This is a genomic window from Staphylococcus sp. GDB20D11A, from assembly GCF_016893255.1.
Taxonomy (GTDB): domain Bacteria; phylum Bacillota; class Bacilli; order Staphylococcales; family Staphylococcaceae; genus Staphylococcus; species Staphylococcus aureus.
This window is the reverse complement of record NZ_JAFEPJ010000017.1, coordinates 115344-173014: the sequence shown is the minus strand read 5'-3', so window position 1 is coordinate 173014 and position 57671 is coordinate 115344. Positions and strand designations below refer to the sequence as shown.

General features: G+C 31.8%; 46 protein-coding genes and 1 pseudogene (1 of these 47 only partly in view). 36 read left to right on the top strand and 11 right to left on the bottom strand.

From position 1 onward, the window contains the following. Nucleotides 1-1757 carry the 5' portion of a Na+/H+ antiporter Mnh1 subunit A gene (mnhA1, locus tag JV528_RS10235; protein ID WP_000054596.1) on the bottom strand. 649 nt of this gene lie to the left of the window's left edge, so the window shows 1757 of its 2406 coding nt (coding positions 1-1757); its start codon is at nucleotides 1755-1757; its stop codon lies off the left edge, out of view. 130 nt (nucleotides 1758-1887) lie between these two features. Continuing rightward, the gene (locus JV528_RS10230; RefSeq protein WP_000781162.1) at nucleotides 1888-2271 is read right to left on the bottom strand and encodes a kinase-associated lipoprotein B; all 384 of its coding nucleotides are present in this window, start codon (nucleotides 2269-2271) and stop codon (nucleotides 1888-1890) included. A 63-nt stretch (nucleotides 2272-2334) separates the two neighbouring features. Between JV528_RS10230 and JV528_RS10225 the strand changes: the two genes are divergently transcribed. From JV528_RS10225 to JV528_RS10205, 5 genes are all read left to right on the top strand, one after another. Continuing rightward, nucleotides 2335-2928 (top strand): peptidylprolyl isomerase, encoded by a 594-nt coding sequence (locus tag JV528_RS10225; protein ID WP_000035058.1) that lies wholly within the window; start codon nucleotides 2335-2337, stop codon nucleotides 2926-2928. Between the two features lie 415 nt (nucleotides 2929-3343). Beyond that, the gene (gene ygs / locus JV528_RS10220; RefSeq protein ID WP_001067294.1) at nucleotides 3344-3721 is read left to right on the top strand and encodes a S1 domain-containing post-transcriptional regulator Ygs; all 378 of its coding nucleotides are present in this window, start codon (nucleotides 3344-3346) and stop codon (nucleotides 3719-3721) included. 360 nt (nucleotides 3722-4081) lie between these two features. Further along, nucleotides 4082-5209, top strand: a complete 1128-nt coding sequence (locus tag JV528_RS10215; RefSeq protein ID WP_000838020.1) for an NADH-dependent flavin oxidoreductase — start codon at nucleotides 4082-4084, stop codon at nucleotides 5207-5209. 307 nt (nucleotides 5210-5516) lie between these two features. Then, a complete protein-coding gene (locus JV528_RS10210; RefSeq protein WP_000167314.1) occupies nucleotides 5517-6707 on the top strand; it encodes an ornithine--oxo-acid transaminase in 1191 nt (396 codons plus the stop codon). 108 nt (nucleotides 6708-6815) lie between these two features. Next, complete coding sequence (locus JV528_RS10205; protein WP_000138487.1) at nucleotides 6816-8060, top strand: Glu/Leu/Phe/Val family dehydrogenase; 1245 nt, start codon at nucleotides 6816-6818, stop codon at nucleotides 8058-8060. 337 nt (nucleotides 8061-8397) lie between these two features. On the opposite strand, the gene JV528_RS10200 is transcribed toward JV528_RS10205, so the two are convergent. The 3 genes from JV528_RS10200 to JV528_RS10190 form a co-directional block, all read right to left on the bottom strand. Then, entirely contained in the window at nucleotides 8398-9327 is a 930-nt protein-coding gene (locus JV528_RS10200; protein ID WP_000185329.1) for a glycerophosphodiester phosphodiesterase, read from the bottom strand. 241 nt (nucleotides 9328-9568) lie between these two features. Then, on the bottom strand, nucleotides 9569-10948 hold the full coding sequence (gene argH / locus JV528_RS10195; RefSeq protein WP_000066053.1) for an argininosuccinate lyase: 1380 nt from the start codon (nucleotides 10946-10948) through the stop codon (nucleotides 9569-9571). After that, a complete protein-coding gene (locus JV528_RS10190) occupies nucleotides 10938-12143 on the bottom strand; it encodes an argininosuccinate synthase (protein WP_000660038.1) in 1206 nt (401 codons plus the stop codon). The genes argH and JV528_RS10190 overlap by 11 nt, the downstream gene beginning before the upstream one ends. A gap of 349 nt (nucleotides 12144-12492) precedes the next feature. On the opposite strand from JV528_RS10190, the gene JV528_RS10185 reads away from it, so the two are divergent. The 8 genes from JV528_RS10185 (at nucleotide 12493) to JV528_RS10150 (ending at nucleotide 25465) form a co-directional block, all read left to right on the top strand. Continuing rightward, nucleotides 12493-13824, top strand: coding sequence for a glucose-6-phosphate isomerase (locus tag JV528_RS10185; protein WP_000148855.1), 1332 nt, complete (start codon nucleotides 12493-12495; stop codon nucleotides 13822-13824). A gap of 871 nt (nucleotides 13825-14695) precedes the next feature. After that, the gene (locus JV528_RS10180; RefSeq protein ID WP_204177193.1) at nucleotides 14696-15271 is read left to right on the top strand and encodes a TVP38/TMEM64 family protein; all 576 of its coding nucleotides are present in this window, start codon (nucleotides 14696-14698) and stop codon (nucleotides 15269-15271) included. A gap of 4 nt (nucleotides 15272-15275) precedes the next feature. Next, nucleotides 15276-15800, top strand: coding sequence for a signal peptidase I (gene lepB, locus JV528_RS10175; protein ID WP_000758212.1), 525 nt, complete (start codon nucleotides 15276-15278; stop codon nucleotides 15798-15800). A gap of 15 nt (nucleotides 15801-15815) precedes the next feature. Further along, nucleotides 15816-16391, top strand: a complete 576-nt coding sequence (gene lepB, locus JV528_RS10170; RefSeq protein WP_000711897.1) for a signal peptidase I — start codon at nucleotides 15816-15818, stop codon at nucleotides 16389-16391. Nucleotides 16392-16550: 159 nt separating this feature from the next. After that, nucleotides 16551-20027 carry a helicase-exonuclease AddAB subunit AddB gene (gene addB, locus JV528_RS10165; RefSeq protein WP_204177194.1) on the top strand — a complete coding sequence of 1159 codons (3477 nt, stop codon included), beginning with the start codon at nucleotides 16551-16553 and terminating at the stop codon, nucleotides 20025-20027. Further along, entirely contained in the window at nucleotides 20028-23681 is a 3654-nt protein-coding gene (gene addA / locus JV528_RS10160) for a helicase-exonuclease AddAB subunit AddA (RefSeq protein WP_000154925.1), read from the top strand. 165 nt (nucleotides 23682-23846) lie between these two features. After that, on the top strand, nucleotides 23847-24749 hold the full coding sequence (locus JV528_RS10155) for a fumarylacetoacetate hydrolase family protein (RefSeq protein WP_000670752.1): 903 nt from the start codon (nucleotides 23847-23849) through the stop codon (nucleotides 24747-24749). A gap of 326 nt (nucleotides 24750-25075) precedes the next feature. After that, the gene (locus JV528_RS10150) at nucleotides 25076-25465 is read left to right on the top strand and encodes a YisL family protein (RefSeq protein ID WP_000902814.1); all 390 of its coding nucleotides are present in this window, start codon (nucleotides 25076-25078) and stop codon (nucleotides 25463-25465) included. Between the two features lie 170 nt (nucleotides 25466-25635). On the opposite strand, the gene JV528_RS10145 is transcribed toward JV528_RS10150, so the two are convergent. Together JV528_RS10145 and JV528_RS10140 are read right to left on the bottom strand one after the other, a co-directional pair. Further along, entirely contained in the window at nucleotides 25636-26952 is a 1317-nt protein-coding gene (locus JV528_RS10145; RefSeq protein WP_204177195.1) for a CoA-disulfide reductase, read from the bottom strand. A gap of 51 nt (nucleotides 26953-27003) precedes the next feature. Further along, nucleotides 27004-27828 (bottom strand): Cof-type HAD-IIB family hydrolase, encoded by an 825-nt coding sequence (locus tag JV528_RS10140; protein WP_001182436.1) that lies wholly within the window; start codon nucleotides 27826-27828, stop codon nucleotides 27004-27006. Nucleotides 27829-27941: 113 nt separating this feature from the next. Between JV528_RS10140 and JV528_RS10135 the strand changes: the two genes are divergently transcribed. The 3 genes from JV528_RS10135 (at nucleotide 27942) to clpB (ending at nucleotide 33456) form a co-directional block, all read left to right on the top strand. After that, a complete protein-coding gene (locus tag JV528_RS10135) occupies nucleotides 27942-28250 on the top strand; it encodes a metal-sulfur cluster assembly factor (protein ID WP_000390575.1) in 309 nt (102 codons plus the stop codon). Nucleotides 28251-28829: 579 nt separating this feature from the next. Next, a complete protein-coding gene (locus JV528_RS10130) occupies nucleotides 28830-30644 on the top strand; it encodes an acyltransferase family protein (RefSeq protein ID WP_065316462.1) in 1815 nt (604 codons plus the stop codon). A 202-nt stretch (nucleotides 30645-30846) separates the two neighbouring features. Next, nucleotides 30847-33456 (top strand): ATP-dependent chaperone ClpB, encoded by a 2610-nt coding sequence (gene clpB, locus JV528_RS10125; protein WP_065315862.1) that lies wholly within the window; start codon nucleotides 30847-30849, stop codon nucleotides 33454-33456. 58 nt (nucleotides 33457-33514) lie between these two features. Here clpB and JV528_RS10120 read toward each other — a convergent pair whose 3' ends face one another. Next, the gene (locus JV528_RS10120; protein WP_196931834.1) at nucleotides 33515-34384 is read right to left on the bottom strand and encodes a LysR family transcriptional regulator; all 870 of its coding nucleotides are present in this window, start codon (nucleotides 34382-34384) and stop codon (nucleotides 33515-33517) included. A gap of 109 nt (nucleotides 34385-34493) precedes the next feature. Between JV528_RS10120 and JV528_RS10115 the strand changes: the two are divergent. The 5 genes and pseudogenes from JV528_RS10115 to JV528_RS10095 all read left to right on the top strand — a co-directional run bounded on the left by JV528_RS10115 (nucleotide 34494) and on the right by JV528_RS10095 (nucleotide 38619). Further along, nucleotides 34494-35639 (top strand): annotated as a pseudogene (locus JV528_RS10115) (LeuA family protein). Further along, nucleotides 35623-36264, top strand: coding sequence for an L-threonylcarbamoyladenylate synthase (locus JV528_RS10110; protein ID WP_204177196.1), 642 nt, complete (start codon nucleotides 35623-35625; stop codon nucleotides 36262-36264). The pseudogene JV528_RS10115 and the gene JV528_RS10110 overlap by 17 nt, the downstream one beginning before the upstream one ends. Continuing rightward, a complete protein-coding gene (locus JV528_RS10105; RefSeq protein ID WP_001037436.1) occupies nucleotides 36257-37375 on the top strand; it encodes an MFS transporter in 1119 nt (372 codons plus the stop codon). Before JV528_RS10110 ends, JV528_RS10105 begins: the two co-directional genes overlap by 8 nt. Next, a complete protein-coding gene (locus tag JV528_RS10100) occupies nucleotides 37359-37874 on the top strand; it encodes a YbhB/YbcL family Raf kinase inhibitor-like protein (protein WP_000695346.1) in 516 nt (171 codons plus the stop codon). The genes JV528_RS10105 and JV528_RS10100 overlap by 17 nt, the downstream gene beginning before the upstream one ends. Before the next feature lie 310 nt (nucleotides 37875-38184). Beyond that, entirely contained in the window at nucleotides 38185-38619 is a 435-nt protein-coding gene (locus JV528_RS10095) for an MAP domain-containing protein (RefSeq protein WP_000769690.1), read from the top strand. Nucleotides 38620-38874: 255 nt separating this feature from the next. On the opposite strand, the gene JV528_RS10090 is transcribed toward JV528_RS10095, so the two are convergent. Beyond that, a complete protein-coding gene (locus JV528_RS10090; protein ID WP_000682089.1) occupies nucleotides 38875-39060 on the bottom strand; it encodes a YjzD family protein in 186 nt (61 codons plus the stop codon). Nucleotides 39061-39354: 294 nt separating this feature from the next. Between JV528_RS10090 and JV528_RS10085 the strand changes: the two genes are divergently transcribed. Further along, nucleotides 39355-40296, top strand: coding sequence for a beta-ketoacyl-ACP synthase III (locus JV528_RS10085; protein ID WP_001100526.1), 942 nt, complete (start codon nucleotides 39355-39357; stop codon nucleotides 40294-40296). 11 nt (nucleotides 40297-40307) lie between these two features. Continuing rightward, entirely contained in the window at nucleotides 40308-41552 is a 1245-nt protein-coding gene (fabF, locus tag JV528_RS10080; protein WP_000081240.1) for a beta-ketoacyl-ACP synthase II, read from the top strand. A 54-nt stretch (nucleotides 41553-41606) separates the two neighbouring features. Here the strand turns inward: fabF and JV528_RS10075 are convergent, their stop codons facing one another. Continuing rightward, the gene (locus JV528_RS10075) at nucleotides 41607-41978 is read right to left on the bottom strand and encodes a DUF3899 domain-containing protein (protein ID WP_000915160.1); all 372 of its coding nucleotides are present in this window, start codon (nucleotides 41976-41978) and stop codon (nucleotides 41607-41609) included. Nucleotides 41979-42220: 242 nt separating this feature from the next. Here JV528_RS10075 and opp3b point away from each other — a divergent pair, with 242 nt between their 5' ends. The 10 genes from opp3b to opp4C all read left to right on the top strand — a co-directional run bounded on the left by opp3b (nucleotide 42221) and on the right by opp4C (nucleotide 53712). Next, nucleotides 42221-43147, top strand: coding sequence for an oligopeptide ABC transporter permease (opp3b, locus tag JV528_RS10070; RefSeq protein WP_000521533.1), 927 nt, complete (start codon nucleotides 42221-42223; stop codon nucleotides 43145-43147). Next, complete coding sequence (opp3C, locus tag JV528_RS10065) at nucleotides 43147-44217, top strand: oligopeptide ABC transporter permease (protein ID WP_000829638.1); 1071 nt, start codon at nucleotides 43147-43149, stop codon at nucleotides 44215-44217. Before opp3b ends, opp3C begins: the two co-directional genes overlap by 1 nt. Nucleotides 44218-44232: 15 nt before the next feature. Beyond that, nucleotides 44233-45315, top strand: coding sequence for an ABC transporter ATP-binding protein (locus JV528_RS10060; RefSeq protein ID WP_000140050.1), 1083 nt, complete (start codon nucleotides 44233-44235; stop codon nucleotides 45313-45315). Then, a complete protein-coding gene (locus JV528_RS10055; protein WP_000786749.1) occupies nucleotides 45305-46246 on the top strand; it encodes an ABC transporter ATP-binding protein in 942 nt (313 codons plus the stop codon). Before JV528_RS10060 ends, JV528_RS10055 begins: the two co-directional genes overlap by 11 nt. Before the next feature lie 18 nt (nucleotides 46247-46264). Next, nucleotides 46265-47920 carry a peptide ABC transporter substrate-binding protein gene (locus tag JV528_RS10050; RefSeq protein ID WP_000197098.1) on the top strand — a complete coding sequence of 552 codons (1656 nt, stop codon included), beginning with the start codon at nucleotides 46265-46267 and terminating at the stop codon, nucleotides 47918-47920. Between the two features lie 208 nt (nucleotides 47921-48128). Beyond that, the gene (gene opp4A / locus JV528_RS10045) at nucleotides 48129-49844 is read left to right on the top strand and encodes an oligopeptide ABC transporter substrate-binding protein (RefSeq protein ID WP_204177197.1); all 1716 of its coding nucleotides are present in this window, start codon (nucleotides 48129-48131) and stop codon (nucleotides 49842-49844) included. Between the two features lie 50 nt (nucleotides 49845-49894). After that, nucleotides 49895-50881, top strand: coding sequence for an ABC transporter ATP-binding protein (locus JV528_RS10040; RefSeq protein WP_001067041.1), 987 nt, complete (start codon nucleotides 49895-49897; stop codon nucleotides 50879-50881). 2 nt (nucleotides 50882-50883) lie between these two features. Further along, complete coding sequence (locus tag JV528_RS10035; protein ID WP_000427771.1) at nucleotides 50884-51864, top strand: ABC transporter ATP-binding protein; 981 nt, start codon at nucleotides 50884-50886, stop codon at nucleotides 51862-51864. Further along, on the top strand, nucleotides 51857-52819 hold the full coding sequence (gene opp4B, locus JV528_RS10030; RefSeq protein ID WP_204177198.1) for an oligopeptide ABC transporter permease: 963 nt from the start codon (nucleotides 51857-51859) through the stop codon (nucleotides 52817-52819). Before JV528_RS10035 ends, opp4B begins: the two co-directional genes overlap by 8 nt. Before the next feature lie 11 nt (nucleotides 52820-52830). Next, nucleotides 52831-53712: an oligopeptide ABC transporter permease gene (opp4C, locus tag JV528_RS10025; protein WP_204177200.1), complete on the top strand. Its 882-nt coding sequence runs from the start codon at nucleotides 52831-52833 to the stop codon at nucleotides 53710-53712. 41 nt (nucleotides 53713-53753) lie between these two features. Here opp4C and trpS read toward each other — a convergent pair whose 3' ends face one another. After that, a complete protein-coding gene (gene trpS / locus JV528_RS10020) occupies nucleotides 53754-54743 on the bottom strand; it encodes a tryptophan--tRNA ligase (protein ID WP_000448934.1) in 990 nt (329 codons plus the stop codon). A 294-nt stretch (nucleotides 54744-55037) separates the two neighbouring features. On the opposite strand from trpS, the gene spxA reads away from it, so the two are divergent. The 3 genes from spxA to JV528_RS10005 all read left to right on the top strand — a co-directional run bounded on the left by spxA (nucleotide 55038) and on the right by JV528_RS10005 (nucleotide 57630). Then, complete coding sequence (gene spxA, locus JV528_RS10015) at nucleotides 55038-55433, top strand: transcriptional regulator SpxA (protein WP_000258003.1); 396 nt, start codon at nucleotides 55038-55040, stop codon at nucleotides 55431-55433. A gap of 370 nt (nucleotides 55434-55803) precedes the next feature. Continuing rightward, nucleotides 55804-56523 carry an adaptor protein MecA gene (gene mecA, locus JV528_RS10010; RefSeq protein ID WP_001217736.1) on the top strand — a complete coding sequence of 240 codons (720 nt, stop codon included), beginning with the start codon at nucleotides 55804-55806 and terminating at the stop codon, nucleotides 56521-56523. Nucleotides 56524-56643: 120 nt separating this feature from the next. Further along, nucleotides 56644-57630 carry a competence protein CoiA gene (locus JV528_RS10005; protein ID WP_000959280.1) on the top strand — a complete coding sequence of 329 codons (987 nt, stop codon included), beginning with the start codon at nucleotides 56644-56646 and terminating at the stop codon, nucleotides 57628-57630. Nucleotides 57631-57671 lie beyond the last annotated feature (41 nt).

Here is a 57671-nt window from a genome sequence, read left to right as displayed (position 1 = left end):
TAATCGGTAACATAGCTATTCGTCATCTTTTCAGAGTAGTTTGGAATAACATTTGCACTTCTGTTGTACCAATAATTGAATGTTAGTTTACCAGGTTGTCGTTGCAACAATTTCACCCAATAACTAAATGTCACAATTAGTAAGATACCTAAAATATAAATCACTAATGTTGATAAAAAGGCAGGCGTTAATCCATGGAACATATGGAATTCAACATCATCAATTACCGTATGATTAATCGAAGATGTAGCTGGTTCAATAATCGAATTAGTTAAAATGCCAGGGAATAAACCAAATACAATTACTAATGTAGCTAAAATAGCTGGTGATAAAAGCATTAATATTGATACTTCGTGTGCTTTTTTAGGTAATTGTTCAGGTTTATATTGTCCGAAAAATATATGCATTATAAATTTAATTGAATATACAAATGTGAAGACACTGCCCACTATACCAATGATTGGGAATAGGTAGCCTAATGTATCAACACTGAATAAATTTGCTTGGCTTGCTGTAAATGTTGTTTCTAAAAATGATTCTTTTGATAAGAAACCATTGAACGGTGGTACACCAGCCATACTTAATGCTGTAATAACAGTGATTGTAAATGAAATAGGCATAATTGTTAGTAAGCCACCTAATTTCTTAACATCACGTGTACCAGTAGAATGATCCACTGCACCTGTAATCATAAATAGGGCACCTTTAAATGTTGCATGGTTAATTAAATGGAATATTGCAGCCGTAAATGCAGCAGCATATATTTTGCTATCATCGCCTTGATAGTGATAACTAATGGCACCGATTCCAAGCATCGCCATAATCATACCTAATTGGGATACTGTTGAAAATGCCAGTATACCTTTCAAGTCTTGTTGTTTTGTTGCGTTTAGCGAAGCCCAGAATAACGTAATTAAACCAACGAGTGTGACAGTCCATATCCAACCTTGCGATGCTGCGAAGATTGGTGTCATTCGAGCGATTAAATATAAACCTGCTTTAACCATTGTTGCTGAATGAAGATAAGCACTGACTGGTGTAGGTGCTTCCATTGCATCTGGTAGCCAAATATAAAATGGAAACTGAGCAGATTTTGTAAAAGCACCAATCATGATTAAAATCATCGCAAAAATGAAGAATGGGCTATTTTGAATTTCAGAAGCATGTTGAATCATGTACTGAATGCTAAATGATTGCGTTGGTATAGCGAGTAAGATGATACCACCTAATAATGATAGACCACCAAATACTGTGATTATGAGCGATTTTTGAGCACCATGTATAGATGCTTGTCGTTCGCGCCAGAATGAAATAAGTAAAAAACTAGAAAATGACGTTAGCTCCCAGAATAAATATAGAATAATAACATTATCTGAAAGTACGACACCTAACATTGCACCCATAAATAGTAATAAATAACAATAAAAATTCCCTAGTTGTTCTGACTTACTTAAGTAGCCGATTGAATATAATACTACTAAACTGCCGATTCCTGAAATAAGCAAACTAAAGAGTAAACCTAAGCCATCAAGATATAAATCAAAGTTCATACCAAAATGAGGCATCCAATTTAAGGTTTTCATTACAGTATTACCTGACATCGTCGTTTTAATTAATGTAAGCATATAAATAAATATGACGATAGGGACAGGTAATACGAACCATCCTAAATGTATACGTTTAAAAAATCTATACAGGATAGGAATAATGAGTGCGAATATTAACGGTAATATCACCGCAATATGTAACAAACTCACTATGTTGTCCTCCTTTAAAAAATATTTATGTTATTCATTATACATGAATGATATAGTTCTGAAAAACGTACACACTCCTTGTTGTGCTTTATTTTCAGAAGTATTTAAATAAGAAGAAACACGTCATTTTTTATTTAAAATTTTCTTTGTATTGAAGTGAATAATCTTCTTTTAAGCGTGCTAAACTAGCTAAAGACATTTCAGCATGTTTTGTTTGCTGAGCTTTAAGTTTAGTTTCTAAATCTGTAATTGCTTGTTGAAGTGAATCTTCATAGCGCAATACATCAACATTGAAGTCGCGTAATTGTGAACGTTTCGTATAGCGTTTTTCAAAATGACTTAATGCTTTGCGTTCATGGAAAAATACACCTTCAGTTTCAGTAGGGTTATGTAAATCACCTTGTTTCGGGTGTTTGATAACTTGTTCAACTTTAACAAGTACATCGTCTCCATTTTCTTCAACAATCGTGACACCATAGCTACCTGTTTTGTGTGAAAATCGATATAGCTTCATGCTATTTTCCTCCCTTAAAAGTATGTTAATATATATGTATCATAACATGAATGGAGAATATAAATGGCTAACTATCCACAGTTAAACAAAGAAGTACAACAAGGTGAAATTAAAGTGGTTATGCACACAAATAAAGGTGACATGACATTCAAATTATTTCCAAATATTGCACCAAAAACAGTTGAAAATTTTGTGACACATGCAAAAAATGGTTATTATGATGGAATAACATTCCACCGTGTCATTAATGACTTCATGATTCAAGGTGGCGATCCAACAGCTACTGGTATGGGTGGCGAAAGTATTTATGGCGGTGCTTTTGAAGATGAATTTTCATTAAATGCATTTAACTTATATGGCGCATTATCAATGGCTAACTCAGGACCTAATACTAATGGTTCACAATTTTTCATTGTTCAAATGAAAGAAGTACCTCAAAATATGTTAAGTCAACTTGCAGATGGTGGTTGGCCTCAACCAATCGTTGATGCATATGGCGAGAAGGGTGGCACACCATGGTTAGATCAAAAACATACAGTATTCGGTCAAATCATTGATGGTGAAACTACATTAGAAGATATTGCAAATACAAAAGTGGGACCACAAGATAAACCACTTCATGATGTTGTAATTGAATCTATTGATGTTGAAGAATAATATCTAAACATAATTAACTACCAACATTTTAAACTCGGATAAAGCTAATTTATGAATGGATTAGTATATATTCCAACGAAAACAAATAAACTAACATGATGAGCAATCTCAATATATTTATCAAGAAAGCACAGTTTTTAAATAGATGTGTATTCTAAAGATAATAGTTGAGGTTGCTTTTTATGTTTTTACAGAGAATTGCTATTCAAATAGTTAATAAATTGAAAACAAAGTAGCTGGATATTATATTTATTTAGATAGGAATTTGTTGCTGATTTTATTTGTAAATCCAAGTTTGTAGTATTCTTATTCATTTATAAAATAATATTCGTATGATTTGATGTTTTAATTAGTCCACCATTTCGATTTGTGCTATGATAATAGTGTTAAGTAAACGAAATAAGGGGTTATTAAGTTGAATAACTACAAAATTGGCCAACATATCAAGGTGCGTGTAACTGGTATTCAACCATACGGTGCGTTTGTTGAGACCCCTAATCATACTGAAGGACTGATTCATATATCAGAAATTATGGATGACTACGTTCATAATTTGAAGAAATTTCTATCAGAAGGCCAAATTGTTAAAGCTAAAATTTTGTCTATAGATGATGAAGGAAAGCTTAATCTATCATTAAAGGATAATGATTACTTCAAAAATTATGAGCGTAAGAAGGAAAAACAATCAGTATTAGATGAAATCAGAGAAACAGAAAAATATGGGTTTCAAACACTTAAAGAACGCTTACCAATCTGGATAAAACAGTCAAAGCGAGCAATTCGAAACGACTAAAGGAACAGATAAATCGTACCGAAAATCATACAAAGGGTCTGAAATGAAAGTTTCTTAGACTATAAAAGAGATTAGTATCTATTAAATTTTATTAGATACTAATCTCTTTTTGTCTACGATAACGTAATATGATTGATTCTATTTACACTTACAAATGGTTTAAGGTGACATATCCATTATATTTGTTAGATAGAATCGTTGACTTGCAATAATGTATGTGGATTTGTTTTTTAATTTATTTTAGAAATGAGAACTACAACTTAAAGTATTAAACGAATTGCAACTATATAAACAGATAATTGGAGAATGAAAAAATTACATGTTATAGTCAACTCAATAATTTTAAGGAGGAATTAAGTAATGAAAAGTAAATACGAACCATTGTTTGATAAAGTAGAATTACCAAATGGAGTAGAGTTGAGAAATCGATTTGTGTTAGCCCCTTTAACACATATTTCTTCAAATGATGATGGTACTATTTCAGATATAGAACTTCCTTATATTGAAAAGCGTTCACAAGATGTTGGTATTACAATTAATGCTGCGAGTAATGTGAGTGATGTCGGAAAAGCATTTCCAGGACAGCCATCAATCGCGCATGACAGTGATATTGAAGGACTAAAACGATTAGCTACAGCAATGAAGAAAAACGATGCCAAAGCACTCGTACAAATACATCATGGCGGTGCACAAGCATTGCCTGAATTAACACCTGATGGAGACGTCGTAGCACCAAGTCCAATTTCTTTAAAAAGTTTCGGTCAGAAACAAGAACATAGTGCTAGAGAAATGACGAATGAAGAGATTAAACAAGCAATCAAGGATTTTGGTGAAGCAACGCGACGTGCAATTGAAGCAGGGTTTGATGGTGTTGAAATACATGGCGCGAATCATTACTTAATTCATCAATTTGTATCACCATACTATAATAGAAGAAATGATGTTTGGGCAAATCAATATAAATTCCCGGTCGCTGTGATTGAAGAGGTGCTTAAAGCGAAAGAAGCGTATGGCAATAAAGACTTTATAGTTGGATACAGATTATCTCCAGAGGAAGCGGAGTCTCCAGGAATCACAATGGAAATTACAGAGGAACTCGTTAATAAAATTAGCCATATGCCAATCGACTATATTCATGTTTCAATGATGGATACGCATGCAACGACACGTGAAGGTAAATACGCTGGACAAGAAAGACTGCCTTTAATTCACAAATGGATAAATGGTCGTATGCCACTTATCGGTATTGGTTCAATTTTCACAGCTGACGAAGCTTTAGATGCAGTTGAAAATGTTGGTGTTGACTTAGTAGCCATTGGTAGAGAGCTACTACTGGATTATCAATTTGTTGAAAAAATTAAAGATGGACGGGAAGATGAAATTATTAATTACTTTGATCCAGAGAGAGAAGATAATCATCACTTAACTCCTAATTTATGGCATCAATTTAATGAAGGGTTCTATCCATTACCACGTAAAGATAAATAAGTGTTTAACTGTTACCACTAATGATATTGTGTATGCAATTTGTTAGTGGTTTTCAATATTTATAAATAAAAATATTCTTAGTAAAATATACTTTTGATTAAGTGTAAAATTATCAATTCTTTTGCTTGTAATCATTTAAGTAATTATGTCATTATAAATGTAAGGGTTTTCAAAATAGGCAAATTTAATGAAACTTAGTGATTATTTCATCTTTTTTGGTGGAAAAGTATCTGCTTTGAAAACTAATGTAATTATTTGGATAATGTTTCATGTATAATAGTTATAAATGATGAAAAGGGGAGATATGATGACTAAATCTGAAAAAATTATTGAGTTAACAAATCATTACGGAGCACATAATTATTTACCATTGCCAATTGTCATTTCAGAAGCTGAAGGGGTATGGGTTAAAGATCCTGAAGGCAATAAATATATGGATATGTTATCTGCATATTCCGCTGTTAACCAAGGTCATAGACATCCGAAAATTATTCAAGCATTAAAAGATCAAGCTGATAAAGTGACTCTAGTTTCACGTGCTTTTCATAGTGACAACTTAGGAGAATGGTACGAAAAAATTTGTAAACTGGCAGGTAAAGATAAAGCTTTACCAATGAATACAGGTGCTGAAGCAGTAGAAACAGCTTTGAAAGCAGCACGACGCTGGGCATACGATGTTAAAGGAATTGAGCCAAATAAAGCAGAAATCATTGCATTTAATGGTAACTTCCATGGTCGAACAATGGCGCCAGTTTCATTATCATCAGAAGCAGAATACCAACGTGGTTATGGTCCATTATTAGATGGATTTAGAAAAGTTGATTTTGGAGATGTAGATGCATTGAAAGCTGCAATTAATGAAAATACTGCAGCAGTTTTAGTAGAACCAATTCAAGGTGAAGCGGGTATAAATATACCACCAGAAGGATATTTGAAAGCAATTAGAGAATTATGTGATGAACATAATGTCTTATTTATTGCTGACGAAATCCAAGCAGGATTAGGTCGTTCGGGTAAATTATTTGCTACGGATTGGGATAATGTAAAACCTGATGTCTATATTTTAGGTAAAGCACTAGGTGGTGGTGTCTTCCCAATTTCTGTTGTATTAGCAGATAAAGAAGTATTAGATGTCTTTACACCTGGCTCACATGGTTCAACATTTGGTGGTAATCCACTTGCTTGTGCTGCATCAATTGCTGCATTAGATGTTATCGTTGATGAGGATTTACCAGGGCGCTCTTTAGAATTAGGAGATTATTTTAAAGAACAATTAAAGCAAATTGATCATCCATCAATTAAAGAAGTCCGTGGACGTGGTTTGTTTATAGGTGTGGAACTTAATGAAAGTGCTAGACCATATTGTGAAGCTTTGAAAGAAGAAGGCTTATTATGTAAAGAAACGCATGATACTGTCATTCGTTTTGCACCACCATTAATTATTACTAAAGAAGAATTGGACCTTGCACTTGAAAAAATAAGACATGTATTTCAATAATGTCAAAAAGTTGTAACAATCAGTTTGTAAGGGCTTTAAAAAGGAATACGTTATGTTACAATATGTTTGAAAGCGAAATCATTAGGTAAAGAAGAGGCGAAAAGGATCATGACTGAGAACAATAATTTAGTAACTTCTACTCAAGGAATTATTAAAGAAGCATTGCATAAATTGGGATTTGACGAAGGAATGTACGATTTAATTAAAGAACCTTTAAGAATGTTACAAGTGCGTATCCCTGTACGAATGGATGATGGCACTGTTAAAACATTCACAGGTTACCGTGCGCAACATAATGATGCTGTTGGACCAACAAAAGGGGGCGTGCGTTTCCACCCAGATGTTGATGAAGAAGAAGTAAAAGCATTATCAATGTGGATGACTTTGAAATGTGGCATTGTTAACTTACCATACGGTGGTGGTAAGGGTGGTATCGTTTGTGATCCACGTCAAATGAGCATTCATGAAGTTGAACGTTTATCACGCGGATATGTAAGAGCAATTTCACAATTCGTAGGTCCGAACAAAGATATTCCAGCACCAGATGTATTTACAAACTCACAAATTATGGCTTGGATGATGGATGAATATAGTGCATTAGATAAATTTAATTCACCAGGTTTCATCACAGGTAAACCAATTGTATTGGGTGGTTCTCATGGACGCGACAGATCAACTGCACTAGGTGTAGTTATTGCAATTGAACAAGCTGCAAAACGTCGTAATATGCAAATTGAAGGTGCCAAGGTTGTTATTCAAGGTTTCGGTAATGCCGGAAGTTTCTTAGCTAAATTCTTATATGATTTAGGTGCAAAAATTGTAGGTATCTCTGATGCTTACGGTGCATTACACGATCCAAATGGCTTAGATATAGATTATTTATTAGACCGTCGTGATAGTTTTGGTACGGTAACAAATTTATTTGAAGAAACAATCTCAAATAAAGAATTGTTTGAATTAGATTGTGACATCTTAGTACCAGCGGCTATTTCAAACCAAATTACAGAAGACAATGCACATGATATTAAAGCTAGCATCGTTGTTGAAGCTGCTAATGGACCTACAACACCAGAAGCAACACGTATTTTAACTGAACGTGGTATATTATTAGTTCCTGACGTATTAGCAAGTGCTGGTGGTGTAACGGTTTCTTACTTCGAATGGGTACAAAATAATCAAGGTTATTATTGGTCTGAAGAAGAAGTTAATGAAAAGCTACGTGAAAAATTAGAAGCGGCATTTGATACGATTTACGAATTGTCTCAAAATCGAAAAATAGATATGAGACTTGCAGCATATATCATAGGTATTAAACGTACAGCAGAAGCAGCTAGATATCGTGGTTGGGCATAATTAATTATCATATGTTATTTAACGAGCTTGGGACAGAAAACAAAGCCCTAAGCTCGTTAATTATATTTTAGCAGTAGTTGACTGAATAAAAATACACTTGTAACAAGCTTATTTCAAAAATAGCCGGGGCCCCAACACAGAGAAATTGGGGAGTCAATTTCTACAGACAATGCAAGTTGGGGTGGGCCCCAACACAGAGAATTTTTAATTAAACGCTCAACTATATATAGTTGATCAAAAAGACAGCAGTAGGATAATTTCATTTTAGAAATATCTTACTGCTGTCTTTTTTAGTAATAGCTATATTTTTGTATTTATGTTTTCTAGTTTAACAATACTACTTAATGACTTCTTTATATTTGTCAGCGAAATTTGTAAAGACACCATCAACGCCGTATTTATTTAATCGTAACATATCAGCTTTTTCATTTACTGTATAAGGATGTACTATAAATCCTAAGTCTTTTAAATGATGGGTATTTTGTTCAGTTAAATCTGTATAATCAGGACCTAATCCAATCGCATAAGAGCGTATCTCTTTTAAGCGTTGGTCGTTAAATTGTTGTAGTTCACCTTTATCAACTAATTTTACTAATGGCACATGCTTATTTTGACGATGAATTTTCTTTAAACTTTCGTCAGAAAATGATTGAATCATTACATGTCCATTTTTTAATTTATTGTTATTTAAAAGGTGATGCTTTTTCAACGAAGCTAATAATTGTTCTTCCATTCCTGGGTATACATCAGGTGACTTTGTTTCAATATAATAGTTTGCATTCGGACCATAACGTTCTAAAATTTCATCTAAAGTGGGTACTTTAGCATTTTTATAACTTGCTCTTGCGTATTTTGGATATTTTTTATTAAACCAACTTCCTGCATCTAACTGTTTTAATTCATCAAGTGTATAATCCTCAACTCTACCGTGTCCATTTGTTGTACGGTTAACAGTTTCATCATGCATAGCAACTAAATGGCCATCTTTGGTACGTTGTAAATCAATTTCGATATAAGATGCTTTTAACTCATTATGACTCTTATCATATGCTTGAAACGTATGCTCGGGTGCATAGCCACTTGCACCACGATGTGCGATAGTAGTGAATCGCTCATTCGTTAAATTTGTATGCCATTGAATAGCCTGAGGTTTATTTGCAATTTGATTTGTTTGTTCAGCGCCAGCAGTAGGTACTGATAAAAATCCCATAGTAAAAACAGCAGAAGCAGCCATAAATTTAGTGAAGCTTTTCGAAGAGTTAGTCATAGTCTTTATCCTTTCATCTCTTTATTTGTAGTTTAACAATTTTAAAATACTACAAAAACCTGCTTGTGAAAACGCTTTACACATTTCTTTTACAATTTATAACATTTTTGTAATATAAATTTAAAAGAATTATCAAACATTTTAGGAATCTTAAAAATGTGATGTTCAACAAGACGAAGAGAGCATTAAAATACCCACAATGTAATTTACATAGACATTGTGGGTAGGTAGATTAACGTATTTATTGTGATAGTAATTGTTTAGCAACATCAAGTTGTTGTTTGACCGATGATTGACCCGTTGAACCGTAACTTTGACGTCGTTTTAAGCAATTTTCCGGCTGCAAATAATCGTAAATATCGGCATCAATACTAGAATGATGTTGTTGATATGTTGCTAAAGGTACATCTAATAAATAATGACCTTGTTGTATACATTCTAAGACGATTTTTCCTACAATTTCATGTGCAGTTCTAAATGGAATATTTTTAGTTACTAAATAATCTGCTAGTTCCGTTGCATTTGAAAAATCTTCTTTAACAGTTTGATTGAGTCGTTCTTTATTAATTGTCATCGTTTGAATCATACCTTCGAAAATACGTAAAGAACCTTTAATTGTATGGACAGCATCGAATAAACCTTCTTTATCTTCCTGCATATCTTTGTTATATGCTAGAGGTAATCCTTTTAAAGTCATAAGCATGCTCATTAAATGACCAGTCGTTCGACCAACTTTACCTCTAATTAATTCTGCCATATCAGGATTTTTCTTTTGTGGCATAATAGATGAGCCAGTAGAAAATGCATCTGATAATGTAATGAATTTAGCTTCGTCTGTGGACCAGAAAATAATTTCCTCTGCAAAGCGTGATAAGTGAACCATCGTTAAAGAAATATTATGCAATGTTTCAATAATATAGTCTCTGTCACTAACAGCATCTAGGCTATTCTCATAGAGACTGCCAAAGTTCAACAATGCTGTTGTCTCGTGTCTATCGATAGGGTATGTGGTACCACTTAAGGCTGCTGCACCTAAAGGATTAATATCGATTCGTTTTAAACTATCTTCAAATCGTTGTTGGTCTCGTTGTAACATCCAAAAATAAGTCATAATATGATGTGCAAATGAAATTGGCTGTGCACGCTGTAAATGAGTATAACCAGGCATAATTGTATCAACATTATTGGAAGCGATGTCTACAATTACACTTTGTAACGACTTAATTAATGCGATGATATCTTGCACTTGTTTCTTAGTGTACAAGTGCATGTCTGTTGCAACTTGATCGTTTCTACTACGTCCAGTATGCAACTTACCACCAGCATCACCAATACGTTTAATTAATTCATGTTCAATATTTAAATGAATATCTTCTAATGATGCACTAAATTGAATTTGATCTTGATGATAATCATGTTGAATAGATTTTAGTCCTTGTATAATTTGTTCGCTGTCTTGTTGACTAATAATGCCTTGATTCGCAAGCATAGTTGCATGTGCAATGCTGCCTTCGATATCTTGATCTATGAGCGTTTGATCAAAAGTAATGGATGCGTTAAAGTCGTCAACCCACTCTTCAGGTTGTACTTCAAATCTACCGCCCCAAGCTTTATTGCTCATTGCTATAGCCTCCATGTAACATCGCATTTACTTGAGTAGGTAAACCATAGATATCGATAAAGCCAACAGCAGCGTCTTGATTAAATGCATCTTCTTTTGTATAAGTTGCTAATTTTTCATCATATAGTGTGTAAGGTGATTTTCTACCATTCACGATGGCATTACCTTTGAATAATTTAATTCTGACATCACCACTTACGTATTGCTGAGTACTATCAATAAATAATTTCAAGCTATCAGTTAAAGGTGAGAACCAAAGTCCATTATATAGTTGTTCAGCAAATTGCTTCTCAATGATTGGTTTAAAGTGTGCGACATCTTTCGTTAACGTAATCGTTTCTAATGCTTTATGCGCTTTTAAAATAACTTCTGCAGCAGGTGCTTCATAAATTTCTCTTGATTTGATACCTACAAGTCTATTTTCTACATGGTCAATTCTTCCGATACCATGCTTACCAGCTAATGCATTCAACGTTAAAATTAAATCGTCTAATTCATATGTTTTGCCATCAATTTGAACTGGGATACCTTTAACAAACGTTAAAATGATTTCATCAGCAGTATCTGGTGTTTCTTCTAAAGCATTTGTTAGATCGAACGCATCCTCTGGTGGCGCAGCATAAGGATCTTCTAAAATACCACATTCATTCGCTCTGCCCCATAGATTTTGATCGATAGAATAAGGTGAATCATGGTTGATTGATACAGGGATATTATGTTTAATTGCATAATCGATTTCTTCTTCACGACTCCATGCCCACTCACGTACAGGTGCGAATGCTTTCAATGATGGGTTTAATGCTTTAATGGCAACTTCGAAACGTACTTGGTCATTCCCTTTACCAGTACAACCATGTGCAATACCTACTGAATTTGTTTTCTCAGCAATCTCTACTAATTTTTTAGCAATTAACGGTCTTGATAAAGCAGAAACTAATGGATATGCATTTTCATACATTAAATTTCCTTTGATTGCATAACTTACATACTCATCACTAAATTCTTTTGTGGCATCAATAATATGACATTCAATAGCTCCCATATCTAAAGCTTTTTTATAAACGATGTCTAAATCTTTACCTTCACCAACATCTAGGCAACAAGCTACAACGTCGTATCCTTTGTCGATAAGCCATTGAACGGCCACACTTGTATCTAGTCCTCCTGAATATGCTAAAACAATTTTCTCTTTCATAAAATTCACCTCATTGTAGTTATCTGAATATTTCGTATGAACACATGATAGCAAACTTTTAATGAAAATAAAACCATTATTTTACATATTTATTCATAAAATATGATAGAGGTAGTTAGATTTGTAAGTGTAAATGCTTATTTATCAATGTTTAAAAGTGTTTTAAAAAACATGCAAATTGTATAAAAATGTTTGAGTGTTTGACGACAGTTAGAAATGTTTGTTGAAAAATAGGTGTGAAACGTCACATAAATATCAATTTTATTGATTAAGTACAAACTTGTGAATTGAATCGCAAACGTAAACTTAGTAAAATTAAGATATTAAATGAAACAGGAGGCTTTTATAGATGACTCATATTCAATTAGATTTTAGTAAAACGTTAGAATTTTTCGGTGAACACGAATTAAAACAACAACAAGAAATTGTTAAATCAATTCACAAAACAATTCATGAAGGTACTGGTGCAGGTAGTGACTTCTTAGGCTGGGTTGATTTACCAGTTGATTACGACAAAGAAGAATTTTCAAGAATTGTTGAAGCATCAAAACGCATTAAAGAAAATTCTGATGTTTTAGTAGTCATCGGTATTGGTGGTTCTTACTTAGGTGCACGTGCAGCAATCGAAATGTTAACGTCATCATTTAGAAACAGCAATGAATACCCTGAAATTGTATTTGTTGGTAATCACTTATCATCAACATACACTAAAGAGTTAGTTGATTATTTAGCAGACAAAGATTTCTCTGTAAACGTTATTTCTAAATCTGGTACAACTACAGAACCAGCAGTTGCATTTAGATTGTTCAAACAATTAGTTGAAGAAAGATACGGTAAAGAAGAAGCACAAAAACGTATATTTGCAACAACAGATAAAGAAAAAGGTGCTTTAAAACAGTTGGCTACAAACGAAGGTTATGAAACGTTCATCGTACCTGATGATGTAGGTGGAAGATATTCTGTTTTAACAGCAGTAGGATTATTACCAATTGCAACAGCTGGAATTAACATCGAAGCTATGATGATTGGTGCTGCAAAAGCACGTGAAGAATTATCTTCAGATAAATTAGAAGAAAACATTGCATACCAATATGCGACAATTCGAAACATTTTATATGCAAAAGGTTATACAACAGAAATGTTGATTAACTATGAACCATCTATGCAATACTTTAATGAATGGTGGAAACAATTATTTGGTGAATCAGAAGGTAAAGACTTCAAAGGTATCTATCCTTCAAGTGCCAACTACACAACTGATTTACATTCTTTAGGTCAATATGTACAAGAAGGCCGTCGTTTCTTATTCGAAACAGTTGTAAAAGTAAATCATCCTAAATATGATATTACTATTGAAAAAGATAGTGATGATCTAGACGGATTAAATTATTTAGCTGGTAAAACAATCGACGAAGTTAACACAAAAGCATTCGAAGGTACATTATTAGCGCATACTGATGGTGGTGTTCCTAACATGGTAGTGAACATTCCACAATTAGATGAAGAAACTTTCGGTTATGTCGTATACTTCTTTGAACTTGCTTGTGCAATGAGTGGATACCAATTAGGCGTAAATCCATTTAACCAACCTGGTGTAGAAGCATATAAACAAAACATGTTCGCATTATTAGGTAAACCTGGTTTTGAAGACTTGAAAAAAGAATTAGAAGAGCGTTTATAACATACATTACTTCAATGATTAGTGATCTATAAAATGGTATAAATATAGAGCTGAATATTAAGTTCATTGATAAAAATGAAAAGGCAATTTCTATTTAGAGTTATTTAAATAGAAGTTGTCTTTTTATATTATTAAAAATTTTGATTGGTATAGAATTAAGTTACATGTATTTATTATTAGATAACTATATTTATAGGAGGCGGTTAGTATGAATACAAGTTTGTTTTTAATAATTGCTGTTTTTAGTGTTTTGTTGACGATGATAATTTCTATAAATGAAAAGCATAAAAAATAAACATTGTACATCGAAGTGATGGTAAGTTTTGTGATATTTAATTAGCACCTATAATTTACAGTGTAAAAGAAACTTTAAAGAGAGGTATATGTTGGAAAGTTTATATAGAAAAATACAGATAGTATTAATAATATTAACAGCAGTTGTTTGTTTTAATGGGTTATTAAATACTAATGTAACGTTAAAAACGAATATAAATATTTTTGTTTTTAGTGGCATATTGTTATTGGCTTTTATTTGTTGGGCTTATGTTAAACTTAACAAATTTAAGTAATGGATGGGCAATGGATTAGAAAAGCATTGGGAAGTTTTAAAATATAAAATGCAAGTATTCAACGTCAGTAAGTGTCTGATATATATAAAGGTCTTAGGCTCGTTTCCTACGTTTAGACAAATACTTAAGACGAAGAATGTTAAGAGAAAATTAAAGATAAAATAATATCTGCCATACAATAATATTGTTATACTACTAGAGACTGATTTATTAGCATGATTACATGTTAATGTTTCTTTACTTAGTAATTAACTTTATAATGTAAGAATAATTATCTTCAGCCAAAGAAAGGGATTGATGATTTGTCGTTTCATCAAGTAGAAGAATGGTTTGAGATATTTCGACAGTTTGGCTATTTACCTGGATTCATATTGTTATATATAAGAGCGATTATTCCAGTATTTCCATTAGCACTCTATATTTTAATTAATATTCAAGCCTATGGACCTATTTTAGGTATATTGATTAGTTGGCTTGGATTAATTTCTGGAACATTTACAGTCTATTTGATCTGTAAACGATTGGTGAATACTGAGAGGATGCAGCGAATTAAACAACATACTGCTGTTCAACGCTTGATTAGTTTTATTGATCGCCAAGGATTAATCCCATTGTTTATTTTACTTTGTTTTCCTTTTACGCCAAATACATTAATAAATTTTGTAGCGAGTCTATCTCATATTAGACCTAAATATTATTTTATTGTTTTGGCATTATCAAAATTAGTTTCAACAATTATTTTAGGTTATTTAGGAAAGGAAATTACTACAATTTTAACGCATCCTTTAAGAGGGATAATAATGTTAGTTGTGTTGATTGTATTTTGGATTGTTGGAAAAAAGTTAGAACAGCATTTTATGGGGTCGAAAAAGGAGTGACATCGTGAAAAAAGTTGTAAAATATTTGATTTCATTGATACTTGCTATTATCATTGTACTGTTCGTACAAACTTTTGTAATAGTTGGTCATGTCATTCCGAATAATGATATGTCACCAACCCTTAACAAAGGGGATCGTGTTATTGTAAATAAAATTAAAGTTACATTTAATCAATTGAATAATGGTGATATCATTACATATAGGCGTGGTAACGAGATATATACTAGTCGAATTATTGCCAAACCTGGTCAATCAATGGCGTTTCGTCAGGGACAATTATACCGTGATGACCGACCGGTTGACGCATCTTATGCCAAGAACAGAAAAATTAAAGATTTTAGTTTGCGCAATTTTAAAGAATTAGATGGAGATATTATACCGCCTAACAATTTTGTTGTGCTAAATGATCATGATAACAATCAGCATGATTCTAGACAATTTGGTTTAGTTGATAAAAAGGATATTATTGGTAATATAAGTTTGACATATTATCCTTTTTCAAAATGGACGATTCAGTTCAAATCTTAAAAAGAGGTGTCAAAATTGAAAAAAGAATTATTGGAATGGATTATTTCAATTGCAGTCGCTTTTGTCATTTTATTTATAGTAGGTAAATTTATTGTTACACCATATACAATTAAAGGTGAATCAATGGATCCAACTTTGAAAGATGGCGAGCGAGTAGCTGTAAACATTATTGGATATAAAACAGGTGGTTTGGAAAAAGGTAATGTAGTTGTCTTCCATGCAAACAAAAATGATGACTATGTTAAACGTGTCATCGGTGTTCCTGGCGATAAAGTAGAATATAAAAATGATACATTATATGTCAATGGCAAAAAACAAGATGAACCATATTTAAACTACAATTTAAAACATAAACAAGGTGATTACATTACTGGGACTTTCCAAGTTAAAGATTTACCGAATGCGAACCCTAAATCAAATGTCATTCCAAAAGGTAAATATTTAGTTCTTGGGGATAATCGTGAAGTAAGTAAAGATAGCCGTGCGTTTGGCCTTATTGATGAAGATCAAATTGTTGGTAAAGTTTCATTTAGATTCTGGCCATTCAGCGAATTTAAATATAATTTCAATCCTGAAAATACTAAAAATTAATATGAAACAAATACAACATCGTTTGTCGGTTTTAATACTGATAAACGATGTTTTATTTTGTCAGTACCACAATAAAAGCTACGTTCGAAATGAACTTATAATAAATCAATCACAATCACTTTGTGTTAAAATATGTGTCAAAGGAAGTGAGGGTTTGTCATGACATTACATGCTTATTTAGGTAGAGCGGGAACAGGTAAGTCTACGAAAATGTTGACCGAAATAAAACAAAAAATGAAAGCAGATCCGCTTGGAGATCCAATCATTTTAATTGCGCCAACTCAAAGTACATTTCAATTAGAACAAGCCTTTGTCAATGATCCGGAATTAAATGGTAGTTTAAGAACAGAAGTGTTGCATTTTGAACGATTAAGTCATCGTATTTTCCAAGAAGTTGGTAGTTATAGCGAACAAAAGTTATCTAAAGCTGCAACGGAAATGATGATTTATAACATTGTTCAAGAACAACAAAAATATTTAAAACTTTATCAATCACAAGCAAAATATTATGGATTTAGTGAAAAATTAACAGAACAAATTCAAGATTTTAAAAAATATGCAGTAACGCCTGAACATTTAGAAAGCTTTATTGCTGATAAAAATATGCAAACTCGAACTAAAAATAAGTTAGAGGATATTGCTTTAATATATCGAGAGTTCGAACAACGCATTCAAAACGAGTTTATTACGGGTGAGGATGCATTACAATATTTTATTGATTGTATGCCAAAATCAGAGTGGCTAAAACGTGCTGATATATATATTGATGGTTTTCACAACTTTTCAACGATTGAGTATTTAATAATCAAAGGATTAATTAAATATGCGAAGAGTGTCACAATTATATTGACGACAGATGGTAACCACGATCAATTCAGTTTATTTAGAAAACCATCTGAAGTGTTACGACATATTGAAGAAATAGCAAATGAACTCAATATTTCTATTGAACGTCAATATTTCAACCAATTATATCGCTTTAATAATCAAGATTTAAAGCATCTTGAACAAGAATTTGATGCACTTCAAATCAATCGAGTGGCATGTCAAGGTCATATCAATATTTTAGAATCTGCGACTATGAGAGAGGAAATAAATGAAATTGCACGACGTATCATCGTTGATATTCGTGATAAGCAATTACGATATCAAGATATTGCTATTTTATATCGTGACGAGTCTTATGCTTATTTATTTGATTCCATATTACCGCTTTATAATATTCCTTATAACATTGATACAAAGCGTTCGATGACACATCATCCGGTCATGGAAATGATTCGTTCATTGATTGAAGTTATTCAATCTAATTGGCAAGTTAATCCAATGCTACGCTTATTGAAGACTGATGTGTTAACGGCATCATATCTAAAAAGTGCATACTTAGTTGATTTACTTGAAAATTTTGTACTTGAACGTGGTATATACGGTAAACGTTGGTTAGATGATGAGCTATTTAATGTCGAACATTTTAGCAAAATGGGGCGTAAAGCGCATAAACTGACCGAAGATGAACGTAACACATTTGAACAAGTCGTTAAGTTAAAGAAAGATGTCATTGATAAAATTTTACATTTTGAAAAGCAAATGTCACAAGCGGCAACTGTAAAAGACTTTGCAACTGCTTTTTATGAAAGTATGGAATATTTTGAACTGCCAAATCAATTGATGACAGAGCGAGATGAACTTGATTTAAATGGTAATCATGAAAAGGCGGAAGAAATTGATCAAATATGGAATGGCTTAATTCAAATCCTTGATGACTTAGTTCTAGTATTTGGAGATGAACCAATGTCGATGGAACGTTTCTTAGAAGTATTTGATATTGGTTTAGAACAATTAGAATTTGTTATGATTCCGCAAACATTGGACCAAGTTAGTATTGGTACGATGGATTTGGCTAAAGTCGACAATAAGCAACATGTTTACTTAGTTGGAATGAATGATGGTACGATGCCACAACCAGTAACTGCGTCAAGCTTGATTACAGATGAAGAAAAGAAATACTTTGAACAGCAGGCTAATGTCGAGTTAAGTTCAACATCAGATATTTTACAGATGGATGAAGCATTTGTTTGTTATGTTGCTATGACTAGAGCTAAGGGGAATGTTACATTTTCTTATAGTCTAATGGGATCAAGTGGTGATGATAAGGAAATCAGCCCATTTTTAAATCAAATTCAATCATTGTTCAACCAATTGGAAATTACTAACATTCCTCAATACCATGAAGTTAACCCATTGTCACTAATGCAACATGCTAAGCAAACCAAAATTACATTATTTGAAGCATTGCGTGCTTGGTTAGATGATGAAATTGTGGCTGATAGTTGGTTAGATGCTTATCAAGTAATTAGAGATAGCGATCTTTTAAATCAAGGTTTAGATTATTTAATGTCAGCATTAACGTTTGACAATGAAACTGTAAAATTAGGTGAAACGTTGTCTAAAGAATTATATGGTAAAGAAATTAATGCCAGTGTGTCTCGCTTTGAGGGATACCAACAATGCCCGTTTAAACATTATGCGTCACATGGTCTGAAACTAAATGAGCGAACGAAGTATGAACTTCAAAACTTTGATTTAGGTGATATTTTCCATTCCGTTTTAAAATATATATCTGAACGTATTAATGGCGATTTTAAACAATTAGACCTGAAAAAAATAAGACAATTAACGAATGAAGCATTGGAAGAAATTTTACCTAAAGTTCAGTTTAATTTATTAAATTCTTCAGCTTACTATCGTTATTTATCAAGACGCATTGGCGCTATTGTAGAAACAACACTAAGCGCATTAAAATATCAAGGCACGTATTCAAAGTTTATGCCAAAACATTTTGAGACAAGTTTTAGAAGAAAACCAAGAACAAATGACGAATTAATTGCACAAACATTAACGACAACTCAAGGTATTCCAATTAATATTAGAGGGCAAATTGACCGTATCGATACGTATACAAAGAATGATACAAGTTTTGTTAATATCATTGACTATAAATCCTCTGAAGGTAGTGCGACACTTGATTTAACAAAAGTATATTATGGTATGCAAATGCAAATGATGACATACATGGATATCGTTTTACAAAATAAACAACGCCTTGGATTAACAGATATTGTGAAACCAGGCGGATTATTATATTTTCATGTACATGAACCTAGAATTAAATTTAAATCATGGGCTGATATTGATGAAGATAAACTAGAACAAGATTTAATTAAAAAGTTTAAGCTGAGTGGTTTAGTGAATGCAGACCAAACTGTTATTGATGCATTGGATATTCGTTTAGAACCTAAATTCACTTCAGATATTGTGCCAGTTGGTTTGAATAAAGATGGTTCTTTGAGTAAACGAGGCAGCCAAGTTGCAGATGAAGCAACGATTTATAAATTCATCCAACATAACAAAGAAAATTTTATAGAAACAGCTTCAAATATTATGGATGGACATACTGAAGTTGCACCATTAAAGTACAAACAAAAATTGCCATGTGCTTTTTGTAGTTATCAATCGGTATGTCATGTAGATGGCATGATTGATAGTAAGCGATATCGAACTGTAGATGAAACAATAAATCCAATTGAAGCAATTCAAAATATTAACATTGATGATGAATTTGGGGGTGAGCAATAGATGACAATTCCAGAGAAACCACAAGGCGTGATTTGGACTGACGCGCAATGGCAAAGTATTTACGCAACTGGACAAGATGTACTTGTTGCAGCCGCGGCAGGTTCAGGTAAAACAGCTGTACTAGTTGAGCGTATTATCCAAAAGATTTTACGTGATGGCATTGATGTCGATCGACTTTTAGTCGTAACGTTCACAAACTTAAGTGCACGTGAAATGAAGCATCGTGTAGACCAACGTATTCAAGAGGCATCGATTGCTGATCCTGCAAATGCACACTTGAAAAACCAACGCATCAAAATTCATCAAGCACAAATATCTACACTTCATAGTTTTTGCTTGAAATTAATTCAACAGCATTATGATGTATTAAATATTGACCCGAACTTTAGAACAAGCAGTGAAGCTGAAAATATTTTATTATTAGAACAAACGATAGATGAAGTCATAGAACAACATTACGATATCCTTGATCCTGCTTTTATTGAATTAACAGAGCAATTGTCTTCAGATAGAAGTGATGATCAGTTTCGAATGATTATTAAACAATTGTATTTCTTTAGCGTTGCAAATCCAAATCCTACAAATTGGTTGGATCAATTGGTGACACCATACGAAGAAGAAGCACAACAAGCGCAACTTATTCAACTACTAACAGACTTATCTAAAGTATTTATCACAGCTGCATATGATGCTTTAAATAAGGCGTATGATTTGTTTAGTATGATGGATGGCGTCGATAAACATTTAGCTGTTATAGAAGATGAACGACGTTTAATGGGGCGTGTTTTAGAAGGTGGCTTTATTGATATACCTTATTTAACTGGTCACGAATTTGGCGCGCGTTTGCCTAATGTAACAGCGAAAATTAAAGAAGCAAATGAAATGATGGTCGATGCCTTAGAAGATGCTAAACTTCAGTATAAAAAATATAAATCATTAATTGATAAAGTGAAAAGTGATTACTTTTCAAGAGAAGCTGATGATTTGAAAGCTGATATGCAACAATTGGCGCCACGAGTAAAGTACCTTGCGCGTATTGTGAAAGATGTTATGTCAGAATTCAATCGAAAAAAGCGTAGCAAAAATATTTTGGATTTTTCTGATTATGAACATTTTGCATTACAAATTTTAACTAATGAGGATGGTTCGCCTTCAGAAATTGCCGAATCATACCGTCAACACTTCCAAGAAATATTGGTCGATGAGTATCAAGATACGAACCGAGTTCAAGAGAAAATATTATCTTGTATCAAAACGGGTGATGAACATAATGGTAATTTATTTATGGTTGGAGATGTTAAGCAATCTATTTATAAATTTAGACAAGCTGATCCAAGTTTATTTATTGAAAAGTATCAACGCTTTACTATAGATGGAGATGGCACTGGACGTCGAATTGATTTGTCGCAAAACTTCCGTTCACGTAAAGAAGTACTGTCAACGACAAACTATATATTCAAACATATGATGGATGAACAAGTCGGTGAAGTAAATTATGATGAATCAGCACAATTGTATTATGGTGCACCATATGATGAATCGGACCATCCAGTAAACTTAAAAGTGCTTGTTGAAGCGGATCAAGAACATAGTGATTTAACTGGTAGTGAACAAGAAGCGCATTTTATAGTAGAACAAGTTAAAGATATCTTAGAACATCAAAAAGTTTATGATATGAAAACAGGAAGCTATAGAAGTGCGACATACAAGGATATCGTTATTCTAGAACGCAGCTTTGGGCAAGCTCGCAATTTACAACAAGCCTTTAAAAATGAAGATATTCCGTTCCATGTGAATAGTCGTGAAGGTTACTTTGAACAAACAGAAGTCCGTTTAGTATTATCATTTTTAAGAGCGATAGATAATCCATTACAAGATATTTATTTAGTTGGGTTAATGCGCTCCGTTATATATCAGTTCAAAGAAGACGAATTAGCTCAAATTAGAATATTGAGTCCAAATGATGACTACTTCTATCAATCGATTGTAAATTACATTAATGACGAAGCAGCAGATGCCATTTTAGTTGATAAATTAAAAATGTTTTTATCAGATATTCAAAGTTACCAACAATATAGTAAAGATCATCCGGTGTATCAGTTAATTGATAAATTTTATAATGATCATTATGTTATTCAATACTTTAGTGGACTTATTGGTGGACGTGGACGACGTGCAAATCTTTATGGTTTATTTAATAAAGCTATCGAGTTTGAGAATTCAAGTTTTAGAGGTTTATATCAATTTATTCGTTTTATCGATGAATTGATTGAAAGAGGCAAAGATTTTGGTGAGGAAAACGTAGTTGGTCCAAACGATAATGTCGTTAGAATGATGACAATTCATAGTAGTAAAGGTCTAGAGTTTCCGTTTGTCATTTATTCTGGATTGTCAAAAGATTTTAATAAACGTGATTTGAAACAACCAGTTATTTTAAATCAGCAATTTGGTCTCGGAATGGATTATTTTGATGTGGATAAAGAAATGGCATTTCCATCTTTAGCTTCGGTTGCATATAGAGCTGTTGCTGAAAAAGAACTTGTGTCAGAAGAAATGCGATTAGTCTATGTAGCATTAACAAGAGCGAAAGAACAACTTTATTTAATTGGTAGAGTGAAAAATGATAAATCATTACTAGAACTAGAGCAATTGTCTATTTCTGGTGAGCACATTGCTGTCAATGAACGATTAACTTCACCAAATCCGTTCCATCTTATTTATAGTATTTTATCTAAACATCAATCTGCGTCAATTCCAGATGATTTAAAATTTGAAAAAGATATAGCACAAATTGAAGATAGTAGTCGTCCGAATGTAAATATTTCAATTGTGTACTTTGAAGATGTGTCTACAGAAACCATTTTAGATAATGATGAATATCGTTCGGTTAATCAATTAGAAACTATGCAAAATGGTAATGAAGATGTTAAAGCACAAATTAAACACCAACTTGATTATCAATATCCATATGTAAATGATACTAAAAAGCCCTCAAAACAATCTGTTTCTGAATTGAAAAGACAATATGAAACAGAAGAAAGTGGCACAAGTTACGAACGAGTAAGGCAATATCGTATCGGTTTTTCAACGTATGAACGACCTAAATTTCTAAGTGAACAAGGTAAACGAAAAGCGAATGAAATTGGTACGTTAATGCATACAGTGATGCAACATTTACCATTCAAAAAAGAACGCATATCTGAAGTTGAGTTACATCAGTATATCGATGGATTAATCGATAAACATATTATCGAAGCAGATGCGAAAAAAGATATCCGTATGGATGAAATAATGACATTTATCAATAGTAAGTTATATTCGATTATTGCTGAAGCAGAGCAAGTTTATCGTGAATTACCGTTTGTAGTTAACCAAGCATTAGTGGATCAATTGCCACAAGGAGACGAAGACGTCTCAATTATTCAAGGTATGATTGACTTGATCTTTGTTAAAGACGGTGTGCATTATTTTGTAGACTATAAAACCGATGCATTTAATCGTCGCCGTGGGATGACAGATGAAGAAATTGGTACACAATTAAAAAATAAATATAAGATACAGATGAAATATTATCAAAATACGCTTCAAACGATTCTTAATAAAGAAGTTAAAGGTTATTTATACTTCTTCAAATTTGGTACATTGCAACTGTAGTATTTTGATTTTCAAAAGAATAAAAAATAATTTCGATTAAGTGCAAAGTCCTTGTAGCAGAATGAACACAACTCATTTTCAAAATTGTCTTACTTATTTATTTGTTATTTGATAACGAAAAAAGTTATAATGTGAATTAAGATAAAGATGAGGAGTTGAGAATGAATGAAATTCTTATCATTCAAGTATAATGACAAAACTTCATATGGCGTTAAAGTAAAACGCGAAGATGCTGTATGGGATTTAACACAAGTATTTGCTGACTTTGCAGAAGGAGATTTCCATCCTAAAACATTGTTAGCTGGTTTACAACAAAATCATACTTTAGATTTTCAAGAACAAGTACGTAAAGCAGTTGTAGCAGCAGAAGATAGCGGCAAAGCTGAAGACTATAAAATTTCATTTAATGACATTGAATTTTTACCACCAGTAACACCTCCGAATAATGTGATTGCTTTTGGTAGAAATTACAAAGATCATGCGAACGAATTAAATCATGAAGTGGAAAAATTATATGTATTTACAAAAGCAGCGTCATCTTTAACAGGAGATAATGCAACAATTCCAAATCATAAAGATATTACTGATCAATTAGATTATGAAGGTGAATTAGGTATTGTTATTGGTAAGTCTGGTGAAAAGATTCCAAAAGCATTAGCTTTAGATTATGTTTACGGCTATACAATTATTAACGATATCACTGATCGCAAAGCGCAAAGTGAACAAGATCAAGCATTTTTATCAAAAAGTTTAACTGGCGGTTGCCCAATGGGTCCTTATATCGTTACTAAAGACGAACTACCATTACCTGAAAATGTAAATATTGTTACAAAAGTTAACAATGAAATTAGACAAGATGGTAACACTGGCGAAATGATTCTTAAAATTGATGAATTAATAGAAGAAATTTCAAAATATGTTGCACTACATCCGGGAGATATTATTGCAACTGGTACACCAGCAGGCGTTGGTGCAGGTATGCAACCACCTAAATTCTTACAACCAGGTGATGAAGTTAAAGTGACTATTGATAATATTGGAACGCTGACAACTTATATCGCTAAATAATTATCATTTAAAAAGCTAACCGGTCTTTATATAGATTGGTTAGTTTTTTCTTGCTTTTCTAAAAAGGTGTTAAAGATCATTGTTTATAATGTTACCATTTTGAGACGAAAGTGAAATGTTGATATTAAGCAGTAGTTGATTATTTTACAGCAGATGCACAATATTCTAATAAGTAATAAAATGTCATGTTCTTCCTCACAAATATAGAAGTGTGGTAAAATATATATTTGTGTATGAATAAATAATGATTAAATTATAAGAAAGTGGGTATTTATCCCACGAAGTTTTAATTTAATAACTAAAATTATTAAAGTGGGGGAATTAATATGTTACATTTACATATTTTAAGTTGGGTATTAGCAATCATTTTATTTATCGCTACATACTTAAATATTTCAAAAAATCAAGGTGGCACGCCATATTTCAAACCATTACATATGGTACTACGATTATTTATGCTGTTGACGTTAATTTCAGGATTTTGGATATTAATTCAGTCATTTATGAATGGCGGGGCAAATCATATGTTGCTTACATTGAAAATGCTGTGTGGTGTTGCAGTAGTTGGATTGATGGAAGTGTCGATTGCTAAAAGAAAGAGACATGAACAAAGTCACACAATGTTTTGGATAACAATTGCATTAATTATCATCACAATGGTATTAGGTGTCATTCTACCGTTAGGGCCTTTATCAAAATTATTCGGTATTGGCTAATTGATAAGACATATAGTAAATGACATAAGGCATGGACAATTATAAGTCCAAGACCTTATGTCTTTTTTGATTCTAAAAATGTTTAAACAAAAAAATGGACTGGATAGTAGTACCAGTCCAACATAATTCTAACCTAGAGAATTAAGATTAGATTGAATCGCATGATTCATTTATTTAGCTTTGTAACCAATCATATTGATTAAATCTTTAGGGTGGCTATATGGTGGTGCATAAGCCACTTCAAACTCAGTTAACTCATCTACAGTTAGCTGGTTCATCATTGCCATCGATAGTACATCAATCCGTTTATCTGCGCCTTCTTTTCCTACTGCAGCTGCTCTTAAAATCTGACGGTTTGAAGTGTCATAATATACTTTTAAGTGTAAAGGGGAATTTCCTGGGTAATAATTCGCGTGTGCACCTTGAGTGACTTCCACCATTTTATAGTCAAATTGCTTTAGTTCGTTTGGTTTAACGCCGACACTCGCAAATGTATAATCAAAGAACTTCACAATATTGTTGCCTAAGAAGCCTTTGAATTCAATAGTGTCATTTCCAGCAATTTGTTCGGCAACAATACTTGCTGCACGATGAGCGCCCCAAGCTAAAGGAACACTGGCCGGTAGATCGACATGTCGATAATGTGATGTTGCAATATCGCCTATTGCATAAATGTTTGGAACATTTGTTTCAAATTTATCGTTTACCGGTATGAAACCTTTTCGATCAAGTTTGATATTTGAACTTTCGATAAATTTTGAATTGGGGTGAGTACCGACACCTTCAATAATCATATCGTAATGTTCAACTTTTCCTGATTTAAATGTAATTTCATTTTCATTGATAACAACAATTTCCTCATTTAAACGGTATGGAATCTCCCGCTTATCTAATTCATCAAGTATAGGTTGATTCATGTCGGCATCCATTAATTTATTTATCTTATCAGATCGATGAATTAAAGTAGGGTGTAAACCACGTTCATAAAGATTTTCAAGAACTTCTAATGAAACATACCCTGCACCTACAACCAATACTTTATCAACTTGATTTGCTTTGATGAATTGATCGATAGCATCAGTGTCTTCTAAATTTCTAAGTGTAAATGTAATATCACTTTCAAAGCCAAGGCTATTTGCACTTGCACCAGGGCTTAATATGAGTTTATCGTAAGATTCTTCAAATTGTTCGTTGGTCTTTCTATTTAATACAGATACAGTTTGTCTTTCATCATTGATTGCAATAACTTCATGATAAGTTTTTACTGTAATTTGTTTTCTATCATAAAATTTTTCAGGTGTATATGCTAAAGCATATTTTCTATCTTCAACAACTTCGCCAATGACATAAGGCAATGCACAATTAGCAAAGCTCATATCACGATCTTTTTCAAAAATAATAATGTCACTTTCTTTATCTAAACGTCGAATTTGGCTGGCACATGTAGCACCGCCAGCGACTGCTCCGACTACGACTATTTTGGGCATCGTAACTTACCTCCTATTGTTTTAAAATATTATAAAATGATTAGTTATAAATTAACAGTAATATCTAATATTTAAATTAAAGAAATCATTCAAATATCGACCAATGCCATCTTCATTATTGTTGAATGTAATATTGTTCGCTACATCTTTAAGTTCTTGCAAACCATTTTCCATAGCAACACCATGGCGGGCGTACTCAATCATTTCTATATCATTATCTTCATCACCGAATGCAATAATATTATTTCGGTCAATATTTAAAAATTGTCTAACTTGTTCAATACCTCTTGCTTTATTAATACCAAGTTTTACAATTTCAATGACAGGGAATGGTGCGCCCCAGCGTCGATGCTCAATATGATCGGCATAAAAATGAGTAAGCATATTTTTGATTTCAGGTATTTTACTTTCTTCGGCTTCAATTAAAATTGAGGTAGGGGATTCTTTCAAGTGGACAAGTAAATTACCAGTTTGAATTCTTGGATTACCCATTGAAAAACCTTCAAATAATCTTGGATCATGATTGTTAATGAAAACATAATCTTTCACTTCTGCAATAATATTCGATACTTGATATTGTTGTAATCCTTGAATAATATTTTGTGCGATGCCTAAATCTAAAATTTCATGGCAAGTTTTGAAGTTTTTATCTTTAGGGTGATGTACGTAAGCGCCATTAAAATTAACAATTGGTGTCGTTAAATTTAATTCATGATAATACATTTGACTTGCACGATAAGGTCTGCCAGTCGCAATCATAATTTGGTGTCCACGTTGTTGTAATTCATTTAATACTTGTTTAGTATATGATGAAATTTCTTTGTTATCGTTTAATAATGTTCCGTCTAAGTCTAGACATATTAAATGTGGTTGCATATCTCTCTCCTCATAAGTTGCTTAGTTCATATAGATACATCATAGCATTTTATTGGCGTTTTGTCGGATATTTGATATATTATGAATAATATGACATTAAAGAGGTGATATGGATGGAAGAGGCATTGAAAGATAGTATCTTAGGTGCATTAGAAATGGTAATTGACCCTGAATTAGGAATTGATATCGTTAATTTAGGTTTAGTATACAAAGTGAATGTTGATGATGAAGGCGTATGTACAGTTGATATGACTTTAACATCAATGGGATGTCCAATGGGACCTCAAATTATTGATCAAGTTAAAACAGTATTAGCAGAGATTCCTGAAATTCAGGATACTGAAGTGAATATCGTATGGAGTCCACCTTGGACAAAAGATATGATGTCACGTTACGCTAAGATTGCACTTGGTGTGAGCTAACATAAACTTGTATTGCTTGTAGAAATTGGAAATCCAATTGGGGCTCCGCTCCCAACTTGCATTGCTTGTAGAATTTCTTTTCGAAATTCTCTGTGTTGGGGCCCCGCAGTCAATATAACATTGTAGAGTATAATTCATTGTGAATAAGCTCCCTTCAAAGTAGACATTGAAGGGAGCCTTATTTACGTTCAAGGTTCTGATTTTATTTTGAAAATTTATATCTAACTTGTTTCAAAAAATATGAACTAAGACAGTGACTCGCACTTCTAAGAGTGTACAATTCATTTCCTAGTTGAATATTTTCGGGAAAATTTTTATAATAAATTGAATTTATATTACAGTTATATTACAATACATAATACTTCATAGTTTTTAAGTTGCCGAGTTGCATTACAAATTGGATTTCGAAGTAAGAATCATCATTGGTAATTTTTTAATTTAACAGTATTTTAGTCAATATGATTTTGATGATGTCGTAATTCAATAATATACATATGCATTTCAATATTCTTTTAAACAGCATAACTAAATTTAATTAAGCATCTAAGAAGAACAGTTTTAAAAGGGAAGAATGCAAAAATGAACAAAACAAAGGGTTTTACAAAATATAAGAAAATGAGATATATGCCAGGGCTCGATGGTTTGAGGGCAATCGCTGTTCTAGGAATTATTATTTACCACTTAAATAAGCAATGGTTGACAGGTGGCTTTTTAGGTGTGGATACATTTTTTGTGATCTCTGGTTATTTAATTACAAGCTTATTACTCAAAGAGTATGATGACACAGGTATCATTAAATTGAAAAGCTTTTGGATACGTCGTTTAAAACGTTTATTACCAGCAGTCATAGTTTTATTAATGGTTGTAGGGACAGCAACCTTATTATTAAAATCAGATAATATCATTAGGGTTAAACATGATATTATTGCTGCGATATTTTATGTATCAAATTGGTGGTATATAGCAAAAGATGTTAATTATTTTGAGCAATTTTCATTTATGCCATTAAAGCATTTATGGTCTTTAGCAATTGAAGAACAGTTTTACATATTTTTCCCAGTTATTTTGGTTACATTATTGTTAACAATTAAAAAGCGATACAAAATAGGATTTATTTTTTGGGGAGTATCTATAATTTCTTTAGGGTTAATGATGTTTATCTACAGTATTAATGGGGATCATTCACGAGTGTATTTTGGAACAGATACAAGATTACAGACATTGTTACTGGGTGTTATTTTAGCTTTTTTATGGCCACCGTTTAAATTGAAAAATGATCCACCTAAAGTTGTAAAATATGTTATTGATAGCATAGGTAGTTTATCATTTATAGTACTTATATTATTATTTTTCATTATTAATGATGAGACGAATTGGATATATGATGGAGGTTTCTATTTAATTTCCATATTAACGTTATTTATTATTGCCAGTGTCGTTCATCCATCTACATGGATAGCGAAGATATTTTCAAATCCAGTGTTAGTATTTACCGGGAAAAGATCTTACAGTCTATATTTATGGCATTTTGCAGTAATTAGTTTCGTACATAGTTACTATGTAGACGGACAGATACCTGTATATGTGTACTTTATAGATATAAGTTTAACAATTATATTTGCAGAGCTATCATATCGCTTTATAGAAACTCCATTTAGAAAAGAAGGTATTAAAGCTTTAAATTGGCGACCTTCTTATATACCACAATTTATAAGAATGGCAATTGTAGTAACCTTGTTAATTCCATTTATGTTGATTTTAGTAGGTGCATTCAATAAATATGGTAAAGACATTATAGGAGAAAAAGCGAATAGCTTTGATACCACTATTGAAGATAATTATTTAATGCGGATAGCACCAATTGATAACATTCACATTGATGGCTTAGTAAGTGAGAAGAAAAAGGAATCTTCCGACGTATATAATAATATTAAACCTCTTTTAATCGGTGATTCAGTAATGGTTGATATCGGTGAGTCATTTAAGTCATCAGTTCCTAAGTCTAGAATTGATGGAAAAGTAGGGCGTCAATTGTATCAAACCTTACCTTTAGTTAAAGCGAATTATTCACAATATAAAAAATCATCTGATCAAGTTGTATTAGAATTAGGTACAAATGGCGACTTTACTGTCAAACAGCTCGACGATTTACTTAATCAATTTGGAAAAGCCAAGATTTATTTAGTTAATACACGTGTTCCAAGAATTTATGAGGCAAATGTAAATCGATTATTAGCTGACGCGGCGAAACGAAAGTCCAATGTCACATTAATTGATTGGTATAAGCGATCACAAGGACATAGTGAATATTTTGCACCAGACGGTGTACATTTAGAGTACAAAGGAGTCCTAGCTTTAAAAGATGAAATATTAAAAGCACTTAAAAAGAAATAACATATGTTTAATAAGTCTAGTTAATGTGTAACGTAACATTAGCTAGATTTTTTTAATTCAAAAAATTATTTACAAATATTAGGAAATTTAAGTGTAAAAGAGTTGATAAATGATTATATTGGGACTATAATATAATTAAGGTCAAAGAAAGTCAAAGTCAAAAGTGCAACTTGACCAACTCTACAAATTAGAGGTGAAATTAATGGATATAAATAAAATGACATATGCTGTTCAAAGTGCTTTACAACAAGCAGTTGAACTGAGTCAGCAACATAAATTACAAAATATAGAAATTGAGGCAATTTTAAGCGCTGCCTTAAATGAAAGTGAAAGCTTATATAAAAGTATTTTAGAACGAGCAAATATTGAGGTAGATCAATTAAACAAAGCTTATGAAGACAAACTAAATACGTATGCATCTGTAGAAGGTGACAATATACAATATGGTCAATATATTAGCCAACAAGCAAACCAATTGATAACTAAGGCTGAATCATACATGAAAGAATATGAAGATGAATATATTTCAATGGAGCATATTTTATGTTCGGCAATGGACATTGATCAAACAACAAAACATTATATAAATAATAAAGTAGAAGTTATCAAAGAAATTATTAAAAAAGTAAGAGGGGGAAATCACGTGACATCACAAAATCCAGAAGTTAATTACGAAGCATTAGCTAAATATGGCCGCGACTTAGTAGAAGAAGTTAGACAAGGTAAAATGGATCCTGTTATAGGAAGAGATGAAGAAATTCGAAATACGATTCGTATTTTAAGTCGTAAAACTAAAAACAACCCTGTGCTCATTGGTGAACCAGGTGTTGGTAAAACTGCAATTGTTGAAGGATTAGCGCAGCGTATAGTTAAGAAAGATGTGCCAGAATCATTATTAGATAAAACTGTTTTTGAGTTAGATTTAAGCGCATTAGTAGCGGGCGCTAAATATCGTGGTGAATTTGAAGAGAGATTAAAAGCAGTCCTAAAAGAAGTTAAAGAGTCTGATGGTAGAATTATATTATTTATTGATGAAATCCATATGCTTGTAGGTGCTGGTAAAACAGATGGTGCCATGGATGCAGGCAACATGCTAAAACCAATGTTAGCACGAGGAGAGTTACATTGTATTGGTGCAACAACTTTAAATGAATATAGAGAATATATTGAAAAAGATTCGGCATTAGAGCGTCGTTTCCAAAAAGTAGCAGTTAGTGAGCCTGATGTTGAAGATACAATTTCAATTTTACGTGGTTTAAAAGAACGATATGAAGTGTATCATGGTGTGCGTATTCAAGATAGAGCCTTAGTTGCTGCCGCTGAATTGTCTGATCGTTACATCACTGATCGTTTTTTACCAGATAAAGCGATTGATTTAGTTGACCAAGCATGTGCAACAATTCGTACGGAAATGGGATCAAATCCAACTGAATTGGATCAAGTTAATAGACGTGTTATGCAATTAGAAATTGAAGAAAGCGCACTTAAAAATGAATCTGACAATGCGAGCAAACAGAGATTACAAGAACTACAAGAAGAGCTTGCCAATGAAAAAGAGAAACAAGCAGCACTTCAATCTCGTGTAGAATCAGAAAAAGAAAAAATAGCAAACTTACAAGAAAAACGTGCGCAACTAGATGAAAGTAGACAAGCGTTGGAAGATGCACAAACAAATAACAATTTAGAAAAAGCAGCTGAACTACAATATGGAACAATTCCTCAATTGGAAAAAGAACTTAGAGAATTAGAGGATAATTTCCAAGATGAGCAAGGTGAAGATACAGATCGAATGATTCGTGAAGTTGTAACAGACGAAGAAATTGGCGATATTGTCAGCCAATGGACAGGCATACCAGTTTCAAAATTAGTTGAAACAGAACGTGAAAAATTACTTCACTTAAGTGATATCTTGCATAAACGTGTTGTAGGTCAAGATAAAGCGGTTGACCTGGTTTCAGATGCAGTAGTTAGAGCAAGAGCAGGTATTAAAGATCCAAACAGACCTATTGGTAGTTTCTTATTCCTAGGTCCAACTGGGGTAGGTAAAACTGAATTAGCTAAATCATTAGCTGCATCATTATTTGATTCTGAAAAACATATGATTCGTATCGATATGAGTGAATATATGGAAAAACATGCAGTATCAAGATTGATAGGGGCACCTCCAGGATATATTGGACATGATGAAGGGGGTCAATTAACTGAAGCGGTTCGTCGTAATCCATACTCAGTTATCTTATTAGATGAGGTTGAAAAAGCGCATACTGACGTCTTTAATGTATTATTGCAAATTTTAGATGAAGGCCGTTTAACTGATTCTAAAGGACGTAGCGTTGATTTTAAAAATACTATTATTATTATGACAAGTAATATTGGATCTCAAGTTTTATTAGAAAACGTAAAAGAGACTGGTGAAATTACAGAATCAACAGAAAAAGCTGTTATGACAAGTTTAAATGCATATTTCAAACCAGAAATTTTGAATCGTATGGATGACATCGTATTATTTAAACCTCTATCCATTGATGACATGAGTATGATTGTAGATAAAATATTAACGCAATTAAATATAAGATTACTAGAACAACGAATCTCAATTGAAGTTTCTGATGATGCTAAAGCTTGGCTAGGTCAAGAAGCTTATGAACCTCAATACGGTGCAAGACCATTAAAACGTTTTGTACAACGCCAAATTGAAACACCATTAGCACGTATGATGATTAAAGAGGGATTCCCAGAAGGTACAACGATTAAAGTTAATTTAAATTCAGACAATAACTTAACGTTTAATGTTGAAAAAATTCATGAATAAAATTGAACCAAGAATGTGATGATTAATCGCATTCTTGGTTTTTTAGATTTGAAATTTATTATAATTGTTCATTGGCAATATACTTTTTAAATGATTTAATAAACGCCAATATTTCTGGACTTTCTTTTTTGCTGTATATATATGTAAATGAAATAGGTGCTTGTAAAATTTTCGTGTTAATAACCGAAATATTGTAATTACTATTTGTTGTTATATAAATAGGCAGGAATGATATGCCTTGATTCATTTCGATTAATTTAATTGAAGTATGCACATCATTGATAGATAGAAATTGTGCTTTTTCATAAATATTTAAAATATTATTTTTAAGTGATGACCAATATTCTGGATGGTTATCACTTATTATTTTGTATTTTTCAAATAAAGATGCCTCAGTTAGAAGATGATTATTCTCTTTATTGGGAGCAATCAATACAATTTTACCTTCACATACTTTTTCAGAATGAACTTCTCTTAGTTTAGGTTGATTTCTGCTAATCCCAATGTCATACGTATGATTATTAATATCTTTTTCAATATTTTCATTTTTGACATGGAGAGAAACATCGATAAACGGATGCTCGTTAAAGAAAGATTTTAAAAATTTGGGCATAATGAATGTCGCGATATATGAAGACACGACAACATTTAATTTCGATTGAAACATCGTCTTTTTAAGTTGGATATGTTTGATGCCACTTTCATATTGTTCAATAAAACTTTGCGCAATTGGAAGAAATGTATGACCATCTTCAGTCAAGATAATTTGATTTTTATAAGTTTCAAATAGTTTCACATTGAGATGTTGTTCTAAATTTTTAATTTGCTTATGTATAGAAGGTATAGTGAGATTAATTTCTTCACTAGCTAATCGATAGTTTAACGTCTTCGCTAAAATGACAAATGTATAGTACCAATCCAAATTCATGAACTTACCTCTTTCAAAAAAGTTAATAATTCATTAGATAATATTTAATTTTTATTGCATAAAAATAATATTAATATTATATCAGAGGTTATCGAGGGGGTGAAGTAATATGATTCGAATTCAAGATAATACAATAAGGGATGGTATGCAAAAAAGTAATGTTCGAAAAAGTCTATTTATAAAAAAAAGAAGTATTGAAACAAATTAACAAGTTAAATATAAATTCTGTTGAAGTAGGCATGTGTACTACTATCGAGGATGAATTTAATATTCATCAATTCAGAGACATTTTAAGCCCTGAAAAAGAATTAGTAGTATTGACTAGGCTTAATGAAAAAGAAATAAAAAAATAGTCAAATTGAAAATTCATAATTTAGTGGTAAAAATACTATTGCCAATATCTGACTTGCATATAAAAGAAAAGCTTAATTTTTCAAATAAATATTATATTCAGAAAATCAAAGACTGCTTGGATATATTAAAGAAAGATAAAAAAGGAGTAGATATTTGTTTTGAAGATGCAACAAGGACTTCTAGAGAAAAATTGAAAGAATACATGGAAATTATTTCAAAATATCAAGTTAGAACAGTTACATTTGCGGACACTGTAGGATGTTCGACACCATTAGAATACGGAGATATTTTTAATTACTTTGTAAAAAAATATTCTAACATAATTTTTTCTGCTCATTGTCATAACGATCTAGGGTTGGCTACTGCAAATACATTAGCTGCAATTTTAAATGGTGCAAAGCAAATAGAAACTACATTTTTGGGAATTGGTGAGAGAGCGGGTAATGCTCCTATTGAGGAAATAATTACTATTTTGACAAAAAAACAAATAGAAAGTACGGAATTCACTTTACCCGACGTATATAAAACTAGTATTAATATTTCTAAAATTCTCGATTTTCAAATATCAGAAAACAAACCTATAATTGGTGAAAATATATTTAAACATGAATCAGGAATTCATCAAGATGGTACTAAAAAAAATATAAATATGTATCAATATTTAGTTCCTAGTGATTTAGGATTGAAAAATTCACAAGTTGTTCAGTTTCCAATAAGTAATATTTCTAGTAAGAAAATCTTGCACAATAAATTTAAATCAATAGTTAACACTGAAGAAATTGATGAAAATATTTCTTTCTATAAACTTGTGAACAAGTTTTCACCTGAAGTAGCACCTGAAGATACAGTGGATTTACTTCAGATAATAAAAAGGAGGAGTAAAGATGGAAATTTTAAATGATTCTGTAAAAAGTTTTGAAAAACTTTATTTACAATTACAAGATGGTTTTCCAGTGATTGTTCCTACTGATACTAATTATAATTTATGTAGTTTACCTAACAACGATCTTTGTATCGATAAAATATTTGAATATAAAAAGCGATCGAAAGATAAGCCATTATCATTATTTATTGATAAGCCAGAGGATTGGAAATTGTATGGAGATAATCAAAATACGGAAATAGTTGATAAACTAGTTGAAATATTTTGGCCTGGACCATTAAATATTATTTTAAAAAATAAAACAAGTTATAATTATATGCTCAATAATTCAGATAGTATAGCTATAGGATGTGTACAAAATAAAACGATGAGAAGATTTATTTCATATATTAATTCACCTATAGCAATTACTTCAGCAAATATCTCTGGAACTGCCGATGATATTTTAATAACTGAAAATGAAGCAATTAAGCACATGGGCGAAAATGTAAGATATTTGCTAAGAAGTCAAAATAAAACTAACTATAAAACATCTAGTACGATTATTAAAGTGACAGATAATAAAATTGAATTATTAAGAGAAGGAGATATAAAGTTTGAAGAAATAAAAGAAAGACTAGGTACAGGTATTATTTATGAATAAGTTAATACTTGGGATTTATTTATACCGAATTTTTTCACGAGCATACTTTTATTTACCGTTTTTATTAATTTACTTTTTGATTCAAGGTTATTCCATAATACAATTAGAAATATTAATGGCGTCTTATGGCATTGCAGCATTTTTATTCTCTCTATACAAAGAGAAGTGTTTTAAAATTTGTAACTTAAAAGATTCTAATAAATTAGTTGTTAGTGAAATATTCAAAATCATCGGTTTATTGTTGTTATTATATCAAAATCAATATTTAATTTTAGTAGTGGCACAAATATTATTAGGGTTAAGTTACTCAATGATGGCGGGTGTTGATACAGCAATAATTAAAAGAAATATAACAAATGAGAAATACGTACAAAATAAGTCAAATAGCTATATGTTCCTATCATTATTAATTTCAGGGATTATAGGTAGTTATCTTTATGGAATAAATATTAAATGGCCTATAATAATGACTGGTATATTTTCAATTCTAACAATTATAATTATTCGATGCACATTAGTTGAAAATAGGGAATTAAATTTAATAGGAGAAACAAAGGGAAAGATAAAGAAATTTCTACCGGAAGAGAAGTTTTGGATATTGCATTATTCTTTTTTAAGAGCGTTAATATTAGGATTTTTTATAGGATTTATTCCAATTAATATATATAATGATTTAAAACTGAATAATTTACAATTTATTTCAGTATTAACTTGTTACACAGTTATGGGTTTTGTATCTTCACGTTATTTAACTAAATACTTGAACTATAAGTTTGTGTCAGAAATTTGTTTAGTAATATTTTTAATAATATATACATATCAAAGTTTCATAGCAGTTACTATTTCTATGATATTTTTAGGTATTTCTTCAGGGTTAACTCGTCCACAAACTATAAATAAACTTTCTAGCAGTAGTAACTTAAGAGTGATGCTTAATTATGCAGAAACGTTATATTTTATTTTTAATATCGCATTTTTACTTATGGGTGGTTACTTATATACAATAGGAACTATTCAATACTTAATATTATTTATTTCGTTATTAATTTTTATATATTTAATAATAATATTTTATTTTACAAGGAGAGAGCAACATGAAAATAAAAACTGAATTTAAAGGGAACAATATACCATATGAATACGCAGCAGGTGCAGATGTGAGTGATTCTATTAACGGGAATCCAATTAAATCATTTCCATTTGAAGTAACTGAATTACCGGAAGGGACTAAATATCTTGCTTGGTCTTTAATTGACTATGATGCAATTCCTGTGTGTGGCTTTGCATGGATTCATTGGAGTGTAGCTAATGTAAGTGTTAGTGGCAATTCAATTTCTATAAAAGCAGATTTATCAAGAACAAAGGGTGACTATGTACAAGGTAAAAATAGCTTTACTAGTGGGTTGTTGGCTGAAGATTTTTCAGAAATAGAAAATCACTATGTAGGACCAACACCACCTGATAAAGATCATCAATATGAATTAACAGTTTATGCATTAGATCATTCTTTAAATTTGAAGAATGGGTTCTACTTGAATGAATTTTTAAAAGAAGTAAATCAACATAAAATTGATCAAACAAGTATTAACCTTATAGGAAGAAAAATTTAATACTAAATATCTCATCAATATAAAATTGTTCAATTAAAAGTATGAAGAAACAAGGGATTTAATTTATATATTAGGTACGGCGTTCGCTATAATGCAAAGAAGTAATTAAATTTAAGAAATGTAAACTTAGTTATTGTAATGTGAATTTATTCGAAAAAATAGAAAGTGTTAACAATTACAGCTTTTACATTAATTAAAATTTATTTTTAAAAACAAGTAAACAATTTACATACTTATAATTTTTGAAACTTTTAGATTTGTGTTATATTGATTTTGTAAGATACTTTAACTCACAAAGGAGAGAGATTATATGAAATTAAAATCATTTATAACTGTAACTTTGGCACTGGGCATGATCGCAACGACTGGCGCTACTGTGGCAAGTAATGAGGTATCTGCAGCAGAAAAGGACAAACTACCGGCAACTCAAAAAGCTAAAGAAATGCAAAATGTTCCATATACAATTGCAGTAGATGGCATTATGGCTTTCAATCAATCTTACTTAAATTTACCAAAAGATAGCCAATTATCATATTTAGATTTAGGAAATAAAGTTAAAGCTTTATTATATGATGAACGTGGTGTAACACCTGAGAAGATTCGAAATGCAAAATCTGCCGTTTACACGATTACTTGGAAAGATGGCAGTAAAAAAGAAGTGGATTTAAAGAAAGATAGTTATACAGCAAACTTGTTTGATTCAAATTCAATTAAACAAATTGATATTAATGTAAAAACTAAATAAACACTTAAAATTATCAAATTCAACATGAAGCATTTAATTTTACAGTGATGATTATAATATAATTGCCTTGATACAAAGATTACTCGTAAATGACATCTTTGTATTAAGGCTTTTCTAAATTTTAATGTGATGGGTTAGAGGTCATTGAGCTTTAAAATATTCATAATACAAAACATTTATGGCCAAAAATAAAAGCCGCCTTTATCTGGGCAGCTTCAATAATAAGAAAGACATATTTCATTTTATACTAAATAGTTATTGTGATGAATCTTTCGGCGGTTTAATTACTGCAGCAAAAATTGCTGTGAAAATCGTGAACAATACTGCCATGATAATTGGATTCACTACATTTAAGCTGTCTCCACCTACTAGGCTATTAAGTACAAAGTTAACCATTTGCATTAATAATAATGCCCAAAAGAATGTTACGAGGTGTTTCATGTCATTCTACCTCCACTTTAATTATATATATTTTATTTTAAGTGAAAGTTAGAAATTTGTATAGTAACATCTCATATATTTTGACCATATTATACAGTTTAAATAAATGATTTTATCTGAATGGCTATTCTAATTTAAGCGCATTAAAACCAATTTCATACTGAAATTTGACGATAATAAAGCATTAAAATTTTATTAACTAGTCAATATTCCTACGTCTGACTTGAGTTTAAAAAGTAATCTATGTTAAATTAATACCTGGTATTAAAAATTTTATTAAGAAGGTGTTCAACTATGAACGTGGGTATTAAAGGTTTTGGTGCATATGCACCAGAAAAGATTATTGACAATGCCTATTTTGAGCAATTTTTAGATACATCTGATGAATGGATTTCTAAGATGACTGGAATTAAAGAAAGACATTGGGCAGATGACGATCAAGATACTTCAGATTTAGCATATGAAGCAAGTGTAAAAGCAATCGCTGACGCTGGTATTCAGCCCGAAGATATAGATATGATAATTGTTGCCACAGCAACTGGAGATATGCCATTTCCAACTGTCGCAAATATGTTGCAAGAACGTTTAGGGACGGGCAAAGTTGCCTCTATGGATCAACTTGCAGCATGTTCTGGATTTATGTATTCAATGATTACAGCTAAACAATATGTTCAATCTGGAGATTATCATAATATTTTAGTTGTCGGTGCAGATAAATTATCTAAAATAACAGATTTAACTGACCGTTCTACTGCAGTTCTATTTGGAGATGGTGCAGGTGCGGTTATCATCGGTGAAGTTTCAGAAGGCAGAGGTATTATAAGTTATGAAATGGGTTCTGATGGCACTGGTGGTAAACATTTATATTTAGATAAAGATACTGGTAAACTGAAAATGAATGGTCGAGAAGTATTTAAATTTGCTGTTAGAATTATGGGTGATGCATCAACACGTGTAGTTGAAAAAGCGAATTTAACATCAGATGATATAGATTTATTTATTCCTCATCAAGCTAATATTAGAATTATGGAATCAGCTAGAGAACGCTTAGGTATTTCAAAAGACAAAATGAGTGTTTCTGTAAATAAATATGGAAATACTTCAGCTGCGTCAATACCTTTAAGTATCGATCAAGAATTAAAAAATGGTAAACTCAAAGATGATGATACAATTGTTCTTGTCGGATTCGGTGGCGGCCTAACTTGGGGCGCAATGACAATAAAATGGGGAAAATAGGAGGATAACGAATGAGTCAAAATAAAAGAGTAGTTATTACAGGTATGGGAGCCCTTTCTCCAATCGGTAATGATGTCAAAACAACATGGGAGAATGCTCTAAAAGGCGTAAATGGTATCGATAAAATTACACGTATCGATACTGAACCTTATAGCGTTCACTTAGCAGGAGAACTTAAAAACTTTAATATTGAAGATCATATCGACAAAAAAGAAGCGCGTCGTATGGATAGATTTACTCAATATGCAATTGTAGCAGCTAGAGAGGCTGTTAAAGATGCGCAATTAGATATCAATGAAAATACTGCAGATCGAATCGGTGTATGGATTGGTTCTGGTATCGGTGGTATGGAAACATTTGAAATTGCACATAAACAATTAATGGATAAAGGCCCAAGACGTGTGAGTCCATTTTTCGTACCAATGTTAATTCCTGATATGGCAACTGGACAAGTATCAATTGACTTAGGTGCAAAAGGACCAAATGGTGCAACAGTTACAGCATGTGCAACAGGTACAAACTCAATCGGAGAAGCATTTAAAATTGTGCAACGCGGTGATGCAGATGCAATGATTACTGGTGGTACAGAAGCACCAATTACTCATATGGCAATTGCAGGTTTCAGTGCAAGTCGAGCGCTTTCTACAAATGATGACATTGAAACAGCATGTCGTCCATTCCAAGAAGGCAGAGACGGTTTTGTTATGGGTGAAGGTGCTGGTATTTTAGTAATCGAATCTTTAGAATCAGCACAAGCTCGAGGTGCCAATATTTATGCTGAGATAGTTGGCTATGGTACTACAGGTGATGCTTATCATATTACAGCACCAGCTCCAGAAGGTGAAGGCGGTTCTAGAGCAATGCAAGCAGCTATGGATGATGCTGGTATTGAACCTAAAGATGTACAATACTTAAATGCCCATGGTACAAGTACTCCTGTTGGTGACTTAAATGAAGTTAAAGCTATTAAAAATACATTTGGTGAAGCAGCTAAACACTTAAAAGTTAGCTCAACAAAATCAATGACTGGTCACTTACTTGGTGCAACAGGTGGAATTGAAGCAATCTTCTCAGCGCTTTCAATTAAAGACTCTAAAGTCGCACCGACAATTCATGCGGTAACACCAGACCCAGAATGTGATTTGGATATTGTTCCAAATGAAGCGCAAGACCTTGATATTACTTATGCAATGAGTAATAGCTTAGGATTCGGTGGACATAACGCAGTATTAGTATTCAAGAAATTTGAAGCATAATTATAAAAATCTTCAGTAACGTTGTTTTAGTTACTGAAGATTTTTTCTGTTTCTTTATACTAAGATGAGCGACAGCACAATCGCCATAATAAAATATAAAATATTTATTAATAATAAGGGTATTATCCATGTAGAAACAAAGTAATGCTCTTTTTTTACCTCTTGTGGGTTGAAAAATGGATCATCAGAGATAGACTTCTTCTTTTTCGAAGATGACATTTGATACTTTAATCTTCTAAAACCATAACTTGTCGCATCAAAAATGCCTTCTTGTACAAGTAAAATCAAAAATATGCTAATAAAAATAATTAATGAAACATAAAACAATATATTTAAATATGTAATGATAGTATGGCTATTAAAAACCCATATAATAAACGTTAACATTGGGGTTATTAGTGCCATTCCAAGCCATTTTTTCAACATTTGATCACTCCCACTTATAGAAAACTCTTACGCATAGTTTACATTAAAATGAGACATTGAGGAATGATTTTTTAATTTCTTCAGTTTTATTGAAATTCTAAAATCAATCATTCTTCATTAGTTTAAAGCAAAAAAATATTGATATATAGTAAATATTGTATATATAATATTAGTTAAGATTTCAGAAAATTTTGAAGGGAATGGAAATTTAGAAATCGGAATTTGTTAGAGGAGGGGATTAGATGGGGAAATATATTTTCAAACGATTTATTTATATGCTTATTTCTTTATTTATTATTATTACAATTACATTTTTCTTAATGAAATTAATGCCAGGTTCGCCATTTAACGATGCTAAATTAAATGCTGAACAAAAAGAAATTTTAAATGAAAAATATGGATTAAATGATCCTGTAGCTACGCAGTATTTACATTATTTAAAAAATGTTGTTACAGGCGATTTTGGTAATTCATTCCAGTATCATAATCAACCTGTGTGGGATTTGATTAAACCAAGACTACTACCTTCTTTTGAAATGGGTCTTACAGCGATGTTCATCGGTGTGATACTGGGACTTATTTTAGGTGTTGCAGCAGCTACTAAACAAAATTCTTGGGTTGACTATACAACTACAGTTATTTCAGTTATTGCAGTATCTGTACCATCTTTTGTACTTGCTGTACTTTTACAATATGTATTTGCAGTTAAATTAAGATGGTTCCCAGTAGCTGGGTGGGAAGGTTTTTCGACCGCGGTATTACCGTCACTTGCATTATCTGCAGCTGTTTTAGCAACTGTCGCCAGATACATAAGAGCAGAGATGATAGAGGTATTAAGTTCAGACTACATTTTATTAGCGAGAGCTAAAGGTAATTCGACAATGCGTGTACTTTTTGGACATGCACTTAGAAATGCTTTAATTCCAATTATTACAATTATCGTTCCCATGTTAGCAAGTATTTTAACAGGCACTTTAACAATTGAAAATATTTTTGGGGTTCCTGGATTAGGGGATCAATTCGTACGTTCAATTACAACAAATGATTTCTCAGTAATCATGGCAATCACACTATTATTTAGCACATTGTTTATCGTTTCTATTTTTATTGTAGATATTTTGTACGGTGTGATAGATCCACGAATTCGTGTTCAAGGAGGTAAAAAATAATGGCTGAAAATAAAAACAATTTGTCGATTAACGACGATCATTCTAATGCAGCTATGACACATACCTCTGACGCTATCGCATCATCTGATTTTATTATTAGAGAATTAGATTTGAATCAGGAACCTGAAATGCAACGAGAAAGCAAAAACTTTTGGCAAGATGCTTGGGCTCAGTTAAAACGAAATAAGTTAGCTGTTGTCGGTATGATAGGTTTAATTATCATTGTAATATTTGCTTTTATCGGTCCAGTTATAAATAAACATGATTATGCTGAACAAAATGTACAACATAGAAATCTTCCGGCAAAAATACCTGTATTAGACAAAGTTCCATTTTTACCTTTTGATGGTAAAGATGCAGATGGCAAGGATGCTTATAAAGCAGCAAATGCTAAAGAAAATTATTGGTTTGGTACTGATCAGTTGGGTCGAGATTTATGGACAAGAACATGGAAAGGTGCTCAAATTTCATTGTTTATCGGTGTTGTTGCAGCGATGTTAGATATTTTTATTGGCGTTGTATATGGTGCGATTTCTGGATTCTTCGGTGGACGTGTCGATACGATTATGCAACGTATACTTGAAGTCATAGCATCTATTCCGAATTTAATTGTCGTAATTTTATTTGTATTAATTTTTGAACCATCCATTTGGACAATTATATTGGCTATGTCTATCACAGGCTGGTTAGGCATGAGCAGAGTTGTACGTGGAGAATTTTTAAAATTGAAAAATCAAGAGTTTGTCATGGCTTCGAAAACATTGGGGGCTTCAAAATTCAAATTGATATTTAAGCATATTTTACCTAATACGTTAGGTGCTATCGTGGTTACATCAATGTTTACAATACCTAGTGCTATTTTCTTCGAAGCATTTTTAAGTTTCATTGGTATAGGTGTACCCGCACCTCAAACATCGTTAGGATCATTAGTAAATGATGGGCGCGCAATGTTATTAATTTATCCACATGAATTATTTATACCAGCAATGATTTTAAGTTTATTAATTCTATTCTTTTACTTATTTAGTGATGGATTACGTGATGCATTTGATCCGAAAATGCGTAAATAAAAGGGGGCATAGCATATGACTGAAAGAATATTAGAAGTAAATGATTTGCATGTTTCCTTTGATATTACAGCAGGGGAAGTGCAGGCAGTGAGAGGTGTAGATTTTTATTTAAACAAAGGGGAAACATTGGCAATTGTTGGTGAATCAGGTTCAGGTAAATCTGTAACAACAAAAGCAATTACAAAATTATTCCAAGGGGACACAGGAAGAATTAAAAAGGGAGAAATTTTATTTTTAGGGGAAGATTTAGCAAAAAAACCTGAAAATGAGTTAATTAAATTACGTGGCAAAGATATTTCAATGATCTTTCAAGATCCAATGACATCTTTAAACCCAACGATGCAAATTGGTAAACAAGTCATGGAACCATTAATTAAGCACAAAAATTATAGTAAAGCACAAGCTAAAAAGCGCGCATTGGAAATACTAAATCTTGTAGGTTTACCAAATGCAGAAAAAAGATTTAAAGCATATCCACATCAATTTTCAGGTGGACAAAGGCAAAGAATTGTTATTGCAACCGCATTAGCTTGTGAACCTAAAGTGCTCATTGCTGATGAACCAACGACTGCATTAGACGTAACGATGCAGGCACAAATTTTAGATTTAATGAAAGAACTACAACAAAAAATCGATACAGCAATTATTTTTATAACGCATGATTTAGGGGTTGTTGCGAATATTGCTGATAGAGTGGCAGTTATGTATGGTGGTCAAATGGTTGAAACAGGAGATGTTAACGAAATATTTTATGATCCAAAGCATCCATATACATGGGGATTATTATCGTCAATGCCTGATTTATCAACAACAAATGACACACCATTACTAGCGATTCCTGGAGCGCCACCTGATTTATTACACCCACCTAAAGGTGATGCATTTGCTAGACGTAGTCAATATGCATTAGATATTGATTTTAAAGTAGAACCACCGTGGTTTAAAGTTTCACCGACACATTTTGTGAAATCTTGGTTATTAGACGCACGTGCACCAAAAGTTGAACTACCCGAGCTGGTAAAACAACGTATGAAACCGATGCCTAATAATTATGAAAAACCACTCAAGGTAGAAAGGGTGTCGTTCAATGAAAAATGATGAAGTGCTATTATCTATTAAAAATTTAAAGCAATATTTTAACGCAGGAAAGAAAAACGAAGTGAGAGCGATTGAAAATATTTCGTTTGAAATATACAAAGGGGAAACATTAGGTTTAGTAGGAGAATCGGGGTGTGGTAAATCTACAACTGGTAAATCAATTATCAAACTTAATGATATTACAAGTGGAGAAATTTTGTATGAGGGTATTGATATACAAAAGATTCGTAAACGTAAAGATTTGCTTAAATTTAATAAAAAGATACAGATGATTTTTCAAGACCCATATGCGTCTTTAAATCCTAGGTTAAAAGTAATGGATATAGTAGCTGAAGGTATTGATATCCATCATTTAGCAACTGATAAACGTGAGCGTAAAAAACGTGTCTATGATTTACTTGAAACTGTTGGATTAAGTAAAGAACATGCCAATCGTTATCCTCATGAATTTTCAGGTGGACAACGCCAACGTATTGGAATTGCCCGTGCATTAGCCGTTGAACCAGAATTTATTATAGCAGATGAACCTATTTCAGCATTGGATGTTTCAATTCAAGCTCAAGTAGTCAATTTGTTATTAAAATTACAGCGTGAAAAAGGTATTACATTCCTATTTATTGCACATGATTTATCAATGGTGAAGTATATCTCTGATCGAATTGCAGTCATGCATTTTGGGAAAATTGTAGAAATCGGACCAGCAGACGATATTTATCAATATCCATTACATGATTATACTAAGTCTTTATTGTCGGCAATTCCTCAACCGGATCCTGAATCGGAACGTAGTCGCAAACGATTTAGTTATATTGATGATGAAGCAAATAATCATTTAAGACAATTACATGAAATAAGACCAAAGCATTTTGTTTTTAGTACTGAAGATGAAGCGGCACGACTACGAAAAAATTTGTTGGTAACACAAGATTAAGGGGAAGGGGGAAATAAAATGACAAGAAAGTTAAAAACGCTGATTTTAATATTTGTTGCCACAATTGCATTAAGTGGTTGTGCTAATGACGATGGTATTTATTCAGATAAAGGTCAAGTATTCAGAAAAATTTTGTCAGCAGACTTAACATCACTTGATACATCATTAATTACGGATGAAATATCTTCTGAAGTGACTGCGCAAACATTCGAAGGTTTATATACATTAGGAAAAGGTGACAAACCGGTGTTAGGTGTTGCGAAAGCTTTTCCAGAAAAGAGTAAAGATGGGAAAACTTTAAAGGTTAAATTAAGAAGCGATGCTAAATGGAGCAATGGTGACAAAGTGACTGCACAAGACTTTGTTTATGCTTGGAGAAAAACAGTTGACCCTAAAACAGGTTCTGAATTTGCATACATTATGGGGGACATTAAAAATGCGAGTGATATTAGTACTGGTAAGAAACCTGTAGAGCAATTAGGTATCAAAGCATTAGATGATGAAACATTACAAATTGAATTAGAAAAGCCGGTTCCATATATTAATCAATTATTAGCACTTAATACATTTGCACCTCAAAATGAAAAAGTTGCCAAAAAATATGGTAAAAATTATGGTACGGCAGCTGATAGAGCGGTATACAATGGTCCATTTAAAGTTGATGATTGGAAACAAGAAGATAAAACCTTACTATCTAAAAATCAGTATTATTGGGATAAAAAGAATGTAAAATTAGATAAAGTGAATTATAAAGTTATTAAAGACTTACAAGCAGGTGCATCATTGTATGATACTGAATCAGTAGATGACGCAGTTATTACAGCAGATCAAGTAAATAAATATAAAGATAATAAAGGTTTAAACTTTGTGTTAACGTCTGGGACATTTTTTGTGAAAATGAATGAAAAACAATATCCTGATTTTAAAAACAAAAATTTAAGATTGGCTATCGCGCAAGCAATAGATAAAAAAGGATACGTTGATTCAGTGAAAAACAATGGCTCAATTCCTTCCGATACATTAACAGCCAAAGGCATTGCGAAAGCGCCTAATGGCAAAGATTATGCGAGTACCATGAATTCGCCTTTAAAATATAATCCTAAAGAAGCAAGAGAACACTGGGACAAAGCTAAAAAAGAGTTAGGTAAAAATGAATTGACATTTTCAATGAACACAGAAGATACACCAGATGCAAAAATATCTGCTGAATACATCAAATCACAAGTTGAGAAAAATTTACCAGGTGTCACTTTGAAAATTAAACAATTACCGTTTAAACAAAGAGTATCACTAGAACTGAGTAACAATTTTGAAGCATCACTTAGTGGTTGGTCTGCAGATTACCCTGATCCTATGGCTTACTTAGAAACAATGACCACAGGTAGCGCACAAAATAATACAGACTGGGGTAATAAAGAATACGATCAATTACTTAAAGTAGCAAGAACCAAATTGGCACTTCAACCGAACGAACGATATGAAAACTTGAAAAAAGCAGAAGAAATGTTCCTAGGAGATGCACCGGTAGCACCAATTTATCAAAAAGGTGTTGCACATTTAACAAATCCTCAAGTAAAAGGATTGATTTACCATAAATTTGGTCCAAATAACTCACTTAAACATGTATATATTGATAAATCGATAGATAAAGAAACAGGTAAGAAGAAAAAATAATATGCTTTGTAAATTAGGCTGGAGATATATCTCCAGTCTTTTTGTATTGCAGAAAAACCTTGGGAAAAAATTAAAATAAGTCGTTTTTTAAATTACTGAAATTGATTAAATGCATTAATGACTGAATATTCTAAAAATAAACTTGTAATAATTTTTTCTATGAGTAAACTAAAAAGAAAAAATTAGATTGAAAGTAGGAGGCATATAAATGGGGAAGCTAATTAAATATATTTCAATACTTATTGTTATCGTTTTAGTGTTGAGTGCTTGCGGAAAAAGCAGTAATAAAGATGAAGGAGTAAAAGATGCTACTAAAACAGAAACCTCAAAACATAAAGGTGGTACCTTAAATGTAGCATTAACAGCACCGCCAAGTGGCGTTTATTCTTCGTTATTAAATAGTACACATGCAGATGCTGTAGTTGAAGGATATTTTAACGAAAGCTTATTAGCAATTGATAAAAAAATACGTCCTAAGGCATATATTGCTTCATGGAAGGACATCGAGCCGGCTAAGAAAATAGAATTTAAAATTAAAAAAGGTATTAAATGGCATGATGGCAATGAATTAAAAATTGATGATTGGATTTATTCAATTGAAGTCTTAGCTAACAAGGATTACGAAGGCGCTTATTATCCTAGTGTAGAAAATATCCAAGGTGCAAAAGATTATCATGAAGGAAAAGCTGATCATATTAGCGGATTGAAGAAAATAGATGACTACACTATGCAGGTTACATTTGATAAAAAGCAAGAAAATTACTTAACAGGATTTATTACTGGACCTTTATTAAGTAAAAAATATTTATCAGATGTACCAATTAAAGATTTAGCGAAATCAGATAAAATCCGAAAATATCCTATTGGTATTGGACCATATAAAGTTAAGAAAATCGTCCCAGGTGAGGCTGTTCAACTTGTTAAATTTGATGATTATTGGCAAGGTAAGCCTGCATTAGACAAAATCAATTTGAAAGTTATTGATCAAGCTCAAATTATTAAGGCGATGGAAAAAGGCGATATTGATGTTACGAATGATGCTACCGGTGCAATGGCAAAAGATGCTAAGTCATCTAATGCTGGTCTCAAGGTATTATCTGCGCCAAGCTTAGACTACGGTTTAATAGGATTCGTATCTCATGATTACGATAAAAAAGCTAATAAAACTGGTAAAGTGAGACCAAAATATGAAGACAAAGAATTACGTAAAGCAATGCTTTATGCAATTGATAGAGAAAAATGGATCAAAGCATTTTTCAATGGTTACGCTAGTGAAATAAATAGTTTTGTACCATCAATGCATTGGATAGCAGCTGATCCTAAGGAACTAAACGATTATAAATATGATCCTGAAAAAGCTAAAAAAATCTTAGATAAGTTAGGTTATAAAGATAGAGATGGTGACGGATTTAGAGAAGATCCTAAAGGTAATAAATTTGAGATTAACTTTAAACATTATTCAGGTTCAAATCCTACTTTTGAACCAAGAACTGCTGCGATAAAAGATTTCTGGGAAAAAGTTGGCTTGAAAACAAATGTGAAGTTAGTAGAATTCGGTAAATATAATGAAGACTTAGCAAATGCATCTAAAGATATGGAAGTGTACTTCAGATCATGGGCAGGCGGTACAGATCCAGATCCATCAGATTTATACCATACTGATAGACCTCAAAATGAAATGAGAACAGTTTTACCAAAATCAGATCAATATTTAGATGATGCATTAGACTTCGAAAAAGTAGGCATTGATGAAAAGAAACGTAAAGATATTTATGTAAAATGGCAAAAATATATGAATGATGAGTTACCTGGATTACCAATATTCCAAGGTAAATCGATAACTATTGTTAACGATAAAGTACGAAACTTAGACATTGAAATTGGAACTGATCAAAGTTTATATAATTTAACTAAAGAAGCTTAGTAATGTAACCTCGACGATTTTGTCGAGGTTTACTTATATGGGGGGATGTTATGAATAATGTATTGTTAGAGGTTAAAGATTTAGAAACCTCATTAAAAATAAATAATGAATGGTTAGCAACTGTTGAAAATATTTCTTTTGAATTATCTAAAGGAGAAGTTTTGGGTATAGTAGGGGAATCTGGTTGTGGTAAGTCCATATTAAGTAAGTCAATTATTAAATTATTACCAGAAAAGATATCTAAACTAAGTAATGGAGAAGTTATATTTGATGGTAAACGAATCGATACGCTCAATGAGAAGCAATTGCTAGATATTCGAGGAAATGATATTGCTATGATTTTTCAAGAACCTATGACTGCTTTAAATCCGGTATTTACCATAAAAAATCAACTAGTGGAATCTATAAAATCACATAAAAAAATTTCTAAAAAAGAAGCAAATAACTTAGCAAAAGATTTACTAAAAAAAGTTGGAATTGCAAGACAAGATGAAATATTAAATAGCTATCCCCATCAATTATCTGGTGGTATGCGGCAAAGAGTAATGATTGCAATGGCCATTTCATGTTCTCCCAAATTATTAATTGCTGATGAACCTACAACTGCTTTGGATGTCACGATTCAAGCGCAAATATTAGACTTATTAAAAGAATTGCAAAAGGAAACGCAAATGGCAATTATGATGATTACACATGATTTGAGTGTGGTTGCTGAATTTTGCGATAAAGTTTTGGTTATGTATGCAGGTCAAATTGTAGAATTTGGAGGCATAAAAGAAATACTACACAATCCGAAACATCCTTATACCCAAAAATTATTATCTACAATTCCAAAACTTAAAGAAGAGCAGAAACGACTTGAAACGATAGAAGGAATTGTGCCATCAATCCAAGCATTTCACGTTAATAAGTGCAGATTTGCAAATAGATGTAACAAAAAACTGGATATTTGTAATAATCAATCTCCTAAAATGCATGTTTGTGAAGACGTCATTGTACGTTGTCATTTGTACCAAAATGAATATAAGGAGATATAAGAATGGAAAATATTTTAGAAGTAAATCAAATAAAAAAATACTACAAAATTAAAACTGGATTATTACAAAAAACTCAGTACGTTAAAGCTGTTGATGACGTATCGTTTTCAATAAAAAAAGGACAAACTTTTGGATTAGTAGGAGAATCGGGTTGTGGTAAGTCAACGTTAGGTAAAGTGATTATCAGGCTTGAAGATGCAACTTCAGGCTCAATAATTGTTAATGGTGAAGATATAACAAGGTTACAAGGTAAAAAACTGAGAAAATCACGACAACAATATCAGATGATATTTCAAGATCCGTATGCATCATTGAATCCGATGCAAATGGTTGGAGATATCATTTCAGAACCTATTTTAAATTATAAAAAATTGCCAAAAGAAGAAATAAAAAAAGAAGTACTATATTTATTAAAATGTGTTGGCCTAAGTGAAGATGCATATTATAAATATGCACATGAATTTTCAGGTGGACAGAGACAAAGAGTGGGAATTGCAAGAGCATTGGCTTTGCGTCCGAGTTTAATTGTTGCTGATGAGCCTGTAAGTGCATTAGATGTATCTGTTCAATCTCAAGTACTGAATTTATTAAAAGATTTACAAGAACAATTTAACTTAAGCTATTTATTTATCGCACATGATTTAAGTGTAGTAAAACATATAAGTGATGTCATTGGAGTTATGTATTTAGGTCATATAGTTGAAATCGCATCTGATAAAGAAATTTATGAAAATCCCAAACATCCATATACAAAAGCGTTGATTTCATCAATACCACAAATTGATAAGCTAAATAAAAATAGAATTATATTAAAGGGAGAATTACCTTCGCCAAGTAATCCGCCACAAGGTTGTCCTTTCCATACTAGATGTCCAATTGCTCAAGATATGTGCAAAAAAAGTATGCCAGAATTAAAGGACATTGGTAACGAACACCAAGTTGCTTGTTTCTACGTAGATAAAGTAGGTGATTTAAATGATTAAATTATTACTTAAAAGGTTAGGGTTAATGATCCCGTTACTAATTTTAATCTCAATAGTTGTATTTTCATTGGCAATCATACAACCAGGAGATCCATTTTCAGATTTACAAAACAGTAAAATAAAACAAGAAGCAATAAATGCACAAAGAGAAAAGTTAGGTCTCAACGACTCAATACCACATCAATACATTAGATGGGTCAATCATGTTATACACGGTGATTTAGGGGAGTCAATCAAATATAAAAGGCCGGTAATTGATGTTATTGAGGAAAGAATTCCAAATACAATATTACTCGGTGCTATGTCATTAATTATTACTTATATTATCTCATTTGCTTTAGGAATAACGTCAGGTAGATATTCTTACAGTTTGACGGATTATACTGTGCAAATATTTAATTATTTGATGTTAGCCATTCCATCTTTTATTGCGGGAGTATTTGCAATTTTTATTTTTTCTTTTGAATTACAATGGTTCCCGTTTCAAGGTTCTGTTGATATTAACCTTAAAGAAGGCACTTTTGAATATTATATGAGTAAAATATATCACACATTTTTACCTGCATTTACTTTAGGTTTATTATCTACTGCTGGTTATATTCAATATTTACGTAATGATATTATTGAAAATTCTAAAAAAGATTATGTATTGACGGCAAGGTCAAAAGGATTATCTATGAATAAAATTTATAATAAACATATATTGAGAAATTCTCTAATACCTATTATTACATTTTTAGGTGCTGATATTGTAAGTATTTTAGGTGGAGCTGTGATTACGGAGACTATCTTTTCATATAACGGAATCGGTAAATTATTTTTAGAATCGGTAATAGGCCAAGACTATCCATTAATGATGGCATTAACGTTATTTTTCTCATTTTTAGGTTTACTGGGTAATTTGATTTCTGATATTACTTATGGATTTATAGATCCAAGAATTAGAAGTAACTAGGGGGGATTAGAATGCAAAATAAGTCAAAATCGCCTTTTAAAATTGCATTGTCTAAATTTATTCATAATAAAATTGCAATGTTATCGATTATTTTTTTATTAATCATAACTATTGTATCAATTATAGCGCCATTAATAGCTCCTTTTCCAGTGAACCAACAAGATTTATTAAATATAAAAGGTGAAATGACAGCACAAAACATTCTTGGTACAGACTCTGGTGGTAGGGATAACTTTAGTCGTTTGTTATATGCAGGTCGTATTTCATTATCCATTGGAATTACATCTACAATAGGAATGCTTTTGATTGGAATTACAGTTGGAGTGATTTCTGGTTATTTTGGAGGTATTGTTGATACATTATTAATGAGAATAACCGAATTTGTTATGTTATTTCCATTTTTAATATTTGCAATTGTATTAAATGCTGCACTTGGAGATAAAATTAAAAATCCTTATGGATCTGCCATAATTCTTGTTCTAGTTATTATCGTATTAAGTTGGGGAGGTATTGCAAGACTTGTTCGTGGTAAAGTACTTCAAGAAAAAGAAAATGAATACTTTTTGGCAGTAAAATCAATTGGTACACCCACATATAAAATTATTTTGAAACATCTTTTGCCGAATATATTAAGTGTAGTTATCGTACAAGCAACATTGTTATTTGCCGGTATGATTGTAGTGGAATCAGGATTGAGTTTTTTAGGATTCGGAATTAGTAAAGCAATCCCATCTTGGGGTAATATGTTGAGTGATGCTCAAGAAGGGGATGTTATAAGTGGTAAACCATGGATATGGATGCCACCTGCTATAATGATTACATTAACTATATTAAGTATAAACTTTGTAGGGGAAGGGCTTAAAGATGCTTTTAATCCTAGAGGTAGACGTTAAATAATAAAAGAGGTACTAGTTAATTCTAGTACCTCTTTATTTTATCTCTTACGTCCTAAACCCATCGCTTTTTCCATTTTCTTGACAGTTTTAAATGAAACTTTGTGTGCTTTATCTCTACCTTGATCTAAAATATCATCAAGTTTATCTGAGTTATAGAAACTTTCGTATTTTTCTTGGAATTCTACTAAAAATGCTTTAACTATTTCAGCAAGGTCACCTTTAAATTTACCATAACCTTCGCCTTCATATTTTGCCTCAATATCTTTAATTGGCATGTCTGTTAATCCAGCGTATATTGAAATTAAATTCGTTATACCTGGCTTGTTGTCACGATCAAATTTAATAATACCATCTGAATCAGTTACTGCGCTTTTAATTTTTTTAGCTGCAACATTCGGCTCGTCTAATAATGAAATGAAGTTTTTAGCATTATCATCACTCTTACTCATTTTTCTTGTTGGGTCTTGTAAACTCATGACACGTCCACCAACTTTAGGCATACGAATTTCAGGTTTCACAAGCACATCATTATAGCGGCTATTAAATCTATCTACAAGGTTACGAGTCAATTCGATATGCTGCTTTTGGTCATCGCCAACTGGTACGATATTAGTATTGTAAAGAACAATATCAGCTGCCATTAAAGGTGGATATGTTAATAGACCAGCTGGTATACCTTCAACTGCTTTCTGAGCTTTATCTTTGTATTGCGTCATACGCTCTAATTCTCCAACAGAAGCAATCGTAGTTAACATCCATCCTGCTTGTACGTGTGCAGGGACTTCAGATTGTATGAACAATGTTGCTTTGTCTGGATCTATACCAGAAGCTAAATAAATCGCTGCTAATTGTCTAGTTTGTTTACGTAATTTTAAGCGATCTTGTGGCATTGTAATTGCATGTTGATCTACGATACAGAAATAACAATCGTAGTCATTTTGCACATCAACAAATTGTTTTAGTGCGCCAATATAATTTCCAATAGTAGGAATTCCACTAGGTTGGATGCCTGAAAATAATGTCTCCATTTAAATGCCTACTTTCTTAGTAATATTTTAATAATTATCATTATAACAGTATTTCTTAAAAATGTAAGATGTGTTAGAATATACGTATAACTTGCTACTAACAAAGGGATTAATAATCTTTTTTATAAGTGTAGAAACTTATCTGAAAAATTAGGTTTTTCTCATTTAATTTTAATGTTAGATAGTTATAATAAATAGTAACGATTAAGAATTTTAGAAAAAAATGTTTTTTCTTGATCTATAACTAAATTTTAAGCAATGAATTTTATTCATTCAAATAGGAGAGTGAGATGTATGGTAACATTATTTACTTCACCAAGTTGCACATCTTGCCGTAAAGCGAAAGCATGGTTACAAGAACATGACATTCCGTATACGGAGCGTAATATTTTTTCTGAACATTTAACAATTGATGAAATTAAGCAAATATTAAAAATGACTGAAGACGGTACTGATGAAATCATTTCTACACGTTCTAAAACATACCAAAAATTAAATGTTGATATTGATTCACTACCATTACAAGACTTATATTCAATCATTCAAGATAATCCTGGCTTATTACGTCGTCCAATTATTTTAGATAATAAACGACTACAAGTTGGTTATAATGAGGACGAGATTCGACGTTTCTTACCTAGAAAAGTTCGTACGTTCCAATTACAAGAAGCACAACGTATGGTTGACTAATAACCATTTAACTATGTGTCATACTTTACTAAAAGATATGTCAAGCAACGCTATTTCTATAGTGTTGCTTTTTTGGTTTTAATTTTACAATAATTGCTTAGTATCTTTTAAATCAAATGTGCAATTGTTAATATAGCTCTATATTAGAGTGTTTTGGATGAAACATTTGCTATGATAAGGTAAAATTAAATTAAGAAAGTGCTTTAATGCTTTAACTGTATAAATCATTTAAATAGTTTTGCTACAACGAATATGTTATTATAAGTTACCAAAATATTTTAGAGAAAGAAATCAAACAAATATATTGTATTTTGTTTGATGCTTTAATACAATGTGGATACTATTCATCGACTGTAAGGAGTGAGATGATATGAGAATAGAACGAGTAGATGATACAACTGTAAAATTGTTTATAACATATAGCGATATCGAGGCCCGTGGATTTAGTCGTGAAGATTTATGGACAAATCGCAAACGTGGCGAAGAATTCTTTTGGTCAATGATGGATGAAATTAACGAAGAAGAAGATTTTGTTGTAGAAGGTCCATTATGGATTCAAGTACATGCCTTTGAAAAAGGTGTCGAAGTCACAATTTCTAAATCTAAAAATGAAGATATGATGAATATGTCTGATGATGATGCAACTGATCAATTTGATGAACAAGTTCAAGAATTGTTAGCTCAAACATTAGAAGGTGAAGATCAATTAGAAGAATTATTCGAGCAACGAACAAAAGAAAAAGAGTCACAAGGTTCTAAACGTCAAAAGTCTTCAGCACGTAAAAATACAAGAACAATCATTGTGAAATTTAACGATTTAGAAGATGTTATTAATTATGCATATCATAGCAATCCAATAACTACAGAGTTTGAAGATTTGTTATATATGGTTGATGGTACTTATTATTATGCTGTACATTTTGATAGTCATGTTGATCAAGAGGTCATTAATGATAGTTACAGTCAATTGCTTGAATTTGCTTATCCAACAGACAGAACAGAAGTTTATTTAAATGACTATGCTAAAATAATTATGAGTCATAACGTAACAGCTCAAGTTCGACGTTATTTTCCAGAGACAGCTGAATAACGATATTAATTAAGCAACGCACTATGAAAGGAGACTCTTTGGAGTCTCTTTTTTTATTGATTTCAAAAGCTGAAAAAGTAATAGTAGTTAAACTTACGTGTAATATTTTGAGGTGAAGATATGTTAGTAGCTTTAAATGAAGAAAAGGAACGCGTGTTAGCAACTACTGCATTGAGAAAGACACAATATTTTTGTCCGGTGTGTGGCAAGCAAGTTATTTTAAAGCGTGGGCTCAAAGTAATTAGTCATTTTGCACATAAACATTTAGCGGAACAAAAATGTTTTAATAATGAATCGATTAAACATTATAAAAGTAAATTGATTTTAGCACAGATGATGCAGCAACAAGGATGTAAAGTAGAGATAGAGCCATTTTTAAAAGAAATAAAACAAATTCCGGATATTTTGATTAATAATAAATATGTTATTGAGCTACAGTATTCGCCAATTCCTTATAAACAGATTCTTCAACGAACGGAAGGTTTAAAGAAAATGGGATATAAAGTAAGTTGGTTATTAAATGATGTTGATTATTGTCATAATAAAGTGAAGTTCAATCATTTTCAAAGTATGTTTATTAATCCAATCACTCGAAAACTTCATACGTTCAATTTAGAGAAAAAACAAATAATGATGTTTCAACAAATACAATATATAGGCGGGCACAAATATGTCGCTGAAAAAGGGAATGCCAAAATTAGTGAGTTGTTTAATGAGGCGCCTTGTGATTATCATGCTGTTTATAAATTATCAAAATTCGCAATTAATCAATATATCAAATATTGTCGCTGGCAAAATTCTGTTTTAGAACCCACTTTAAGTGCAATGTATCAGTTGCATTTAACTGATCAAGAAGTAGTGCACAATTATGGTTATATTTTTCCAGAGCAAATTTATATTGAAAATCATCCAATTGAGTGGCAATTACAAGTTGATTTATGGTTAAAGAATGGAAAAAGCAAATTAGTAAGTGACAATCTTAATTATTTTAAACTGAAAAAGTTTATTGTTGCTCTAGAAAGTAAAACAGCAATTATAGAAAAACTTATTAACAATTATTTAAAAATTAGTTCAGATAGAGGTAATGACGTGCAAATTTTGTTCTAAAATGAGAAAATTATATCAATTATATTTTATTAGGAGGTTTA

Coding starts and splice junctions, on each gene's coding strand:
- JV528_RS10210 (WP_000167314.1), top strand. CDS start 5,517: ATGACTAAATCTGAAAAAATTATTGAGTTAACAAATCATTACGGAGCA.
- JV528_RS10135 (WP_000390575.1), top strand. CDS start 27,942: ATGGAAGAGGCATTGAAAGATAGTATCTTAGGTGCATTAGAAATGGTA.
- opp4B (WP_204177198.1), top strand. CDS start 51,857: ATGATTAAATTATTACTTAAAAGGTTAGGGTTAATGATCCCGTTACTA.
- JV528_RS10040 (WP_001067041.1), top strand. CDS start 49,895: ATGAATAATGTATTGTTAGAGGTTAAAGATTTAGAAACCTCATTAAAA.
- mecA (WP_001217736.1), top strand. CDS start 55,804: ATGAGAATAGAACGAGTAGATGATACAACTGTAAAATTGTTTATAACA.
- opp3b (WP_000521533.1), top strand. CDS start 42,221: ATGGGGAAATATATTTTCAAACGATTTATTTATATGCTTATTTCTTTA.
- JV528_RS10005 (WP_000959280.1), top strand. CDS start 56,644: ATGTTAGTAGCTTTAAATGAAGAAAAGGAACGCGTGTTAGCAACTACT.
- JV528_RS10085 (WP_001100526.1), top strand. CDS start 39,355: ATGAACGTGGGTATTAAAGGTTTTGGTGCATATGCACCAGAAAAGATT.
- JV528_RS10110 (WP_204177196.1), top strand. CDS start 35,623: ATGGAAATTTTAAATGATTCTGTAAAAAGTTTTGAAAAACTTTATTTA.
- JV528_RS10055 (WP_000786749.1), top strand. CDS start 45,305: ATGAAAAATGATGAAGTGCTATTATCTATTAAAAATTTAAAGCAATAT.
- JV528_RS10075 (WP_000915160.1), bottom strand. CDS start 41,978: ATGTTGAAAAAATGGCTTGGAATGGCACTAATAACCCCAATGTTAACG.
- opp4A (WP_204177197.1), top strand. CDS start 48,129: ATGGGGAAGCTAATTAAATATATTTCAATACTTATTGTTATCGTTTTA.
- JV528_RS10140 (WP_001182436.1), bottom strand. CDS start 27,828: ATGCAACCACATTTAATATGTCTAGACTTAGACGGAACATTATTAAAC.
- JV528_RS10035 (WP_000427771.1), top strand. CDS start 50,884: ATGGAAAATATTTTAGAAGTAAATCAAATAAAAAAATACTACAAAATT.
- JV528_RS10060 (WP_000140050.1), top strand. CDS start 44,233: ATGACTGAAAGAATATTAGAAGTAAATGATTTGCATGTTTCCTTTGAT.
- addA (WP_000154925.1), top strand. CDS start 20,028: ATGACAATTCCAGAGAAACCACAAGGCGTGATTTGGACTGACGCGCAA.
- clpB (WP_065315862.1), top strand. CDS start 30,847: ATGGATATAAATAAAATGACATATGCTGTTCAAAGTGCTTTACAACAA.
- JV528_RS10190 (WP_000660038.1), bottom strand. CDS start 12,143: ATGAAAGAGAAAATTGTTTTAGCATATTCAGGAGGACTAGATACAAGT.
- JV528_RS10095 (WP_000769690.1), top strand. CDS start 38,185: ATGAAATTAAAATCATTTATAACTGTAACTTTGGCACTGGGCATGATC.
- fabF (WP_000081240.1), top strand. CDS start 40,308: ATGAGTCAAAATAAAAGAGTAGTTATTACAGGTATGGGAGCCCTTTCT.
- trpS (WP_000448934.1), bottom strand. CDS start 54,743: ATGGAGACATTATTTTCAGGCATCCAACCTAGTGGAATTCCTACTATT.
- JV528_RS10120 (WP_196931834.1), bottom strand. CDS start 34,384: ATGAATTTGGATTGGTACTATACATTTGTCATTTTAGCGAAGACGTTA.
- JV528_RS10145 (WP_204177195.1), bottom strand. CDS start 26,952: ATGCCCAAAATAGTCGTAGTCGGAGCAGTCGCTGGCGGTGCTACATGT.
- JV528_RS10205 (WP_000138487.1), top strand. CDS start 6,816: ATGACTGAGAACAATAATTTAGTAACTTCTACTCAAGGAATTATTAAA.
- opp4C (WP_204177200.1), top strand. CDS start 52,831: ATGCAAAATAAGTCAAAATCGCCTTTTAAAATTGCATTGTCTAAATTT.
- JV528_RS10215 (WP_000838020.1), top strand. CDS start 4,082: ATGAAAAGTAAATACGAACCATTGTTTGATAAAGTAGAATTACCAAAT.
- opp3C (WP_000829638.1), top strand. CDS start 43,147: ATGGCTGAAAATAAAAACAATTTGTCGATTAACGACGATCATTCTAAT.
- argH (WP_000066053.1), bottom strand. CDS start 10,948: ATGAGCAATAAAGCTTGGGGCGGTAGATTTGAAGTACAACCTGAAGAG.
- JV528_RS10185 (WP_000148855.1), top strand. CDS start 12,493: ATGACTCATATTCAATTAGATTTTAGTAAAACGTTAGAATTTTTCGGT.
- JV528_RS10200 (WP_000185329.1), bottom strand. CDS start 9,327: ATGACTAACTCTTCGAAAAGCTTCACTAAATTTATGGCTGCTTCTGCT.
- JV528_RS10100 (WP_000695346.1), top strand. CDS start 37,359: ATGAAAATAAAAACTGAATTTAAAGGGAACAATATACCATATGAATAC.
- JV528_RS10225 (WP_000035058.1), top strand. CDS start 2,335: ATGGCTAACTATCCACAGTTAAACAAAGAAGTACAACAAGGTGAAATT.
- JV528_RS10050 (WP_000197098.1), top strand. CDS start 46,265: ATGACAAGAAAGTTAAAAACGCTGATTTTAATATTTGTTGCCACAATT.
- JV528_RS10130 (WP_065316462.1), top strand. CDS start 28,830: ATGAACAAAACAAAGGGTTTTACAAAATATAAGAAAATGAGATATATG.
- JV528_RS10230 (WP_000781162.1), bottom strand. CDS start 2,271: ATGAAGCTATATCGATTTTCACACAAAACAGGTAGCTATGGTGTCACG.
- JV528_RS10105 (WP_001037436.1), top strand. CDS start 36,257: ATGAATAAGTTAATACTTGGGATTTATTTATACCGAATTTTTTCACGA.
- JV528_RS10090 (WP_000682089.1), bottom strand. CDS start 39,060: ATGAAACACCTCGTAACATTCTTTTGGGCATTATTATTAATGCAAATG.
- JV528_RS10155 (WP_000670752.1), top strand. CDS start 23,847: ATGAAATTCTTATCATTCAAGTATAATGACAAAACTTCATATGGCGTT.
- JV528_RS10150 (WP_000902814.1), top strand. CDS start 25,076: ATGTTACATTTACATATTTTAAGTTGGGTATTAGCAATCATTTTATTT.
- spxA (WP_000258003.1), top strand. CDS start 55,038: ATGGTAACATTATTTACTTCACCAAGTTGCACATCTTGCCGTAAAGCG.
- addB (WP_204177194.1), top strand. CDS start 16,551: ATGACATTACATGCTTATTTAGGTAGAGCGGGAACAGGTAAGTCTACG.